At 68.1% G+C, this 56,701-nt stretch carries 54 protein-coding genes (1 of these 54 only partly in view); 29 read left to right on the forward strand and 25 right to left on the reverse strand.

Going from position 1 to position 56,701, the window contains the following annotated elements; all coding sequences use genetic code 11:
- Positions 1-112 precede the first annotated feature (112 nt).
- The gene (locus tag ACFWPX_RS04200) at positions 113-2,017 is read left to right on the forward strand and encodes an alkyl/aryl-sulfatase (protein ID WP_378925909.1); all 1,905 of its coding nucleotides are present in this window, start codon (positions 113-115) and stop codon (positions 2,015-2,017) included.
- Between the two features lie 147 nt (positions 2,018-2,164).
- On the forward strand, positions 2,165-2,875 hold the full coding sequence (locus tag ACFWPX_RS04205; protein ID WP_378925911.1) for a cutinase family protein: 711 nt from the start codon (positions 2,165-2,167) through the stop codon (positions 2,873-2,875).
- Here ACFWPX_RS04205 and ACFWPX_RS04210 read toward each other — a convergent pair.
- A complete protein-coding gene (locus tag ACFWPX_RS04210) occupies positions 2,872-3,660 on the reverse strand; it encodes an alpha/beta fold hydrolase (RefSeq protein ID WP_378925913.1) in 789 nt (262 codons plus the stop codon). The two genes, ACFWPX_RS04205 and ACFWPX_RS04210, sit on opposite strands and share 4 nt — an antisense overlap.
- A 165-nt stretch (positions 3,661-3,825) precedes the next feature.
- On the opposite strand from ACFWPX_RS04210, the gene ACFWPX_RS04215 reads away from it, so the two are divergent.
- The 3 genes from ACFWPX_RS04215 to ACFWPX_RS04225 all read left to right on the forward strand — a co-directional run bounded on the left by ACFWPX_RS04215 (position 3,826) and on the right by ACFWPX_RS04225 (position 10,836).
- Positions 3,826-5,925 carry an acyltransferase family protein gene (locus ACFWPX_RS04215; RefSeq protein ID WP_378926142.1) on the forward strand — a complete coding sequence of 700 codons (2,100 nt, stop codon included), beginning with the start codon at positions 3,826-3,828 and terminating at the stop codon, positions 5,923-5,925.
- A gap of 68 nt (positions 5,926-5,993) precedes the next feature.
- Complete coding sequence (locus ACFWPX_RS04220) at positions 5,994-6,905, forward strand: alpha/beta hydrolase family protein (RefSeq protein ID WP_378925915.1); 912 nt, start codon at positions 5,994-5,996, stop codon at positions 6,903-6,905.
- Between the two features lie 133 nt (positions 6,906-7,038).
- Positions 7,039-10,836: a hypothetical protein gene (locus ACFWPX_RS04225; RefSeq protein WP_378925917.1), complete on the forward strand. Its 3,798-nt coding sequence runs from the start codon at positions 7,039-7,041 to the stop codon at positions 10,834-10,836.
- Between the two features lie 457 nt (positions 10,837-11,293).
- Here the strand turns inward: ACFWPX_RS04225 and ACFWPX_RS04230 are convergent, their stop codons facing one another.
- Positions 11,294-12,259, reverse strand: a complete 966-nt coding sequence (locus ACFWPX_RS04230) for an oxygenase MpaB family protein (RefSeq protein WP_378925919.1) — start codon at positions 12,257-12,259, stop codon at positions 11,294-11,296.
- 140 nt (positions 12,260-12,399) lie between these two features.
- Here ACFWPX_RS04230 and ACFWPX_RS04235 point away from each other — a divergent pair, with 140 nt between their 5' ends.
- Positions 12,400-13,059 (forward strand): TetR family transcriptional regulator, encoded by a 660-nt coding sequence (locus ACFWPX_RS04235; RefSeq protein WP_378925921.1) that lies wholly within the window; start codon positions 12,400-12,402, stop codon positions 13,057-13,059.
- Positions 13,060-13,174: 115 nt separating this feature from the next.
- Positions 13,175-13,708, forward strand: coding sequence for a VOC family protein (locus ACFWPX_RS04240; protein WP_378925923.1), 534 nt, complete (start codon positions 13,175-13,177; stop codon positions 13,706-13,708).
- Between the two features lie 21 nt (positions 13,709-13,729).
- On the opposite strand, the gene ACFWPX_RS04245 is transcribed toward ACFWPX_RS04240, so the two are convergent.
- Both ACFWPX_RS04245 and ACFWPX_RS04250 read right to left on the reverse strand, forming a co-directional pair.
- Complete coding sequence (locus ACFWPX_RS04245) at positions 13,730-14,587, reverse strand: DNA/RNA non-specific endonuclease (protein WP_378925925.1); 858 nt, start codon at positions 14,585-14,587, stop codon at positions 13,730-13,732.
- Positions 14,588-14,737: 150 nt separating this feature from the next.
- On the reverse strand, positions 14,738-15,334 hold the full coding sequence (locus ACFWPX_RS04250) for a hypothetical protein (protein WP_378925926.1): 597 nt from the start codon (positions 15,332-15,334) through the stop codon (positions 14,738-14,740).
- 204 nt (positions 15,335-15,538) lie between these two features.
- Here ACFWPX_RS04250 and ACFWPX_RS04255 point away from each other — a divergent pair, with 204 nt between their 5' ends.
- From ACFWPX_RS04255 to ACFWPX_RS04270, 4 genes are all read left to right on the forward strand, one after another.
- The gene (locus tag ACFWPX_RS04255; protein WP_378925928.1) at positions 15,539-16,714 is read left to right on the forward strand and encodes a Rieske 2Fe-2S domain-containing protein; all 1,176 of its coding nucleotides are present in this window, start codon (positions 15,539-15,541) and stop codon (positions 16,712-16,714) included.
- 34 nt (positions 16,715-16,748) lie between these two features.
- Positions 16,749-17,927 (forward strand): acyl-CoA dehydrogenase family protein, encoded by a 1,179-nt coding sequence (locus ACFWPX_RS04260; RefSeq protein WP_378925930.1) that lies wholly within the window; start codon positions 16,749-16,751, stop codon positions 17,925-17,927.
- Positions 17,928-17,953: 26 nt separating this feature from the next.
- Positions 17,954-18,859 carry a biphenyl-2,3-diol 1,2-dioxygenase gene (bphC, locus tag ACFWPX_RS04265; protein WP_378925931.1) on the forward strand — a complete coding sequence of 302 codons (906 nt, stop codon included), beginning with the start codon at positions 17,954-17,956 and terminating at the stop codon, positions 18,857-18,859.
- A gap of 172 nt (positions 18,860-19,031) precedes the next feature.
- Positions 19,032-19,889, forward strand: coding sequence for an IclR family transcriptional regulator (locus ACFWPX_RS04270; RefSeq protein WP_378914236.1), 858 nt, complete (start codon positions 19,032-19,034; stop codon positions 19,887-19,889).
- A 57-nt stretch (positions 19,890-19,946) separates the two neighbouring features.
- Here the strand turns inward: ACFWPX_RS04270 and ACFWPX_RS04275 are convergent, their stop codons facing one another.
- Entirely contained in the window at positions 19,947-20,579 is a 633-nt protein-coding gene (locus ACFWPX_RS04275) for a Dabb family protein (protein WP_378925933.1), read from the reverse strand.
- Positions 20,572-20,919 carry a hypothetical protein gene (locus ACFWPX_RS04280; RefSeq protein WP_378914238.1) on the reverse strand — a complete coding sequence of 116 codons (348 nt, stop codon included), beginning with the start codon at positions 20,917-20,919 and terminating at the stop codon, positions 20,572-20,574. Before ACFWPX_RS04280 ends, ACFWPX_RS04275 begins: the two co-directional genes overlap by 8 nt.
- Positions 20,920-21,066: 147 nt before the next feature.
- Here ACFWPX_RS04280 and ACFWPX_RS04285 point away from each other — a divergent pair, with 147 nt between their 5' ends.
- Entirely contained in the window at positions 21,067-22,038 is a 972-nt protein-coding gene (locus ACFWPX_RS04285) for an alpha/beta hydrolase (RefSeq protein ID WP_378925935.1), read from the forward strand.
- Positions 22,039-22,064: 26 nt separating this feature from the next.
- On the opposite strand, the gene ACFWPX_RS04290 is transcribed toward ACFWPX_RS04285, so the two are convergent.
- Positions 22,065-22,754, reverse strand: a complete 690-nt coding sequence (locus tag ACFWPX_RS04290) for a PadR family transcriptional regulator (RefSeq protein ID WP_378914240.1) — start codon at positions 22,752-22,754, stop codon at positions 22,065-22,067.
- Positions 22,755-22,883: 129 nt separating this feature from the next.
- On the opposite strand from ACFWPX_RS04290, the gene ACFWPX_RS04295 reads away from it, so the two are divergent.
- Positions 22,884-23,390 (forward strand): flavin reductase family protein, encoded by a 507-nt coding sequence (locus ACFWPX_RS04295; protein ID WP_378925937.1) that lies wholly within the window; start codon positions 22,884-22,886, stop codon positions 23,388-23,390.
- A gap of 45 nt (positions 23,391-23,435) precedes the next feature.
- On the opposite strand, the gene ACFWPX_RS04300 is transcribed toward ACFWPX_RS04295, so the two are convergent.
- The gene (locus tag ACFWPX_RS04300; protein ID WP_378925939.1) at positions 23,436-25,067 is read right to left on the reverse strand and encodes a flavin-containing monooxygenase; all 1,632 of its coding nucleotides are present in this window, start codon (positions 25,065-25,067) and stop codon (positions 23,436-23,438) included.
- Positions 25,068-25,253: 186 nt separating this feature from the next.
- Between ACFWPX_RS04300 and ACFWPX_RS04305 the strand changes: the two genes are divergently transcribed.
- The 6 genes from ACFWPX_RS04305 (at position 25,254) to ACFWPX_RS04330 (ending at position 30,890) form a co-directional block, all read left to right on the forward strand.
- A complete protein-coding gene (locus tag ACFWPX_RS04305) occupies positions 25,254-26,789 on the forward strand; it encodes an FAD-binding protein (RefSeq protein ID WP_378925941.1) in 1,536 nt (511 codons plus the stop codon).
- Positions 26,790-26,895: 106 nt separating this feature from the next.
- Entirely contained in the window at positions 26,896-27,267 is a 372-nt protein-coding gene (locus ACFWPX_RS04310; RefSeq protein WP_378914244.1) for a nuclear transport factor 2 family protein, read from the forward strand.
- Positions 27,268-27,278: 11 nt separating this feature from the next.
- Entirely contained in the window at positions 27,279-28,940 is a 1,662-nt protein-coding gene (locus ACFWPX_RS04315; RefSeq protein ID WP_378925943.1) for an FAD-dependent oxidoreductase, read from the forward strand.
- Between the two features lie 11 nt (positions 28,941-28,951).
- A complete protein-coding gene (locus ACFWPX_RS04320) occupies positions 28,952-29,209 on the forward strand; it encodes a hypothetical protein (protein ID WP_378925945.1) in 258 nt (85 codons plus the stop codon).
- A 23-nt stretch (positions 29,210-29,232) separates the two neighbouring features.
- Complete coding sequence (locus ACFWPX_RS04325) at positions 29,233-30,024, forward strand: SDR family NAD(P)-dependent oxidoreductase (protein ID WP_378925947.1); 792 nt, start codon at positions 29,233-29,235, stop codon at positions 30,022-30,024.
- Positions 30,021-30,890, forward strand: a complete 870-nt coding sequence (locus ACFWPX_RS04330; RefSeq protein WP_378925949.1) for an alpha/beta fold hydrolase — start codon at positions 30,021-30,023, stop codon at positions 30,888-30,890. Before ACFWPX_RS04325 ends, ACFWPX_RS04330 begins: the two co-directional genes overlap by 4 nt.
- Before the next feature lie 30 nt (positions 30,891-30,920).
- Here the strand turns inward: ACFWPX_RS04330 and ACFWPX_RS04335 are convergent, their stop codons facing one another.
- Together ACFWPX_RS04335 and ACFWPX_RS04340 are read right to left on the reverse strand one after the other, a co-directional pair.
- Positions 30,921-31,739, reverse strand: a complete 819-nt coding sequence (locus tag ACFWPX_RS04335; protein ID WP_378925952.1) for an SDR family NAD(P)-dependent oxidoreductase — start codon at positions 31,737-31,739, stop codon at positions 30,921-30,923.
- Between the two features lie 8 nt (positions 31,740-31,747).
- Complete coding sequence (locus ACFWPX_RS04340; protein ID WP_378925954.1) at positions 31,748-32,284, reverse strand: YbhB/YbcL family Raf kinase inhibitor-like protein; 537 nt, start codon at positions 32,282-32,284, stop codon at positions 31,748-31,750.
- Positions 32,285-32,370: 86 nt separating this feature from the next.
- On the opposite strand from ACFWPX_RS04340, the gene ACFWPX_RS04345 reads away from it, so the two are divergent.
- A complete protein-coding gene (locus ACFWPX_RS04345) occupies positions 32,371-33,054 on the forward strand; it encodes a GntR family transcriptional regulator (RefSeq protein ID WP_378925957.1) in 684 nt (227 codons plus the stop codon).
- Between the two features lie 78 nt (positions 33,055-33,132).
- Here ACFWPX_RS04345 and ACFWPX_RS04350 read toward each other — a convergent pair whose 3' ends face one another.
- The gene (locus ACFWPX_RS04350; protein ID WP_378914252.1) at positions 33,133-33,960 is read right to left on the reverse strand and encodes a mycofactocin-coupled SDR family oxidoreductase; all 828 of its coding nucleotides are present in this window, start codon (positions 33,958-33,960) and stop codon (positions 33,133-33,135) included.
- A gap of 1 nt (position 33,961) precedes the next feature.
- A complete protein-coding gene (locus ACFWPX_RS04355) occupies positions 33,962-34,759 on the reverse strand; it encodes a mycofactocin-coupled SDR family oxidoreductase (protein ID WP_378925959.1) in 798 nt (265 codons plus the stop codon).
- Positions 34,760-34,952: 193 nt separating this feature from the next.
- Here ACFWPX_RS04355 and ACFWPX_RS04360 point away from each other — a divergent pair, with 193 nt between their 5' ends.
- The 6 genes from ACFWPX_RS04360 (at position 34,953) to ACFWPX_RS04385 (ending at position 41,126) form a co-directional block, all read left to right on the forward strand.
- Complete coding sequence (locus ACFWPX_RS04360; RefSeq protein ID WP_378925961.1) at positions 34,953-36,008, forward strand: 2Fe-2S iron-sulfur cluster-binding protein; 1,056 nt, start codon at positions 34,953-34,955, stop codon at positions 36,006-36,008.
- Positions 36,009-36,023: 15 nt separating this feature from the next.
- Positions 36,024-37,526, forward strand: a complete 1,503-nt coding sequence (locus ACFWPX_RS04365) for an MDR family MFS transporter (RefSeq protein WP_378925963.1) — start codon at positions 36,024-36,026, stop codon at positions 37,524-37,526.
- Entirely contained in the window at positions 37,520-38,305 is a 786-nt protein-coding gene (locus tag ACFWPX_RS04370; RefSeq protein WP_378925965.1) for a 2-keto-4-pentenoate hydratase, read from the forward strand. Before ACFWPX_RS04365 ends, ACFWPX_RS04370 begins: the two co-directional genes overlap by 7 nt.
- A gap of 51 nt (positions 38,306-38,356) precedes the next feature.
- Complete coding sequence (locus ACFWPX_RS04375) at positions 38,357-39,283, forward strand: acetaldehyde dehydrogenase (acetylating) (RefSeq protein ID WP_378925967.1); 927 nt, start codon at positions 38,357-38,359, stop codon at positions 39,281-39,283.
- A 12-nt stretch (positions 39,284-39,295) separates the two neighbouring features.
- Complete coding sequence (gene dmpG, locus ACFWPX_RS04380; protein ID WP_378925969.1) at positions 39,296-40,330, forward strand: 4-hydroxy-2-oxovalerate aldolase; 1,035 nt, start codon at positions 39,296-39,298, stop codon at positions 40,328-40,330.
- Positions 40,331-40,499: 169 nt separating this feature from the next.
- Positions 40,500-41,126, forward strand: coding sequence for an SRPBCC family protein (locus tag ACFWPX_RS04385; RefSeq protein WP_378925972.1), 627 nt, complete (start codon positions 40,500-40,502; stop codon positions 41,124-41,126).
- A 15-nt stretch (positions 41,127-41,141) separates the two neighbouring features.
- On the opposite strand, the gene ACFWPX_RS04390 is transcribed toward ACFWPX_RS04385, so the two are convergent.
- Entirely contained in the window at positions 41,142-42,413 is a 1,272-nt protein-coding gene (locus ACFWPX_RS04390; RefSeq protein ID WP_378925975.1) for a glycosyltransferase 87 family protein, read from the reverse strand.
- Between the two features lie 119 nt (positions 42,414-42,532).
- Positions 42,533-42,964, reverse strand: a complete 432-nt coding sequence (locus tag ACFWPX_RS04395) for a MarR family winged helix-turn-helix transcriptional regulator (RefSeq protein WP_378925976.1) — start codon at positions 42,962-42,964, stop codon at positions 42,533-42,535.
- A gap of 58 nt (positions 42,965-43,022) precedes the next feature.
- On the opposite strand from ACFWPX_RS04395, the gene ACFWPX_RS04400 reads away from it, so the two are divergent.
- Positions 43,023-44,042, forward strand: a complete 1,020-nt coding sequence (locus tag ACFWPX_RS04400; RefSeq protein WP_378925978.1) for a hypothetical protein — start codon at positions 43,023-43,025, stop codon at positions 44,040-44,042.
- Between the two features lie 230 nt (positions 44,043-44,272).
- A complete protein-coding gene (locus ACFWPX_RS04405; protein ID WP_378925981.1) occupies positions 44,273-45,127 on the forward strand; it encodes a hypothetical protein in 855 nt (284 codons plus the stop codon).
- Positions 45,128-45,142: 15 nt separating this feature from the next.
- Here ACFWPX_RS04405 and thpD read toward each other — a convergent pair whose 3' ends face one another.
- The 5 genes from thpD to ACFWPX_RS04430 all read right to left on the reverse strand — a co-directional run bounded on the left by thpD (position 45,143) and on the right by ACFWPX_RS04430 (position 49,055).
- A complete protein-coding gene (thpD, locus tag ACFWPX_RS04410) occupies positions 45,143-46,069 on the reverse strand; it encodes an ectoine hydroxylase (RefSeq protein WP_378925983.1) in 927 nt (308 codons plus the stop codon).
- Entirely contained in the window at positions 46,053-46,457 is a 405-nt protein-coding gene (locus ACFWPX_RS04415) for an ectoine synthase (protein ID WP_378914264.1), read from the reverse strand. Before ACFWPX_RS04415 ends, thpD begins: the two co-directional genes overlap by 17 nt.
- Positions 46,454-47,722: a diaminobutyrate--2-oxoglutarate transaminase gene (gene ectB / locus ACFWPX_RS04420; RefSeq protein WP_378914327.1), complete on the reverse strand. Its 1,269-nt coding sequence runs from the start codon at positions 47,720-47,722 to the stop codon at positions 46,454-46,456. Before ectB ends, ACFWPX_RS04415 begins: the two co-directional genes overlap by 4 nt.
- Positions 47,722-48,273, reverse strand: a complete 552-nt coding sequence (ectA, locus tag ACFWPX_RS04425; protein ID WP_378914265.1) for a diaminobutyrate acetyltransferase — start codon at positions 48,271-48,273, stop codon at positions 47,722-47,724. The genes ectB and ectA overlap by 1 nt, the downstream gene beginning before the upstream one ends.
- Before the next feature lie 68 nt (positions 48,274-48,341).
- A complete protein-coding gene (locus ACFWPX_RS04430; protein WP_378914266.1) occupies positions 48,342-49,055 on the reverse strand; it encodes a response regulator transcription factor in 714 nt (237 codons plus the stop codon).
- Positions 49,056-49,256: 201 nt separating this feature from the next.
- Here ACFWPX_RS04430 and ACFWPX_RS04435 point away from each other — a divergent pair, with 201 nt between their 5' ends.
- Positions 49,257-50,201 carry a threonine/serine dehydratase gene (locus tag ACFWPX_RS04435; protein ID WP_378925985.1) on the forward strand — a complete coding sequence of 315 codons (945 nt, stop codon included), beginning with the start codon at positions 49,257-49,259 and terminating at the stop codon, positions 50,199-50,201.
- A gap of 15 nt (positions 50,202-50,216) precedes the next feature.
- Here the strand turns inward: ACFWPX_RS04435 and ACFWPX_RS04440 are convergent, their stop codons facing one another.
- The 6 genes in view from ACFWPX_RS04440 to ACFWPX_RS04465 are tightly spaced (at most 59 nt apart) and all read right to left on the reverse strand, a layout consistent with a single transcriptional unit that may run on beyond the window.
- Positions 50,217-50,456 (reverse strand): hypothetical protein, encoded by a 240-nt coding sequence (locus ACFWPX_RS04440; protein WP_378925987.1) that lies wholly within the window; start codon positions 50,454-50,456, stop codon positions 50,217-50,219.
- A gap of 59 nt (positions 50,457-50,515) precedes the next feature.
- On the reverse strand, positions 50,516-51,370 hold the full coding sequence (locus ACFWPX_RS04445) for an SDR family oxidoreductase (protein WP_378914268.1): 855 nt from the start codon (positions 51,368-51,370) through the stop codon (positions 50,516-50,518).
- Between the two features lie 33 nt (positions 51,371-51,403).
- Positions 51,404-52,162, reverse strand: a complete 759-nt coding sequence (locus tag ACFWPX_RS04450; protein ID WP_378925990.1) for an FHA domain-containing protein — start codon at positions 52,160-52,162, stop codon at positions 51,404-51,406.
- 1 nt (position 52,163) lies between these two features.
- Entirely contained in the window at positions 52,164-53,453 is a 1,290-nt protein-coding gene (locus tag ACFWPX_RS04455) for a VWA domain-containing protein (RefSeq protein ID WP_378914270.1), read from the reverse strand.
- Positions 53,450-54,457: a PP2C family protein-serine/threonine phosphatase gene (locus tag ACFWPX_RS04460; RefSeq protein ID WP_378926145.1), complete on the reverse strand. Its 1,008-nt coding sequence runs from the start codon at positions 54,455-54,457 to the stop codon at positions 53,450-53,452. The genes ACFWPX_RS04455 and ACFWPX_RS04460 overlap by 4 nt, the downstream gene beginning before the upstream one ends.
- Positions 54,457-56,701 carry the 3' portion of a tetratricopeptide repeat protein gene (locus ACFWPX_RS04465; RefSeq protein WP_378925993.1) on the reverse strand. Its footprint extends 194 nt past the window's final position, so the window shows 2,245 of its 2,439 coding nt (coding positions 195-2,439); its start codon lies beyond the right edge, outside the window; it ends in the stop codon at positions 54,457-54,459. Before ACFWPX_RS04465 ends, ACFWPX_RS04460 begins: the two co-directional genes overlap by 1 nt.

A 56,701-nucleotide genomic window follows, 5' to 3' on the forward strand; every position in this document is an offset into this window, starting at 1 on the left:
ACCAACCGGCACCGGCGCCGATGTTGTTCACCCGGGAGGGGCGAGGTACGCCGATACGGCGGGGTGTTTCGTCGACACGACGATCCACCGACCACGACAGGAGCGCCCGCCCATGTGCCAGAAGCCGAAGCAGGCCAGCGACGCGACAACCGAGATCAATCACGCCGCCACCCAGCTCTACGACATGGACAACCGCGCCGATTTCACCGACGCGCAGCGCGGACTCATCGCCCCGCTACCCGGACCGGTGTACGCCGACAGCGACAGCGAGAAGGTGGTGTTCGATCCCACCGAGTTCGACTACCTGCGCGGTGACCCGCCCGTCCCCGACACGGTGAACCCGAGTCTGTGGCGCCAGTCGCAACTGATCAGCGTCGGTGGATTGTTCGAGGTCGCCAAAGGCATCTACCAGGCCAGGAACAACGACATCGCGAATCTGACGGTGATCGAGGGCGAGGACGGCATCATCGCCATCGACTGCATGGCCGGTGTCGAGTCCGCGCGGCAAGGCATGGAACTGATCCGCGAGCACGTCACCGACAAACCGGTGGCCGCGGTGATCTATACCCACACCCACATCGACCACTACGGCGGAGTGAAGGGCGTGGTGTCGGCCGAGGACGTGGCCTCCGGCAAGGTGCCGATCATCGCGCCGGGACTGCAGTTCGACAAGTACGCGATCGGCGAGAACGTGGTCGCCGGAAATGCCATGGCTCGCCGCAGTTTCTACGCGTTCGGGTCGATGCTGCCGCCCGGCCCACAGGGTTTCGTCACGTGCGGTATCGGGCTCGCCGCGACACAGGGACCGCAGGTGTCCTATATCTCGCCGACCGACCTCATCACCGAAACCGGTACCCGTCGGGAAATCGCCGGCATCGAATTCGAGTTCCTCTACGCCCCCGACACCGAGGCGCCCGAGGAGATGCACATCTGGATCCCGCAGCTCAAAGCTCTGACCTGTGCGGAGAACGCGAATCACAGCCTGCACAACATCCAGACCCTGCGCGGCGCCCGCACCCGCGACGCCCGCAACTTCGCCCGCTATCTCGACGAAACCCTGGAACGGTGGGGCGACGAGGCCGAGGTGCACTACGGTCCGCACACCTGGCCGGTGTGGGGCAACGACAACATCACCGGATTCCTCGAATCTCAGCGTGACACCTACAAATACATTCACGATCAGGCGCTGCGCCTGGCCAACAAGGGCTACACCCCGCTCGAAGCGGCCGAGGTGATCGAACTGCCGGCCGAACTCGGACGCAACTGGGCCAATCGCGGCTACCACGGCACCCTGCATCACGATGTCCGCGCGGTGTACACCAAGGAACTGGGCATGTGGGACGGCGACCCAGTTTCGCTGCATCCGCATCCGCTGGTCGAGGCCGCGAAACGGTTCGTCGAATTCGCCGGTGCCGACAATATTCTCGCCGAAGGCCGGCGCGCGAGCGATGCCGCCGACTACCGGTGGGCCGCCGATATCCTGCACAAGCTGGTCTTCGCTCAGCTAGATAACCAGCAAGCCAAAGACTTACAAGCCGACGCCTACGAGCAGATGGGCTACCAGGCCGAAGGACCACAGTGGCGCGGCATCTTCCTGTCCGCGGCGCTCGAACTGCGCGAAGGTGCCCAGCCGCCCCCGTACACCACCGCCAGCCAGGACAGCATCCTGGCCATGCCGATCGATATCCTCTTCGACTTCGTCTCGGTCCACATCATCGGAGACAAGGCCGCCGACGTCGACTTGCGCATCGACCTGGACTTCACCGATCACGACGAGCAGTGGACGATGTGGATCCGGCGCGGAGTACTCAATGCCCGTCGTGGCAAGTCCGGAAACGCGGACGTGACCGTGTCCGGGCCCAAGCCGTTCATCATCTCGACGTTGCTGAAACCGGGGTCGGCGAACGCGCTGGTCCAGGACGGGTCGATCGAGCTCGACGGCGATGCCGGTGTCCTCGACACCTACGGCACGCTGCTCGACGAGTTCGATCCGGCTTTCCCGATCGTCACACCCTGACCGACTACCGAGCTCTGCTCTGACACTGTGGCGAATGGCGGGGACGGGCAATAGCACCGTGGTCGCCGGTGCGGCGGCCGACACACTGTTGCCCGTCCTTCGGACATTCGGCGTCGAGCCCATCGGCTAGCGCAATACAGTGGCTGAATGCGTGGACGAAATCGAATCCTGCTGCAGGCGACCGCAACCGCCGCGGCACTGGCGCTGCCCGCCGTCCAGCCTGCGGCCGCCGACCCGATCCCCCACCCCGACGGCTGCGCGGAGGTCCGGGTCGTCACCGTTCGGGGTACCCTCGAACCGCAGTCCGGCAGTCTGCTGCTCACTCCGCTGGGCGAGCGGATCGCCCAGGAATCCGGCGCCCGCACCACGGTGACCGAACTCGAATATCCGGCCTCGATGAGCCCGGACAGCGCCGTCCGCGGTGTCGCGAGTCTGACCGCGCTGCTGAACGCGACCGCCGCCGCTTGCCCTGACCAGCGGCTCGTCCTGCTCGGCTACTCGCAAGGCGCGCGCGTTATCGGCAACACCCTCGCCGCGCCGACCACGTTGACCGAGCAGGCGGCCGCGCGTATCGGCGCGATCGCCCTGTTCGGCAGCCCGGTGTTCAACGGCGCGGAACCCTACAACCGCGGCACCTTCGACCCCGCTCTGTCGGGCACCGGTCCACTGCGCGTCGGCGCGCTATCGGAATTCGCCGACCGCCTGCGCGATTACTGCCATGCCGGTGACCGCGTCTGCCAGGGCGGCGACCCGGCAGACGGGTTCAGAAATGCGCTGACCTACAGCCATATCGCGTACTTCTTCAACGACAGTCGTGACGACGCCGCGGCATTCGTAGGTGAACAGCTCGGCCGCTAGCCGCGAACGCTCGGTGTTTCGGGTAGCGCGCCGGTCGTCGCCAGAATCGTCTCGGCGACCAGTTTCGGATCGTCGATCATCGGGACGTGTCCGACGCCGGGCAGGATCTCGAAACGGGCCTGCGGTAGGCGATTCCGGGCGATGCGGCCGTTGATCGCCGGCGGCAGGATCGCGTCCTCGCCCGACCAGGCCAGGGTGATCGGACACGGCACCTGAGGTATCGGGGCGATCTGCTCGTCGGTGCCGAGCAGGTCTTCGGTGACCGCGCATTCGATGAGGTCCGTGGCCGCTGACAGTGCTCGGTCCGGTGTCAAACGGTCCGCGCGACAAGCGATATCGCGCATCGAGAGCCGCCGGACCCATGCCGATCGCAATGCCAGCGGTTGGACCCGGTGGGTCCGCCGGACGAGGGCACCCATACGGCGCAGTTTCCTGACCGCGTCGGTCTGCCCGTGGCCACCGGCATCCCAGAATCCGGCGGGTGAGAGCGCGCATACGCTCAATGCCCGGCCACGCAGGGCGAGTTCGATGGCCATCCAGCCGCCGAGTGAGTTTCCCGCGAGATGGGCCTTGTCGATACCTCGCTCGTCCAGCATTCGCTCCGCCGCGTCGACAACATCGCGCACGCGGACCGGACGCTGCCGCACCTCGGGCCCGCCCCGATGTCCGAGCGCGGTCGGGGCGATCACCTCGTGGTACTCGGTCAGATGCGGGACGACGTCGTCCCATGCCGCCGCCGACATGGTGACGCCGTGGAACAGGACAACTGATGACCGACCGGACATGAGTGGATGTTACTCACCGTTGCCGGCGCCGACGACGAATGGACCTGATCGATCCGACCGTGATAGGAGAGTTGTCATGTCGTCGTCATCGTCCGTTCTCCGGGATTCCGGCTCGCCAATACCTCAGGGGCGCATGCCAAGGTGGAGTTCGGGGCAGTGACCGGTGTGAACGCCGATTCGACGCAGACACACCTCACCACCGCCACAGAAACCGGACGTGGGTCGCAGTACCGCGTCGATCTGGACGGCTTGCGGGGGCTCGCGATCGCGTTGGTGGTGGTCTTTCACGTGTGGTTCGGTCGTGTTTCCGGCGGTGTGGACGTCTTCCTGGTGCTTTCGGGGTTCTTCTTCACGGGCTTACTGCTGCGCCGGGCGGAGGCCACGGAACCGTTCTGGGCGTGGACGGTGTTGCGCCGCACCGCACGTCGCCTCGTTCCCGCCATGTCAGTTGTCCTGGCTGCTGTCGTCGCCGCGACGCTGCTGCTACTGCCCTACACGCAATGGTCGACTGCGGCAGCGCAGGTGCTGTCGTCGCTGTTCTACTACCAGAACTGGCAACTAGCCCTGACCTGGTCGGACTACCTGGCCGCCGATCCTTCGGTGAGTCCGTTGCAACATCTGTGGTCGATGTCGGTGCAGGGGCAGTTCTATCTGGCCGCACTGCTCGCGGTCGTTGTTACGGCATGGTTGTGCGCTCGGCTCGCACGACCGGATCGGATTCGCCCGGCCATCGGCGGGGTCGTGGTCGCGGTGTCGGTCGCCTCGTTCTTCTACGCCGCCTATGGCACCGCGACGAATCAGGGATGGAACTACTACGACAGCTTCGCTCGCGGGTGGGAGTTGCTGATCGGCGCCGGGCTCGCCGTGGTCGCACCGTCTCTGGTGCCGTGGCGGCAATTGCGTGGCGCGCTCTCGGTGTTCGGTGTGCTCGGTGTGGTGCTGTGTGGGTGGCTCATCATCGACGGCGCCAACCGGTTTCCCGGGCCCGCGGCCCTGCTCCCGGTCTGCGCGACAGCGGCTGTCATCCTGTCGGCGACGCACCTGCGGTTCGACGACTGGCCGCTGCCGAACCGGCTACTGGCTCACCCGGCCATGCGGTGGCTCGGCGATATCGCCTATCCCCTGTACCTGTGGCATTGGCCCATCCTGATCTTCTTCCTCACCGAACGCGGAAACACCCACGCCGGGCTCGTGGGCGGCACCGCGGTGATCGGGCTTTCGGTCGTGCTGGCCTGGCTGACGCACCGGTGGATCGAAGAGCCACTGCGGCAACGCACTCCACGCGTCGGCAGCGACGATCTCGAGCACACACGATCTCGTCACCTGGCCGCGTCCGCGGTCGTGGTGTTGCTGGTGGCGACCGTTTCCGTCACCGCCGGTTGGCAATTCGCTGTTGTCCGCGTCAACCCACCGGTCGCGGTCGGCGAGCTCGACCCGGCGAAGTACCCGGGTGCGGAGGCGTTGGCCTCCGGCGCCGAGACGCCGGAGGAGCCGATGCGACCCTCCGTCTTCGCAGCACCCACCGAAGTCCCGCCGCCCACCGCGGACGGGTGTATCGCGGACTGGGACACCCGCGACATCGTCACCTGCACCTACGGCGACCCGGATGCCGATCGAACACTGGCACTGGTCGGTAGCTCCCATGCCGAGCACTGGCTGCCCGCGCTCCAAGTGCTCGCCGCCGAAAACCCGTTCCGCATCCAGGTGTATCTGAAGATGGGCTGCCCGCTCACCCTCGCCGAGGACGCCACGTACAAGGGCGAGCCCATCCCGGATTGCCGGGACTGGTCGGCCGAGGTGATCGACCGCCTCGATGCCGACCGCCCCGACTGGGTGTTCACCACCGGTACCCGTCCCCGCGACGAGGGTGGCGACGAGACTCCCGCCGACTATCTCGACGTATGGGCAGCGCTATCGGACCGCGGTCTCAACGTGATCGCCATCCGTGACACTCCGTGGCTGCGCCGCGGAACCGTCCGATACAAGGCCACCGACTGCCTGGCGGGCGGCGGGAACCGCATCAGCTGCGGCATGCGCCGCGAAGACGCGCTCGACCCGATCAACCCGGGACTGGCGCCGGCCTCCGCGTTTCCCAGCGTCTTCCCGATCGACGTGACAGACGCGGTCTGCGAACCCACGCTGTGCGCGGTGGCGGAGGGCAACATCCTGATCTATCACGACGAACACCACCTCACCGCGAGCTACTCCCGATCCCTGGCCGGACCACTCGGGCGGGAGCTGCAGCCGATCCTCGGGTGGTGGTAAGCCAGCTGTCCGCACACGGTGGGAGCGGTACGGTGCAGGTCGAGACGCGATCGAGAGGAGGTCCGCCGGTGGTACGTGGCGGAAAGCGTCGCCTCGTCACTCTCGTCGTGGTCGCGTTGTTCACCCTCGGCCTCGGGTATCGCGCCGCAGTGCTGTCCGAACCGGCCGAGACGATCGCCGTGGAGACCGCGGCGATTCCACCCACCCCGATGCGGATCACCTACGGGAATTCACCGGAGACTTTCGGCGACCTCTATCTGCCACCGACTTCGAATACCCGTCTGCCCGTGGTGGTTTTGATCCACGGCGGCGGATGGGCGCAGAACCGGACCCTCGCGCAGTTCGATGCCCATGCCCGGGCACTGGCAGGCGAGGGCGTCGCGGTGTGGAACATCGAATATCGCCGGGTGAACGGCGGTGGTGGCTGGCCGGTCACGCTCACCGATGTCGCCGCTGCCGTCGACGCGCTGGCCGAGATCGTCGCACCACGCCTCGGAAACCTGCTCGATCTACAGCGGGTGCATCTCGCCGGGCACTCGGCAGGCGGTCACCTCGCCGCTTGGGCCGCCGGACACCGATCGGCCGAACCACCGAGGCATCCCGCTGTTCGCATCCGCAGCCTCACCCTCATGGCCGCGGTACTCGATGTGGAACTGGCTGTCACCGAAGGCGGTGACCAGTTCGTGCCCCAACTCCTCGGCGGTACACCCGCGCAGGTGCCCGGCAGATACCGCGACGCCTCCCCCATCCATCACCTCCCGCCGAGCGACACCCGCATCACCGCACTACACGGCGAGAACGACAGAGTCGTGGCACCGCTGCAGAGCCATCGCTACGTCGACGTCGTGACGCGCGCGGGCGGCATCGCCGAGGTACAGATCCTGCGCGGTACCGGGCACGGTGAATTCGCCGACGCCGCGTCCGCCGCCTGGAATACAGCGCGCCGCGCCATCATCGGCTACGTCGGCACCCTCAGCTGACGTTCGACGGTGTCTGCGCTGGTGCGGACCTGATTCCCGTGTGACGGTCACCGCATACCGCATCATCCAGCAAATCCGTAGCATCGATCCAGAGGAACAGACACAGTCGCGTTTCAAATGGGAGTGAGCAGCGGTGAGCACTATCCGGGCCGACCTGGCGCATCGTTTGAACCTGCTCTACTCCACTGCCGGGGCGCCGCCGTTGAAGGCGGTCAGCGCCAGGGCGACCCGGGAGATCCGGGCGCGCAATCCGCGTGGTCGCGAGGTCAGCGTGCAGCGGATTTCGGACTGGCGGCTCGGCAAGAGCGTGCCCGCGAAGTTCGACGGCCTCTCGGCGGTGCTGAGTGTGCTCATTCCCCCGGCGCGACTGCACCGGCCCGAACCCGAACTGCCCGGCCTGTACTCGATGACCGCGTGGCGGAAGCTGTGGTCGCGCGCGCAGCAGGAACCTTCCGGCAACCGGCCGGCGATATCGACGATCTGTCCGTATCCGGGGCTGGCCGCGCTGACCATCAGCGACGCGGAGTACTTCGCGGGCCGCGACAGCCAGGTCGAGGCGATGCAGGCATGGTTCACCAAGAACCTCGGCACCGGTGATCCGCTGGTGCTCGTCGGCGACTCGGGTGTCGGGAAGTCGTCGCTGCTGCAGGCCGGGTTCGCCGCCCGGATCCGCGACGAGTTCGACGTGCTGCTGGTGACGCCGTCCTCGGTACCGGCCGAGGACCTCGAGTCCTGGGCGCACGAGCGAGCCGCCGAGAAACCCTATGTACTGGCCGTCGACCAGTGCGAGGAGCTGTTCCTGCCGCCCTTCGACGACCAGTCGGCCGACCGGTACCTGGATGTTCTCCGCGACATGACTGTCCCCGGACCCGTGCGGCCGGGCCGTTGCGCCGGTGTGATCATGGCACTGCGCGCCGACTTCTACACCCACGCTTCCCGGCACCCGGCGTTGGCGACGCTGCTCGAAACCAACCAGATGGTGCTCGGTCCGCCGACCGCGCAGGCCTTGACCGCGGCCATCGTGGAACCGGCGAAGACACAGGGACTCGGCGTCGGCGACGGGCTCGTGGAGTTGATGCTGGCCGATCTCGGTATCCGCGGCGGGAACACCGTGATCCGGGCGGGGACGTTCCCCCTGCTCGCCCACGCCCTGCGCAGTACGTGGCAGTTCCGCGATGCCGAGGTGATGTCGGTGCGGGCCTACGAACAGGCGGGTGGGGTGCGTGGTGCGATCGCCGCCAGCGCCGAGCAGCAGTGGGAGTCGTTCGGTCCCCGGGAACGCGACACCACGCGAACTATCCTGTTGCACTTGGTCACCCCGGTGGCGGACGGGACGGCGGTGGGTCGACATGTCGATCGCGACACCCTGCTGCGTCGCTGCGCCGATCCGGAATCGGCCGCCCTGGTCCTGAACGCGCTGGCCGAGGCCAGGATCATCACCCAGGACGCCTACGGCACTTCGCTGGCCCACGACGCGGTGATCGGGGCGTGGCCACGGTTGGCCGAATGGGTCGACGAAGACCGCGAGGACGCGATCATCAGGCATCGGCTCCAGACCGATGTGGAGGAATGGGCGGGCGCGGGCAAAGACCCGTCCCTGCTCTACCAGGGCAGTCGACTGTCGATGGCGAACCAGTTGCGCGCCCGCACACCTCAGGCCTTGTCGGCGCTGGGCAACGAATTCCTCGACGCGTCCGCGGCGGTGCGGCGACGGCAAGTGCTGGCCAAACGGGTACTGGCACTCGTGCTGGTGGTCGCGGCGCTGGTGACCTCGGTGCTCGCGGTGGTGTCGATGAGCCAGAGTCAACGCGCCGAACGCGAACGCGCCGATGCGCAGTATGCGGCGCTGGTCGCGGCGTCCCAGCGCGACCGGGCCGTGGATTCGACCGAATCGGCACAGCTCGCGGTGGTCTCGGAGGCGGAACGGCCGGGCGATGCGCAGGCACGCGGCCTGCTGCTCGCCTCCCAGTCGTCGCCGCTGGCAGCGACCGTGCCCGCGCACGAGGGCGCGATCTACGCGTCCGCGCAGTCTGGCACCGGCATCGTGGCCTCGGCTGGTTACGACAACACGGTCCGGCTGTGGCGCCGCAGCGCCGAACACGGGCTCGTGCCTCTCGGTGCGCCTTTGCGTACCGCGTCGTGGGTCGCGTCGGTGGCCTTCGCGCCCGACGATCGCACGGTGTACGCGACCGGCGCGGCCGGCCTGGTGCACCGTTGGGATGTCACCGACGTCGAGCATCCGGTCGCGCTGCCCGATCTGGACCTCGGTCACCGCGGCACGGCCTACGCGGTGGCGATCCGACCGGACGGCCGGTGGCTGGCAACGGCAGGTGACGACCGCACGGTCCGCCTGCACGATCTGGCGACCGGAACCACCCGGGTACTGACCGGACACGGCGGTTCGGTCCGCACTGTGGCCTTCACGCCGGACGGCAACACCCTGATCAGCGGGAGCGACGACCGCACCGCCCGGATTTGGGACACCACCGATCCGGACCGCGCGCACCAACTCGGCGACCCGCTGACCGGGCAAGCGCTCGCCGTTCACGCCGTCGCGGTCAGCCCGGATGGGCTGATGCTGGCCACCGGTAGCGACGACCAGACCTTCCGGCTGTGGTCGTTGCGCGAGCGCGAACACGTCGTCGCGACGAGCGCGCCGATCGAGGCACACACGGCCGCGGTGTGGTCGCTGGCGTTCTCCCCTGACAGCCGCACGCTGGCCACCGCGGCTCGTGACGGCACCGCCCAACTGTGGAGCGTCACCGACGCTCGCAACCCCGTCGGGGTCGGACAGCCGCTGAACGGCAGCCGTGGACCACTGGCGACGGTGACCTTCCTCGACGATTCCGCGGTCCTCACCGGCGGGCAGGCGGGCAACCTGCAGGTGTGGACCCTGTCCTCGGCCGTGGTCACCGGCCACACCAGGCTGGTGCAGGCTCCGAGCTACGACGCCTCCGGCCGGCTGATGGCCACCGGATCCTGGGACGGCCAGGTGCTGCTCTGGGACACCAACGGATCGACCCCACAGCTGCTGTCGACGGTGCTCCCGCTCGCCGACGATGCACGGGTGGAAAACGTCGCCCTCGCTCCGGACGGACGAACTTTGGCGGTGACCTTCCTCGACACCGGTGACGTGGTCCTGTTCGACACCAGTCGACCCACCGCGCCGACCGCGCTGACCACCTTGTCGATCCCCCGGGCCAGATACGCCCACGCACTGACGTTCGCGCCGGACTCCCGACGCCTGGTCACCGCCTACGACGACACCAGCATGCAGGTCTGGGACCTCGCCGACCGTGAACACCCGATGGCAGGCTCCGCGCCGTTGACCGGACCAGCGGGCTGGGTGAACGCCGCCCAGTTCAGCCCGGACGGGTCGACGCTGTACGCGGCATCGGCCGATCGACGGGTACACCGCTGGAACCTCGACGGTGGTGCCGCTACCTCGACGGTGGTCGCCGAGAGCGGCGGACCGGTGAACGCCTTGTCGATCAGCGCCGACGGCACGTTGCTCGCCACCGCCGGGGACGATCAGATCGTGCGTGTCCTGCGGATCGCCGGGGATCGGGTCGACACCGTCGCCGAGCTGAGTGGACACACGAGCACGATCCGCTCGGTGAGCTTCGACCCGACCTCGCATCTGCTGGCCAGCGGTGCCGACGATCAGACGGTCCGGCTCTGGTCGGTGGCCGATCCGACAGCACCGAACCCCATCGGTGATTCCCTCGCCCCGACCGGCATCGTCCGGTGGCGGGTGGCGTTCAATCCTCGCGGCATGCTCGGCGCAGGCGGGGAGGACGGGGTGCTGCGCTGGTGGAGCACCGACGCCGTGGCGGCGGCGCAACGAGTCTGCACGGCAAGTCGCGGCACCGACCTCGACGCGGAACTGCCGCGATGGAACGACGAGTTCACCGACGCCTGCGCGCCCTGATTTTCCACCCACCAGTCCGCCTGAGCACCCGTGTTCCATCCGGAACGGAATGCTTGTTTCCTGCCTCCCACCTGCTAAAACACGGTGATCATCTGGTCACCGGACCGGCTCGAGATGCGACTGTGGTGTTGCGCCGATCCACGGTGCATCTCCACCAGGAACACGAAGCAAAGGATCAACCATCATGCTTTCCGGACTCACTCAGTTCTTCAACAACATCTACGCATTCGGCGGCGACTTCTTCAGCATCGCCATCAACCTGGGCCTCTGAGGAATCCGGTTCACCCGAGCCCGCATGCCGAGCCTCCTCCTCGGCATGCGGGCTCGTCGCATGCCCGGACTCCGCGCGATAGACCCCCGTTGCCCCAGCCGAGCAACACAGCGGTGACGATAGGGGCGTGAACGCTCCCGCGCCCGGACCTGTCTTCGATGTCATCGCCGTGTTGAACGGCCGGGCTCAGATCAGTGCTCGCGGAGTACTGCAGGGACGGTCGGCGGTATCAGGGGCGAACGACGTGAGGCCGACCTTGCGGTACCGGTCGACCAGGCGTTCGTATTTGCGCCGGTTGCGGGCCATCGGGGAATCGGTGAGTGTGGCGGGGAGCTGGGTGTAGGCGAGACGCAGGGCGGCTGTGAGGACCCGGAATTGTCGGTCGTGGCGGGCGGTCCAGGTGATCGGCATGTTGGCGCGCACGTCGGGGTGCATGATGCCGCATCCGAGGATCATCGCGACATATCCGAGGGCGGGTGCGCTCAGCCGCCAGAGTGGGGCGATGACGGCGGGCAGGAAGTCCGGGCGCGGCGAATTCCGGACGGAGCTGGTCGCGGCCTCGAGAGCCGAGGTCGCCCGTAGTTCGGCGATCATGCTGTCGTAGTGAACCGTCAGGTCCGCGTAGTTCGCGATCGGCCGCGAGTTGCCTGGCAGGTGCAGGCCGCGCGTCTTGGTGAGGTAGTGATCCCAGATGGCCTGGTCCGCTGCCGCCGACGGGGTATCGCCGGTCAATGCCAGGTAGGCGCCGCGCTGAACGAAGAAGGTGGAGTAGAGAATCCAGTTCCAGGCCTGTGGGTTGAGCGCCGAATATCGCTCGCCGTCCGGGCCGACGCCCTTGACGTCGCGGTGCAGGAGCATGAGACGCTGCGACTCGGCGTCCCGATCGGCGTCTTCACCGTGGTAGATCAGCTGATCCGCCGCCGCGGTGCGCACCGCCCGCGCCCACGGCTGGTACCGCGAACGGCCGGTGGCCTCGAGCGCGGCCGACACCGGGGGCAGCATCGGCTGGTCGAACAGACCGACACCGAACAGACCGAACAGCACCGATCCGCCGACACGTTCGAATCGTGCGACGGCGCTGAGCGATTCGCCCGAGGACGCCGGGGTGGCGCCGACCGAGCGGGGTTCTGGATGTGGCACAGGACAGGTCATCGGTGAACTCCTTTGTTCCGCCACCAGTTCTGGTGCAGGATGGCACCACAAACTAGTCTGGTGTCAGAGTGCACCAGAACTGGTGGATGGTCAAGAGTGCCGGTGGACTACGCTGACGCCCGAGGTAGGGAAAGGCGGCCATGCACAAGGACTCCGATGGCGCGACGCCGTCGCGCGTCTACGGTGGCGTTGCCGCGGAGGAGCGCCGATCCCGCCGCCGGGGCGCGCTGTTCGATGCCGCGCTCGACCTGCTCGCCGAGGGTGGGGCGCCCGCCGTCACCAAACGGGCAGTCTGTGTGAAGGCCCGGCTCAACGATCGCTACTTCTACGAGCAATTCACCGACCGCGACGCCCTGCTCAGCGCGCTCGTCGAGGAGCACACCGCTCTCGGCATCGCCGCGGTGGTCACCGCCACCCACGACGCCGCGCCGGACATCCACAGTCAGGTGCGCGCGGCCGCGGACGCGTCGCTCGGGTTCCTGCTCGCCGACCCCCGCCGACCTGCCCTGCTGCTCAACGCGCACAGCACCGAGGCACTCCAGGACGCGCGGCTGGCCACCCAGCACGCGATCGCCCGCGCCATGTCGGCAGTGGGCCGCGAGCTCGTCGCCGAACCCGCCGATCCACTCGACGCCGATATGACCGCCTACAGCGTGGTCAGCGGCACCCTGGAGCTGGTCGCCGCCTGGATGCGCGGCGAATTCGACACCACCCGGGAACATCTCACCGACCTCATCGCGAGCCTCCTGCTGAGCATCGACAACCGCGGCGCACTACCCGTCGCGAAGCCCGCGCGATAGCAGTCCCGGCGCCGGGGAAAGAAGGCTCCCGCTCCCCGGTCATCCGGTGGTGCCGACCGATGCCCGCGTGGGACTGTTGTGGGTCGAGAACTTTCGATCGAGGAGGCCACCGGAGATGCGGGGAATCAACCACATCGTGCTGTTCGTCGCGGATCTGCCGCGCAGTATCGCGTTCTACGAGGACGTGCTCGGATTCGAGCGGCTCCCCGAGGGATTCCCCGGCGGCGCGTTTCTGCGCTACCCCGGCTCGGCCAACGACCACGACCTCGGGATCTTCCAGGCCAGGACACCCGCGCCCGGCACCGCGGGCTCGGTCGGGCTCTATCACGTCGCGTGGGAAGTGGACACTTTGTCCGAGCTGGTGGCAGTGCGGGACCGCCTGATGGCGGCGCACGCGCTGACCGGTGCCGGCGATCACGGGTCGACCAAAGCGCTCTACGCCCGCGACCCCGACGGCATCGAGTTCGAGGTGTGCTGGCTGGTCCCCGATGACGACGTCGAGGCCGCGCTCGCCCCGGGCACCTCGCTGACCGCGCCCCTGGACATCGACGCCCAGATCCAGCGCTACGGCGCGGACACTCCCGGCGGCCCGCGCACCGATCCACAGGTGTGGGCGCGCGTCGCGGCACGGCGATCCGCGATGTCCTGACCCCGGAGGGTTGGGATGGAACTACCAGCTGATGTCGGCCGTCGACTCGAGCGGGCGACGGTCAGCCACCGACTCCTGGGTCACGAAGGTGTCGGCGATGTGCAGGGCCGCCGGGAATCGGCAGCGTGCTCGTTGTTCGATCTCGGGCACCGCGACCTGGAACACGCGGAACTCGTCGAGCGCGAGCGCCTCCAGCTCGTCGAGGTGCTGGGTCAGCAGAAACGCCTTGCACCGCAGCCGGTTTCCCTCCACGAAGCAGATCACCTTCCAGTACTCCCGTGGCAGCGCAATGCCACGATGCACCTGGTCGTCGGTTCGGAAGGCCGGTCCGCCGAAGACGCTCACCCTCAGGTCGTCGATGTCGACGTCGGAGAAGACCGCGTCTTCGAGCTGTCCCCACACCCCGGCGCGGCTGCTCTGGTTGAAATCGTCCATCTGCGGGGTGATGTTGGTGTAGAAGAACGAGTCGATATTGGCCTGCTCGGCTTCGGTCTCACTGCCCCACAGCAGATCCGCGCGCCGGGCCAGGTGTCCGCGATCGAGCCGATTGCGTAGGTAGAGTTCGTTTCCCACCTGCGTATGGGCCGGGATGCGCGGGTCTTTGACAAATTCGATGCCGGTGCGGGAAAGCTTCCGCATCGCGGCACCGTCGATATTCCACGCCACCCAGAACGCGAACCGCCGGGGCGTGCTCAACGCCAGCGAGAAGTGGGTGTAGCTGATGACATCGGAACCGTCGAGGCGAACCGCGTCACCGCGGACCGCGGCATCCAGTTCCGGAACCTCGACTCGGGGCCCGAGAAAGTCCGGGTCGTACCCGGTCCGCAGCACGACGCTCTCGATACCGGTTGTCGTCGGAGTATCCACGTGGGCGGTCATCGGATGCCCCTTCCAGAAGGCGGACATGGTGTGTCGGTAGTTCGCCCGTGATGGGCGTACACACGATCGTCGTCGCCACCGGGGACGCCCTCACGAGTAGTCGACTACCCGTTGTTCCACATCCGCCTCTTCGGCGGGAGACCTCACCCGCTATTGCGGGCCGGTGCCGGTCACGGCGAAGGTGGCCCACGCACGCACGACGACGTTGCCCGCGGCATCGGCGCCGGCCAGGGTGACATCGACGCGCGATTCGCCGTCCTGCACATAGGTCTGCGTGACCCGCCCCGAGCAGGACATGACATCACCGGACGGCAGTGGCCGCACCGACCTGGTGCGGAACCGGCGGATCGCCTCGGCGCCGAGCCAGTCGGTGGCGTAGGTCGCCAACAGGGCCGCAGCCTGTGGCGAAACCTGCTCGCCCGCAAAGGTTTCGGCCGCCGCCCACGACTCGGCGACGAGACCGCCGGTGCGGTCGAAGTATCGGGTGAGCGACTCGGCGGCGCCGACCGCGGGCTGGCCGGGGGCGCCCGCGCGGATCGCCGTCAGCTGGTCACCCGCGCGCGGCGGCGGACCGAAGAATCGGTGATCGGTCTCCACCCGCTCCCCCACCCGCGATCCGTCGGCGGGCAGGAAGGTCGGCGGCACCACGGGTCGATCGGCGAGCCGGTAGGCCGGATTGTCGGAACGCGCCGCTTGCGCGAACAGCCGGATGGCATCGGTGTCCAAGACCACCGCGACGTTACCCATGATTCACTCCTGCTCGTTCGAAACCGATGCCGTCACGGTAGGGCGCCCGCCCGGCTGTGATCGGTTCCTCTCCCGGTCATCGGGACACCGGCTGACCGGGACGAAAACATGTCCGCTGACCGGGAACACCACGACCCGCCGACCCCTGCGCGGCGCGACCATCGGCGCAGCTCATCCCCACTCCGTCCGAACATGGAGGTTTCGATGCCGGAGAACTCGCCGAACGGCCGATCGCAGGACACCACCGCCGACTACCGGCAGATCGAGGCCGCCGCGGCGCCGACTCGGTTCGCCCGCGGCTGGCACTGCCTCGGCCTGCTCTCGTCGTTCCGCGACGGCAACCCGCACGAGGTGAAGGCCTTCGGCACCATGCTCGTGGTGTTCCAGTCCGAATCCGACGGCGCGCTGCACGTCCTCGACGGCTACTGCCGCCATATGGGCGGCAATCTCGCACGCGGCACCATCAAGGGCGACTCGATCGCCTGCCCGTTCCACGACTGGCGGTGGGGCGGCAACGGTAAGTGCACGGCCATTCCGTACGCGCGCCGGGTTCCGCCGCTGGCCAAGACTCGCACCTGGCCGACGCTCGAGCGCAACGGCCAGCTCTACGTCTGGCACGACCCGCAGGGCAGCAAGCCCACCGACGAGGTGACCATTCCCGAGATCGAGGGCTACGGCACCCCGGAATGGACCGACCTGACCTGGAATTCGATTCTGATCGAAGGCTCGCACTGTCGCGAGATCGTCGACAACGTCGTCGACATGGCGCACTTCTTCTACGTGCACTACTCCTTCCCGCGCTATTTCAAGAACGTCTTCGACGGCCACGTCGCCACCCAGTACATGCGCTCGACCCCGCGCCACGACGTCACTGTCGGCACCAGCTACGACGACCCGGATTCCGCGCTGCGCTCGGACGCCTCGTACTTCGGGCCGTCCTACATGCTCGATTGGCTGTGGAGCGAATCGAACGGGATGACAATCGAGACGGTGCTCGTCAACTGCCACTACCCGGTCGACGAGAACTCGTTCGTGCTGCAGTACGGCGCGATGGTCAAGAAGCCGGAGGGTATGTCCGACGAGGACGCCAACGCGATGGCGGCGCAGTTCGCGCAGGGCGTGGAGTACGGCTTCGAGCAGGACGTCGAGATCTGGAAGAACAAGGCGCCCATCGACAATCCGCTGCTGTCGGAGGAGGACGGCCCGGTGTACCAGCTGCGCCGTTGGTACAAGCAGTTCTATGTCGACGTCTCCGACGTCACCGAGGACATGACCAAGCGGTTCGAGTTCGAGATCGATACCGAACGCGCGGTGACGAGCTGGGAGGCCGAGGTGGCCGACAACATCGCCCGCGGCGCCGTCGTCGACACCATGTCCTGACCCCGACCACTCCGAACAGAAAGCACCACCGAAGATGACCAAGGTTCTCGACAATATCGCCGCGATCGCCGACAAGCTGCGCGATCAGGCCCCGGAGGCCGAGCGTCTCGGGCAGCTGCCCGATGCCACGGCCCAGCTGCTGAAGACGGCGGGTCCGATCCGCCTGTTGCAGCCGAAGAAGTACAGCGGCTACGAGGCGCACCCGCGCGAGTTCGCCGAGACGGTGATGGCCACCGCCGCGCTCGATCCGGCCAGCGGCTGGATCGCCGGCATCGTCGGCGTGCACCCGTGGCAGCTGGCCTTCGCCGACCCGAAGGTGCAGGACGAGGTGTGGGCCGAGGACCACGACACCTGGATGGCCTCGCCGTACGCGCCGACCGGCATCGCCCGCCCGGTCGACGGTGGCTACATCTTCAACGGCCGCTGGCAGTTCAGTTCCGGGACCGACCACTGTGACTGGATCTTCCTCGGTGCCATGCTCGGTGACGCCGAGGGCAAGATGGCGTTGCCGCCGACGATGCTGCACATGATCCTGCCGCGCCAGGACTACACCATCGTCGAGGACTCCTGGAATGTGGTCGGCCTCAAGGGCACCGGGTCCAAGGACATCATCGTCAAGGACGCCTTCGTGCCCGACTACCGGGTGATGAACGGCGACCACGTCATCGACGGCACCGCGCAGAAGGAGTACGGGGTCACCGAGACGCTGTACAAGATGCCGTGGTCGACGATGTTCCCGCTGGGCATCAGCTCCGCGGTGGTCGGTATCGCCGAGGGCGCGCTGGCCGCGCACCTGGACTACCAGCGCGACCGGGTCGGCGCGCAGGGCACCGCAGTCAAGGACGATCCGTACGTGCTGTTCGCCATCGGCGAGGCCGCCGCCGACATCAACGCCGCACGCCAGGAGCTGCTGGCCAACGCCGACAAGATCTTCGACGCGGTCGACGCGGGCAAGGAGATCAGCTTCGCCGAACGGGCCTCGGTCCGGCGCACCCAGGTCCGCGCGGCCTGGCGCGCGGTCACGGCGGTCGACCAGATCTTCGCCCGTTCCGGCGGCAACGCCATGCGGATCGACAAGCCGCTGCAGCGCTACTGGCGTGACGCGCACGTCGGCCTCGCCCACGCCATCCACGTGCCGAGCACGGTGTATCACGCCTCGGCCGTCAGCTCCCTCGGTCTCGAGCCCGCGGACCACCTCCGCTCGATGATCTGACCCGAATACCAAGAAGGACAACGGAAATGACAGACATCAAAGGCCTCGGCTACGTCAAGATCCAGACCGCCGACATGGACCGCTGGCGCACCTTCGCGTTCGACGTGCTCGGCTTCGCCCAGGGCAGCGGACCGGACGAGAACGCGCTGTACCTGCGGATGGACGAGCGCGCGGCGCGCATCACCATCGTGCCGGGAGACAGCGACGCCATCGTCACCATCGGCTGGGAGGTGCGCGATCACGCGGCCCTGGTCCGGGTGAAGGACGCGGTCACGGCGGCGGGTATCGCCGTGAAGCCGCTCTCGGTCGAGGAGGCCGACGCGCGCCGGGTCGAGGAGGTCATCACCTTCCAGGACCCGACCGGCGCGACGCTCGAGGTGTTCCACGGCGCGGTGCTCGACCACAGCCCGGTGGTGACGCCGTTCGGCGCGAAGTTCGTCACCGGCGCGCAGGGTCTGGGCCATGTCGTGCTGCCGACCATGGACCCCAACGGCGCGTTCGACTTCTACACCGATGTGCTCGGATTCCTGTCGCGTGGTGCGTTCCGGATTCCCGCGCCGCCGGAGTTCGGGCCGATGCGGGTGCGTTTCCTCGGTGTCAACGAGCGCCACCACAGCCTCGCGCTGTGCCCCGCGCCGCACGGTGGCGCGCCGGGCCTGGTGCACATCATGGTGGAGGTCGACAGCCTCGACGCCGTCGGGCAGGCGCTCGATCGCGTCACCAAGGACGGCTTCTCGGTGTCCTCGACGCTGGGCAGGCACACCAACGACAAGATGGTGTCGTTCTACGTGCGCGCGCCCGGCGGCTGGGATATCGAGTTCGGCACCGAGGGTATGCGGGTCGACGAGGCCTACTACACCGCCGAGGAGATCACCGCAGACAGCTACTGGGGCCACGACTGGTCCGGCAGCGAGCCGCTCGCGGCCATGTAGAACCCGGCTTTTGGACGGCCCCCGCTCCGAGCTCTCCGCTCGGGGCGGGGGCCGTTGTCATGAGGTCTGGCGGATTCATGTGACAACGACCACACGGGATGGTATGAATAGGTATATGCCTAATCGAAATATGCGAGTGGGCATCAGCTCGTAAGATCCGAATGGAGAGCTCATGGTCATTCAGGCCGAGGCCACCACCCCGAGCGCGATCCTCGATCGCGCGTCCCTGCTGCTCGACGCCTTCGACGGCCCGGGCAGGCTCACCCTCGCCCAGATCGTCCGGCGGACCGGCCTACCCCGGTCCTCGGCGCATCGCATGCTCGACCGGCTGGTGCAGTTGCGCTGGCTACGTCGGGAGGGGCGCGACTACGAGCTCGGCATCCGGCTGATGGAGCTCGGCTCGCTGGCGGTGCACCAGGACCGGCTGCACCGGGCCGCGATGCCGTTCCTGCACGAGCTGCACCGGGTCACCGGGTTCGTCGTGCATCTGGCCGTGCTGGACGGTCCCGACGTCGTGTACCTCGACAAGGTCGGCGGCGAGCTGTCGGCGGTGGTGCCCACCCGCGTCGGCGGCAGGCGACCCGCTGCCTGCACCGCGGTCGGCAAAGCGATCCTGGCCTACTCCGACGAGCACCGCATCGCCGACGCCATCGCCGGGCAGTCCGGTGCCCGCACCCGCTACTCGATCACCACCAAGGCCCAGCTCGACACCGAACTGGACAAGGTGCGCGCGCACGGGATCGCCGTCGAGCGCGAGGAGTCGCTGCCGGGCTTCGGCTGTATCGCGGCGCCGATCGGCGATCTCGGTGAGGCCGCCGTGGCGGCGGTGTCGGTGTGCGGGCCGGTGGATCGGATGCTGTTCGATCACCGTCTCAGCGCACCGGTGCGCACGACCGCGCTCAATATCTGGCGCCACGTCGACGACGGCCGGGTGCGGGTGCATCCGACGTTGCAGCAGCATCCCCGTCCGCTCGGGGTGGGTCCGGCGGCCCGGCCGTACGCGGACCAGCGTGGCCCGCGCACGGCGTGATCCCGCTTCTCGCGCCGTCGCCGCCGGCCGAACACGGGCGGCGGCGGGCGCGATGGATCAGGCCGGACTGTTCATACAGAAGCTGTGGCAGATACGGTCGCGGACAATCATTTCCGGGCATTCGGGGTCGAACCAGCGGTCGACGTGCGCCCAGTGCACGGGATGCATCAGATATGGGCCGGTGAGACCGTCCAGGTCGGTGAACTCCTGTTCCCAGACATGGGTCCACGGCGAGGATCCGGTGCCACGCGCGACCCGGCTCAACTGCCAGGACCGGATGCTCGGGAGGTAGCGGGGCATGCGCAGCAGGTCGGCCTCGAAGCGCTCGATCGTCGGGCGCGGTGTGCCCGGCGCGACCCGTAGCAGCAGTACCCGATACACCGATCCGGTCGCGCCCGGTTCGGCGATACCCGCTGTGCCGCCCTGATATTCGGCGCCGTCCACATGGGCGACCGGGGTCTCGCTCAGCAGCGCGTCCACCTCGGCAGCGGTGCCCATCCAGTCGGCGGACTCGTCGAAGCGCAAGTGCACCAGGACATCACCACCGTTGCGGACTCCCGGCAGCGTGGGCTGGACCACCACACGGCGCGCCACCGGGGCGGCGATTCCACGCAGCCGAGTCATCAACCGGTCGCGCGCGCAGGGATCGGTGCCGGGCGAAAGATGCACCAGCCGGGTCACCTCAAACATCGCCGAGCCTGTCGACATCGGCGGCGAGCGCACCGGTCGAGCGCGTCCGCTCGACGATCAAGTCCTCCGCCGCCGCCCACCACCGCCGCACCGACTCGTCCGGACGCCCCTGCCAGGTCATCGCCCACCAGCCCTGCGCACCATCGAGCACCCAGCTCGCGATGACCGTGTTCGACTCGTCCGGAAACCACACCGGCGGGCTCACCACGATCCTTTCCAGCACCATGCCCCGGTCCCGCGCGCCCGGCACGTAGTCGCGCAGATAGGCGTCGACGAACTCCCTGGCGCGCCCCGGCTTCGTCACTACCGTGTCGATCACATAGACCTTCGTGGCTTCCATCCGCCGACCGTAGGCAGCCGTCGACAGGCAGCGACCTGGTGTTTCCGCCCAGTGGGAGAACGCGGTTCGATCGCGTCGTGCTGGTCCTACGGTGGGGCCGACGACGTGCTCGACTGCCGATTCCGTCGCCGAATCCCAGGAGGACCAGTGACTGTGCGAACTTTCCCGACCACCGGGCCGGGTGCGGTTCCTGATCCGGAAGTCGCGGCCATGCTCGCCACGCTCGACGCCGGATTCCCCGATGTCGCCACGATGGCAGCAGCTGATGTGCGTGCGGCGATTCGTGCCAGACGCGCTCCGCTGCAACGACTTCCCGAGATGCGGACAGCGCGCGACATCACGATCGACGGGCCCGGCGGCCCGCTGCCGCTGCGGGTGTTCGGGCCCCATCACGACGGCGGGGCGCTGCCGGTGATCGTGTTCGCGCACGGCGGCGGCTTCGTCTTCTGCGATCTCGACAGCCACGACGAGTTCTGCCGCTCGATGGCGGCGGGCGTCGGCGCGGTGGTGATCTCGGTCGACTATCGGCTCGCGCCCGAGCACCCCGCTCCCGCGGCCCATGACGACATGCTCGCGGCGCTGCGGTGGGCCGCGGCGAACGCCGGTGCCCACGGCGGCGATCCGTCGAGGATCGCGCTGGCCGGTGACAGCGCGGGCGGCAATCTCGCGGCCACCGTGGCCATCGCGGCCAGGGACGGCAATGGTCCACGGGTCGCGGCGCAGATCCTGATCTATCCGGTGATCGACGACGATTTCGAGACCGAGTCCTACCGCCGATTCGGCACCGGCCACTACAACACGACCAGCGCCATGCGGTGGTACTGGCAGAACTACGCCCCGGACGGCACCGACGATGTTCGCCTGGTGCCGACCAGGGCGGCCTCGCTCGCCGGTCTACCGCCCGCGGTGGTGATCACCGCCGAACTGGACCCGCCCTGCTCAGCCGGGGACGCCTACGCCCAGCGCCTGGCAGGTGACGGTGTCGCGGTCCGGCATCGCCGCTACAACGGGCTCTTCCACGGATTCCTCAGCATCCCGTCCCTGTCCGCCACGGTTGCCGCGCGGACCCAGATCTGGGCGATGGTGCGCGAGGTGCTCGAGCCTTCGGCCACCGACTGATCCGCGGCACGACCCGGTCGACCGAACTAGTCGGCCGGTTCGTGCGGCACGCTCTCCTTTTCGAGAACCCGCTGCTCGATCTCGCGCCAGCGGCCCGGCGTCGGATGGGGGTAGTCGGCGCGGTCGTCGTGCTCGGCGCCAGCCAGCACGGTGGCCGCGTTGTCGATGTCGTCGATCAGCTGCTGGGCGAGGTCGCGTTCGGCCGCGTAGTGGCGCTGGGCCCACTGCAGCACGATCTGCGAATAGGCCCAGCCCGGTTCGGATTTCGCGGCTTCGGCGTCGATCGCGGCACGCTTCTCGAGCTCGTCGACGTCGGCGATGTGGTCGCGCAGGATCTGCTTGAGCCGATCCGGGGAACCGAGGTGCCCGAACATGACTCGCACCAGCACGTGATGTTTGAGCACCGACGGATCCACCGGGGCCTTGTTCCACCACGTGGTCACCGCGGCGCGGCCGTCCGCGGTGATCTGGTAGAGCCGCCTGGCACGCATGACGTTGTCCGGGTCGAGTCGCGAACTGGCGAAACCGTGCTGTTCGAGCTTCTTGAGCTCGGCGTAGATCTGACTGTAGGACGGGGTCCAGTAGAAGTACCGCAGGCTCCAGTCGGCCCACTTCTTCAGGTCGTAGCCGGAGACCTCCTCCTCGTAGGAGAGCATGGCGAGCACCGCCCAGCTGGTCGGCGGCAGATTGGGCACGTCGGGGTCGCTGGTCGCCATCGCAGCATGTTAGCAACCGGTCTTCCCGGAATTCGCCCCCCGACAACCACTGACCGGGAGGCCGTCTTGAGCCGCTGGCCGATCTTCCCGGATTCTGGGAAGCATCGGATTCCGTTCGGAAGGACCTCTATGAATGCGGACAACGTCGTCGTCGACGCAGGTATACCAGCCCACGCGGACCTGCGCAGAGTGCTCGGTCACTTCGCGACCGGGGTCGCGGTGATCGCCGCCCACGACGGGACGCGACCGCTCGGCTTCACCTGTCAGTCGGTGGTGTCGGTGTCGCTCGACCCGCCGTATGTGTCGTTCTGCCCGGCCAAGAGCTCGACCAGCTGGCCGCTGCTGCGCGAGGCGGGCGCCCTGTGCATCAACATCCTGGCGCTGGAGCAGAGCGCGCTGTGCCGCCAGTTCGCGGTGAGCGGCGCCGACAAGTTCGCCGGCGTCGAGTGGGACAGGGCGGGCAACGGCGCGCCCGCGCTGGCCGGCGCGCTGGCCCAGATCGAGGTGACGGTGGAGCTCGAGCACGATGCGGGCGACCACACCGTGGTGCTCGCCCGCATCGGTGACCTGCGGGCCACCGAGGGCGCCGAGCCGCTGCTGTTCTACAAGGGCGGGTTCGGCGGCTTCGCGGCCTGATCCGACGACGGGGTGGCCCACCGCGGGCCACCCCGTCGTCGTCTCTCACGCCTCGATGACGTCGAAGCCCTTGTACCCGGCGGCCGCGACCTCGGCGATGATCTCGCCGTAGACACCGAACCCGCCGACGAAGGGCATGAACACCCGCGGCCTGCCCTCGATGTTCGCGCCCAGATACCACGAATTCGCCTGTGTCATCAGTGTTCCCGCGGCCCGGTTGACGCATTCGCGCACCCACTCCGACACCGCGTCCGGCCGCGCCTCGAGCGCCACCGCTGCCCTGCCGTCGAGGTAGCCGATGGCCTCGGCAACCCAGTCGACGTGCAGTTCCGAGTGCAGCACCATGTTGGCCAGCACCGACGGGCTGCCGGGACCGGTCAGGTTGAACAGGTTCGGAAAGCCCGTCACCCCCAGTCCCAGATAGGTTTTCGGCCCTTCCCGCCATGCCTGGTTGAGCGTCTCGCCGCCCCGGCCGACGATGTTCATCCGCGACACCGAGCCGGTCATCGCGTCGAATCCGGTGGCGAGCACGAGGGTGTCGAGCGGGTAGTGCGCGTCGGTGGTGTGCACGCCCCCGGCATCGATGCGGGTGATCGGTGTCGCCTTCAGGTCGACGAGGTCGACATTGTCGCGGTTGAAGGTCTGGTAGTAGTTCGTGTCGGTGCAGATCCGCTTGGTGCCGATGGGGTGGTCGTGCGGAACGAGCAGATCGGCGACGCGCGGGTCCTCGATCACGGCCCGCACCTTCTCCTCCCAGAATTCGCGGGCGGTGTCGTTGGCGGCGAGGGTCGTGAGCTGGTCGGGGAAGGTCTTGCTGAACAGCACACCGCCCAGCGCCCAGCGCTTCTCGTAGGCCTCGCGCCGTTCCCGCTCGCTCACGGCCACCGCGGAATCCGGATGCGCCTGGTGCGGGGAACCGCCGCCGCTGGCCATCGACAGCCGCCTGCGCTCGGGATAGTTCGCTTTCTGCGCCGCTCGGTCCTGCGCGGTCAGTGGCGTATTCCCGGCGGGCACACTGTAATTGGCGGTGCGCTGGAACACGTGCAACCGCTCGGCCTGCTCGGCGACGCACGGGATCGTCTGGATGCCGGAGGAGCCGGTGCCGATCACGCCGACCCGGCGGCCGCTGAGGTCGACTCCCTCGTGCGGCCAGTGCGAGGTGTGCAGGATCTGCCCGGCGAAGGTGTCGAGTCCGTCGATGGCCGGGGTGTTCGCGTTCGACAGCGGGCCGGTGGCCAGCACGACGAACCGGGCCGAGACCGCGCGGCCGGTATCGGTGTCGACCTGCCAGCGCAGGGTCTGCTCGTCGAGCACGATATCGGTGACCCGGGTGTTGAATTCGATGTCGCGGCGCAGGTCGTAGCGATCGGCGACGTGCTCGAGGTAGGCCAGGATCTCGGGCTGGGTGGCGTATTTCTCGCTCCAGTCCCACTCCTGTTGCAGGGCGTCGTCGAAGGAGTACGAATAGTCCACGCTCTCGACATCGCAGCGCGCGCCCGGGTACCGGTTCCAGTACCAGACGCCGCCCACGCCGTCGCCGGCTTCGAACACCCGCACGGTGAGGCCGCTGCCGCGGAAGCGGTGCAGCGCGTAGAGGCCGGCGATGCCCGCACCGACGACGACTACGTCGACGTCGGCCGGGCCCTTCGCTGGTGCCGATGGGGTCTCGGGGTTCACAGTGCCTACCTTTCGATGGAGACCGGTTTCTCTGCGGGCGACGCTATGGACGCGCACGCCGTTCGAGCAGGTCCCCTTCCCGCTGACCGGCACGTTCGCGGATCGATGCCCTCCCGGTGATCGGGAGAACCGCCCCACGACCACCGGCGCCGGGCCTACCGTCGAGCGCAATTCGAGGAGGAAACAGTGGTGGACTGGAACGACGAGGTCGATGTGCTGGTCGCGGGGTCGGGAGGCGGCCTGGCGGGCGCCTACACCGCCGCGCGCGAGGGACTCAGCGTCGCGGTGGTCGAGGCGACCGACAAGTTCGGCGGCACGACGGCGTATTCGGGCGGCGGCGGGGTGTGGTTCCCGTGCAACCCGGTGCTGGAGCGGGCGGGCACCGACGACACCATCGACGACGCGCTGACGTACTACCGCGCCGTGGTCGGTGACCGCACCCCGGACGAGTTGCAGCAGACCTATGTCCGGCGAGGTCGCGATCTCATCGAATACCTCGAAGCCGACGACCATTTCGCGTTCATGATGCTGCCGTGGCCGGACTACTTCGGCAAGGCGCCCAAGGCCCGGCTCGACGGTCAGCGCCACATCATGCCGACACCGCTCCCGGCCGCCGAGCTGGGCCCGCTGCGCGACTCGCTGCGCGGAACGCTCGACACCGACCGGCTCGGCGCTCCCCCGCAGGACCTGCTGATCGGCGGTCAGGCGCTGATCGGGCGGATGCTGCGCGCGATCTCGAGCTACCCGCACGCGCAACTGCACCTGGATTCACCGCTGGTGGAACTGGTGGTCGAAGACGGCGTGGTGACCGGCGCGATCGTCGAACGTGACGGCGCGAGGGTCGCGATCCGCGCGCGGCGTGGCGTGATCCTGGCGGCGGGTGGATTCGAGCAGAACGACGAACTGCGCAAGCACTACGGCGTGCCCGGCGAGGCACGAGACACCATGGGGCCCTGGGGAAATCAGGGCAAGGCGCATACTGCGGGCATCGCGGCGGGCGCCGATACGGATCTGATGGATCAAGCGTGGTGGTCGCCCGGACTGACCCATCCAGACGGGCGTTCGGCGTTCGCGCTGTGGTTCACCGGCGGGATCTTCGTCGACCAGGACGGCAACCGTTTCGTCAACGAGTCGGCCCCCTACGACCGGCTCGGTCGCGATGTCATCCGGCAGATGCGCGAGCGCGGGCTGACCCTGCCGTTCTGGATGATCTACGACGACTCCGAAGGCGAGGTGCCGCCGATCAAGGCCACCAACGTCTCCATGGTCGAGACCGAGAAGTACGTCGAGGCCGGGCTGTGGCACACCGCCGACACCCTCGCCGGGCTCGCCGCGAAGATCGGCGTGCCCGCGGCGAACCTGGAGGCCACCGTCGAGCGGTTCAACACAATGGTCGCCACCGGCGTCGATCCCGATTTCGGGCGCGGCGACGAGGCCTACGACCGTGCCTTCTCCAACGGCGAACCGCCGCTGGTGACCATCGACAAGGGCCCGTACCACGCGGCGGCGTTCGGCATCTCCGATCTGGGCACCAAGGGCGGTCTGCGCACCGACAGCGCGGCGCGCGTGCTCGGCCGCGACGGCGAACCGATCCCCGGCCTCTACGCCGCGGGCAACACCATGGCCGCCGTGAGCGGCGAGGTCTACCCCGGCGGCGGCAATCCGATCGGCGCGTCCATGCTGTTCAGCCACCTCGCCGTCCGTCACATCCTCGGCGAATGACCCACCCCCGTTCTCTCCCGCTGGTCGGGAAAGAACGGGGCACCCGGGCCGCCGAATGTGGTTCGGTTCACATACTCATCCCTTTCGACATTTCAGGAGCGACACGATGGCTTCAGCGGACGACATTCGCGCGACGGTGCGCAAATATGTGGAGGCCGTCGGCAGCGGTACGGCCGCCGACGTCGTCGCCCTCTACCGCGAGGACGCGACGGTGGAGGACCCGGTCGGCAGCGAACCGCACGTCGGCCACGCCGCGATCACGAAGTTCTACGAGAACATCGAGCCGCTGGAGCGTTCGACCGAACTGTTCTCCCTCCGGGTCGCCGGCGACAGCGCGGCGTTCAGCTTTCGGGTGGTCACCAAGTTCGGTGAGCAGACCTTCACCCTCGATCCGATCGATGTCATGACCTTCGACGAGGACGCCCGCATCGTGAGCATGCGCGCGTTCTGGTCCCAGGACGACATGGTCGTCGGCTGAGCGAGGCGGAAATGACTGCGACCGAACAACACTGGGATCACGAGGTCGGCTTCCTCGTCGTCGGCAGCGGCGCGGGCGGACTGACCGGCGCGCTCGCCGCCGCCGACCGCGGGCTCGACACCCTCGTCATCGAGAAGGCTTCGGTGTACGGGGGCAGCACCGCGCTCTCGGGCGGCGGCATCTGGGTGCCCAACAACCCGACGCTGCTGCGCGAGGGCCTCGGCGATTCCCGCGCCGACGTGCGTGCCTATCTCGACGCCGTCGTCGGTGACCGGGTGCCGACGAAGAACCTCGACGCGTTCATCGACGAGGGCCCGCGCATGCTGGCCTTCCTCGAGACCAGCCCGCACCTGCGTTTCCAATGGTGCACCGGCTATTCCGACTATCACCCCGAAGCGCCGGGCGGGCGGCCCGCCGGCCGGTCCATCGAGCCGCTGCCGGTGGATCTCAAACAGCTCGGCGCGGACGAGGACCTGCTGCGTCCCGCCGCGCTGGCGACACCGCCCGGACTGTTCATCACCTCCAAGGACTTCGTCCAGCTCAATATGGTGACCCGCACCTGGAGGGCACGCTGGACCGCGCTGCTCACCGGTCTGCGGGCGGTCAAGGCGATCGTGTTGCGCAGGCACATGGACACGCTCGGCCGGGCGCTGATCGCCCGGTTGTGGCTGGCCGTGCGCGATGCCGGGGTACCGATGTGGCTCGACACCCCGCTGCGCTCGCTGATCACCGACGACACCGGCGCGGTACTCGGCGTCCTCGCCGAACGTGACGGCCGCGAGATCCGGATCAGGGCGCGCGACGGTGTGCTGCTGGCCACCGGCGGGTTCGAGTTCAATCAGGCCATGCGCAAGGACTACCTGCCCGAGGGCGGGCGCGACAACTTCAGCGCGGCATCGGCGGACAACACCGGCGACGGCATCATCGCGGGCGAAAATGTCGGCGCGGCAGTCGATCTCATGGACGACGCCTGGTGGATGCCGTCGTTTCAGCGCCCGGACGGCATCAATCAGGTGCTGGTGTCGGAGCGGTCGATCCCGCGCTCGATCATCGTCGACAGCACGGGCAGGCGCTTCACCAACGAAGCCTCCCCGTATGTGACGTTCGTGCATGCCCAGCTGTCGGGCAGCCACGATCCGGCCTGGCTGATCTTCGACGCGAAAGCCAAGAGCCGCTACCCCATCGGCGGCATCGTGCCCGGCCAGAAGTTCCCGTCCTCGTGGCTGTCGACCGGACTGATGCAGACCGCGCCCGACATCGAGGGACTCGCCGCCGCGATCGGCGTCCCGGTCGACAGTTTGCGCGACACCGTGGGGCGCTTCAACGGATTCGCACGCGAGGGACACGACGCGGACTTCGGCCGCGGCGTCAGCGCCTACGACAACTACTACGGCGACCCGACCCTGGCGACGCCCGCGCTCGATGTGCTGGACAAGGGCCCGTACTACGCACTGCGGGTACGGATCGGCGACCTCGGCACCAAGGGCGGACTGGTCTACAACGCCGACGCCCAGGTGCTGCGCGCCGACGGCTCGCCTATCCCCGGGCTCTACGCCACGGGCAACACCGCCGCCGCGGTGATGGGCAACGACTACGCCGGTGCGGGCGCGACGATCGGTCCGGCCATGGTGTTCGGGTACATCGGCGCGCGCCACGCCGCGGGCGAGCGGTAAGGCGGGCGGCCGTGCAACCCGTCGAATGCGCTACCTGTGGCAACAAGGTGCTGGCAGAGAAGTTCAGTCCGAGCCACACCAGCATCCAGTGGCTCGACGACGCCGAGTCCGCGTGCCCCGAGTTCGCTCGGCGCGCGGCCCTCGGTGAGCACAGCAGCTGGATCCCCACCTGCCCTGCCCTGCGCGATTCCGTCGAGAATGCCGTCCGCGCAGGCATATTGGCGACCGATCAGCTCCGCCACGAACCGGTTCCCGGCCGACTCGGCTGACACCAAAGACCAGGAGAGAACCCATGAACAGACTCGATAACCACCGGACGCTGGTCACCGGCGCCGCATCGGGCATCGGCCAGGCCACCGCGCTGCGACTGCTCGACGAGGGCGCCCGCGTAGTCGCCGCCGACGTATCGGCCGAGGGCCTCGCCGCGACCAGCGCGCAGGCCGCCGAGCGCGGCACCGCCGACCGGCTCACGACCCTCACCATCGATATCGGCGACGAACAGTCGGTGATCGAGGGCGTCCGATCCTCGATCGAGACCCTCGGCGGCCTGGACTCGCTGGTGAACGCGGCGGGCATCCTGCGCGCCTCGCACACCGATCAGACCCCCCTTGACCTGTGGGACCTGATCATCCGGGTGAACCTCACCGGCACCTTCCTCGTCGTCCGCGAGGCGCTGCCTGCGCTGCTGGCCAACCCGCGCGCGACCGTGGTGAACTTCAGCTCCACCTCGGCCGCGTTCGCGCACCCGTACATGGCGGCCTACGCGGCGAGCAAGGGCGGCATCCAGTCCTTCACCCACGCCATCGCCCTCGAATACGGCGGCAAGGGCCTGCGCGCGGTTTGCGTCGCGCCCGGCAGTATCAAGTCCGGCATCACCGAAGCCACCGGTGGATACGTGCCCTCCGACGCCAACTGGGCATTGTTCGGGAAGCTGTCCCCCGTGCTGCCGACCGACCTCGAATCCGGCGGCGCGGGCATGGGCGACCCGGCCGCGGTGGCCGGCGTGATCGCGATGCTCGTCTCCGAGGACGGCGCGTTCATCACCGGCACCGAGATCCGCATCGACGGCGGTACCCACGCATGACCGACCTGAGCTACGAGGGCACGCTGCGCGAGATCACCACCGACGCGGGTGTTCTGCGTTACCACGAGGCGGGCGAGGGACCGCCGCTGCTGCTCCTGCACGGATCGGGGCCCGGCGTCACCGGGTGGCGCAACTTCCGCGGCAACCTCGCCGTCTTCGCGGAACGATTCCGATGTCTAGTTCTGGAATTCCCCGGTTTCGGGGTGAGCGACGACTTCGGCGGACATCCGATGATCACCGCGCTGGATTCGGTGGTCCGTTTCGTCGACGCGCTCGGCCTCGACAGCGTCGACATCATCGGCAACTCGATGGGTGGCGGGGTGGCACTCAACTACGCCATCGCCCATCCCGAGCGGGTCGGCAAGCTGGTGACGATCGGCGGCATCGGCCGCAACCTGTTCAGCCCAGGCCCCGGTGAGGGCATCAAGCTGCTCCAGGAGTTCACCGAGGAACCCACCCGGGATCGGTTGATCCAGTGGCTGCACTCGATGGTCTACGACCCGGCGATGGTGACCGAGGAATTGATCGAGGAGCGCTGGACCCAGGCCACCGATCCCGCGACCCTCGACAGCGCCCGCCGGATGTACAGCAAGGCCGCGTTCGCGATGATGATCAAGGCGATGGAGGCCTCCGACGCACCGCCGCCGTGGGCGATGCTGCACAAGGTGGCTGCCCCGACGCTGATCACCTGGGGCCGCGACGACCGGGTGAGCCCCCTGGATATGGCGCTGATCCCGATGCGCACGATCCCGCGCGCCGAACTGCACGTGTTCCCGAACTGCGGGCACTGGGCCATGATCGAACGCAAGGACGAATTCGAGTCGGCCGTACTGGCTTTTCTCACCCGCAAGGACGTCACGCGCTGACACGGAGGTAGCGGAGCAGATCCGGCCGCCTCAGCCCACCGCCGCGGTGATCGCGTCGTCGCTGATTCCGAGCAGGCGACGACGCGCCTGCGGATCCATGGCCTGTGGGTGCGGACGGCTCTGCCCGGTGCCGTTGAAGTACCGGCCTGTCGTCTGGGACAGGACCGGATCGCAGATCAGCCGCAGGGTCGCGTCCGCACCTTCGGCGACAGTGCTGATCGGCGTAACACCGGATTCCATCACCATGGTCGTCGCCATGAGGGTGGCCGGGTGCAGGGCGTTCACCGTGACGCCGGTTCCGTCGAGTTCCTCGGCGTACTCGATGGTTGCCATGATCATCGCCAGCTTGGCTCGGCAGTAAGCGGTGTACACGTCGTAGTCGTGCTCGGGGGTGGGATCGTCGAGGTCGATTTCCTGCTGCCCGGCGGAGGCTACGTTCACCACCCGCGCCGGAGCCGAGGTCCGCAGCAGCGGAAGCAGCCGCCGCGTCAGCCGATACGGGGCCAGATGGTTGACCGCCCACAGTAATTCGTTGCCGTCAGCGGTGAGTTCGCGTTTCCTGTCCGGTCGGCCGCCGGTGCCTGCATTGTTCACCAGTACATCCAATCGCGAAGTGCGGGCGATGATCTCGTCGGCCAGCCGGTCCACCTCGGTGAGTCGCGAGAGGTCGGCCAGGATGATCTGCGGAACGTGTCCGCTCGCGGCTGCTACCTCGGCGGCGACTGCTTCTGCCCGATCGGGGTTGCGTCCGTGCAGGATCAGCCGGTCTCCCGCTGCGCCGAGGCGCACCGCGAGTTCGCGGCCGAGCCCGTCCGTCGCGCCCGTGATCAGCACAGTTCGGTCGACCATGTGATCGATCACTGCTGTGCCTCCGCTGTGGCGACGAGGGTTGCCCGGCCCAGGATGTGTCCGGCGATAGTGAAGCCGAGCAGAGCCGGCGTGGTGTCGGAGGCGATCCCGATGTCATCCACATCCAGTGCGTGCACGGTCACGAAGTAGCGGTGTCTACCGTGCCCTGCCGGCGGTGCCGCACCGATGTATCGAGGTAGGCGCGCGTCGTTCGGCAATTGGAAGGCGCCGACCGGCAAACCGCTGCCCTCGTCGTCGCCGGCACCCTCGGGCAGGCTCGTGGTCGTGGCCGGGATGTCGGCCACAGCCCAGTGCCAGAAACCTGAGCCGGTCGGGGCGTCGGGGTCGTACACGGTCAGGGCGTAGCTCTTGGTGCCTGCTGGGGCACCACTCCAACTCAGTTGCGGAGAGACGTCTTTGCCGCCAGGAGCACCCAAGGACCACTGTGCAGGTGGCCAGGCGGCGCCGTCACGCACCGTGGTGCTCGTGACCGTGAATGCGACTACCTCGGGGAGGCGGGCGAAGGGATTGTTTGCGCTCTTCATGTCGTGCCTTTCAAGCCGTGCCGGATACGCAAGATCGACGATATCACAAATAATCGATTATCTGCCGAACCGTCTATGATCGGATCATGACTCGTGCAGTCCACACTCCGCCCCCGCCGGCGAAACAGATGCTCTCCGAGCAGGTCTACGCACACTTGCGGAACGCGATCATGCGTGGCGAGTACGCACCCGGTGACGCGCTCAAGCCGCAGGATCTCGCCAGTCGACACGGCGTGAGCCTGGCTGTGGTGCGTGAGGCGCTGGTGCGGCTGGTCGGTGACGGCCTGGCCGAACGGCTGACCAATCGCGGTTTCGCGGTGCCTGCCTTTTCCGATCACCGCTTGCAGCAGATCGGCGAGGCCCGCCGGGCGATCGAGCCGGTCCTGCTACGCATGTCGATCGAACGTGGTGACGTCAGCTGGGAGGGCGAAGTCCGAGCTGCCCACCACCGCTTGGCGCGCACACCGGCATTCACCCCGGAAGACGGCGAGTACTACAGCGAGGCATGGGCGCAGGCCCATCGGGTGTTCCATCGCACGCTCTTGGAAGGGTGCGGCAACCCGGTGTTGCTGGAAACCTTCGACCGGCTGTGGGTCGCGAGCGAGCTGGCCCGCCGTTGGTCGACACACCGTAACCCTGAGCGCGACGGCCTCGACGAGCATCGCCGATTGGAGGAGGCGGCGCTGGCCCGTGACCCCGACACCGCCGCCGCCTTGCTGACTCACCACCTCACCCTGACGACGGCCGCACTGGCAGAGCAGGAAGGCTGAGACGCGAAAGCGCGGGCTGCCATGTCGGAGCCCGCGCATTCGTAATTTCCGCGGCGCACTGTTTCCGCGGCTCAGTGGCTAGCGCTGGGTGCTGCCCGCGTCGATGGGCAGCGTCACCGCCGTGATGTAGCGGCCTTCGTCCGAGGCCAGGAACAGTGCGGCGTTGGCGATGTCGACCGGTTCGACCCACGGGATGGGCAGCATGTTCATCGTCACGGCCGCCTCGGCGAATTCCTCGCGGGTGGGATGCTCACGGTCGGGCCGGAACACCTTGCGCACCATGTCGTTCTGGATCATCGGGGTGTCGACATTGGTCGGATGCACCGAGTTCACCCGGACATGGTGCGGGGCGAGCTCTTTCGCGAGCGACCGCATCAGCCCCACCACGCCGTGTTTGGCGGCGGTGTAGTGCGCGACGCCGACCAGCCCGCGCAGTCCGGCGATCGAGCTGGTCAGGATCATCGCACCGCCGCCGCGAGCGATCAGGTGCGGGGTGGCGGCCTTGCACGTCTGCCACACGCCCGTCAGGTTGATGTCGATCATCGTCTGCCACTGCTGTTCGGTGAGCTCCAGTGCGCCACCGCTGGAACTGATTCCCGCTGTGGCGCAGACGATATCGAGGCCGCCCAGCTCATCGACGCCTGCGTCGACGGCGGCCCGCAGCGCCGCACCGTCGCGGACGTCGACGGTGGCGGCGACGATCCGCGCGCCGGTCGCCTCGACCGCGCGCACGGTCTCGGCGAGGTCGTCGTGGGTCGCTCCCGGCGACACCACGGTCTCGACCGGCTCGCAGATGTCGACCGCGATGATGTCGGCGCCTTCCTCGGCCAGCCGGATGGCCTGTGCGCGGCCGATGCCGCGCGCGGCGCCGGTGATCAGCGCGATCTTGCCCGAAACCCGTCCCATGTCACACCTTCTGAGTAAGTCCGGCATCCACCACGAGCTGGATTCCCGTCACGTAACGGGACTCGTCGGATGCGAGGAAGAGCACGGCATTGCTGATGTCGACCGGATCCACCCACGGCACGGGGAGAATCGTGCGGCGGGCCAGCGCCTCCGCCGCGTCCTGCCGAGTCGGATTCGGCAGGTCGGGGCGCAGTTTGGCGTACACCGCGTCGTTGAGGATCATCGGTGTGGCGACCGAGCCGGGGTGCACCGTGTTCACCCGGATCCCGCGCGGGCCGAGCTCGTTGGCCAGGGTGCGGGCCAACCCGACCACGGCGTGCTTGCTCGCCGAGTAGTGCGCGGCGGCCGCCGCACCGACGATGCCGCTGGTGGAGCTCACGATCACGACCGAGCCGCCGTCGCTCAGCGCCGGAACGGCGGCGCGCACGGTGTGCCACGTGCCGGTGAGGTTGATGTCGATGGTGCGCTGCCAGGCCTGGTCCGACAGTTCCCAGGACAGGCCGAGGTCGCTGTAGATCCCGGCGTTGGCCACGATCACATCGAGGCGGCCCAGTGCGGCGACGCCATCTGCGACCGCGGCGTCCAGGGACGCTTGGTCGCGCACGTCGGCGACGCCGGTGACGCACAGGCGCCCCGTTGTCTCCACTTCCTTTGCCGTCTCGGCCAATTCGGCCGCGGCTGCTTCGATGTCGAGTGCGATGATGTCGGCGCCTTCCTCGGCCAGCCGACGGCAATGGGCGCGGCCCATTCCCCCGGCCGCGCCGGTCACCAGCGCGACGGTGTTCTGCATGCGGTTCATCGGGTGCCCCCGGAGAATCTGGTGTCCACGAGCCCGACGCTAGGGTTCGCGCCCGGCGCATCCGCCCTGGTCTTCCCGGTCAGCGGGCAGTGCGCGGCGATCTCCCGGCCACCGGGAGCCATGGGGTCCGCGACGCCGGCGAGCCTGCGACGGTTGCTCCGCAACGCCGGTTCTGTGATCGAGGAGGACACCAGTGACGAGGGCGACTGTCGACGTTCCGCGTGGCTCGCGGGTGGTGACGCTGCGGGTGTCCGCGGTGATCGAGGAGACCGCGGACGCGCGCTCGCTGGTGTTCGATGTGCCCGATGCGGTCGCCGACCGTTTCGCCTACCGGCCGGGCCAGTTCCTCACCGTGCGTATCCCGAGCGAGCGGACCGCGCCGGTGGCGCGCTGCTACTCGCTGGCGAGCTCGCCGTTCACGGGTGATCCGCCGCAGGTCACGGTGAAGCGCACGGCCGGTGGTTACGGCTCGAATTGGTTGTGCGACAACGTCTCCGTCGGCGATATGCTCGACGTGCTGCCGCCGCAAGGAAGCTTCACCCCGACCTCCCTCGACACCGATCTGCTGTTGTGGGCCGCCGGTAGCGGCATCACGCCGGTGATGTCGATTCTGCGGTCCGCCCTCGCGCACGGCACGGGCCGGGTGGTCCTGTTCTACGCCAATCGCGAGCAGGAATCGGTCATCTTCGCCGATGCCCTGCGCGACCTGCTCGCACGGTATCCGGGTCGAATTACCGTGGCGCACTGGCTCGAATCGCTCCAAGGCCTACCCACCACCGCACAGCTGGCCGAGTTCGCCGCGCCGTATTCGGCCTTCGAGTCGTTCGTGTGTGGGCCCGGCCCGTTCATGTCGGCGGTGACCGAGGCGCTGTCCGGGGCCGGGTGGCCGCGCGAGCGCGTCACCACCGAGGTGTTCGTGTCGCTGTCCGGAGATCCCTTCGCCGAGCCCGAGCCACTCGACCCCGCCGACACCGAGGACGCCGCGCACGTGGAGGTGGAGCTCGACGGCGCGGTGCACGCGCTGAGCTGGCCGCGCTCGCGCACCCTCGTCGACGTGATGCTCGCCGACGGACTCGATGTCCCCTATTCCTGCCGCGAAGGCGAATGCGGTTCGTGTGCGTGCACCGTCGTCGACGGCGAGGTCACCATGACCAACGCGGCGATCCTCGATCAGGACGACATCGACGCCGGGTACGCCCTGGCCTGCCAGGCCCGCCCGCGCACCGACCAGGTCCGTATCCGCTTCTGAGGCGAAAGGTGTGCTGTGGCAACCGATACCGCGCGATCCGAGGTCGGATTCGGCTCGGACCGTGGGCCGGTGCTCGCCTCGCTGATGCTCGCCACCGGACTCGTCGCGCTCGATTCGACGATCCTGGCGACCGCGGTGCTGTCGATCACCGACAGTCTCGGCGATTTCACGCTGTTCCCGTGGCTGTTCACGATCTATCTGCTCGCCCAGGCGATCACCGTGCCGATCTACGGCGCGCTCGCCGACATGTTCGGTCGCAAGCCGGTGATGCTGTTCGGCATCGCGGTGTTCGCGGTCGGCTCGCTGCTGTGTGGGCTGGCGAGCAGCATGCTCGCGTTGATCGTGTTCCGCGCCGTCCAGGGCATCGGTGCCGGTGCGATTCAGCCGACGACCATGGTTATCGCGGGTGATCTGTACACGCTGGCCGAACGTGCCACTGTCCAGGGGTATCTGGCCGGGGTGTGGGCGATGGCGTCGGTGACGGGCCCGCTGCTCGGTGGCATCTGCGCCGACTACCTGGGCTGGCGGTGGATCTTCCTGGTCAACCTGCCGCTGGCGGCGCTGGCCGCGTGGATGCTGGTCCGCAATTTCCACGAGTCCGTGCCCCGGCGTCACCGCAGGGTCGACTACGCGGGTGCGGTTCTGCTGACGCTCGGTACGGGGGCGCTGGTGCTCGGGCTGCTCGAGGGCGGTCACGCCTGGGCGTGGGGGTCGCCGGTCGGCTTCACGGTGTTCGGGTGCGCGGCACTGTCGCTCGCGTTGTTCGTTGTCGTCGAATCACGTGCTACGCACCCGATTCTGCCGCTGTGGGTGTTCACCCGGCGGGTGGTGATCGCGAGCTGTGTCGCCGCGATGCTGGGCGGGGCGCTGCTGTTCGGGTTCACGACGTATGTGCCGATGTTCAATCAGGGCGTACTCGGTACGAGCGCTCTGGTCGCGGGGCTCGTCACCGGCGCCCTCACTCTCGGCTGGCCGTTGGCGGCCGCTCAGGCCGGGAAGGTGTATCTGCGCTTCGGGTTTCGCACCTGTGCCGTGCTCGGCAGTACCGTCGCGGCGATCGGCGCGGCGACGACGCTGTCGCTCGATGAGACGTCGGCGCTGTGGCAGGTCGCGGCCTCGTGTTTCGTGGTCGGCGCGGGCATGGGGCTGGTGGCCACACCCACGCTCATCGCGGCGCAGACGAGCGCGCGGTGGACCGAACGCGGCGTCGTCACCTCGGCGAATCTGTTCGCGCGTTCGCTCGGCAGCGCGGTGGGGGTCGCCGCGTTCGGTGCGGTTGTCAACGCGCGCCTCGGTGACGTGGATGTGCCTTCGCCGCAATCACTTTCGGCCGCAGTACACCTCGTGTTCGCTACCATCGTGGTGATGACCGTCGTGCTGGTGGCCGCGTGCGCGACGATCCCCGGGCGGCCCTCACAATTTCCTGTCCATCCAGCGGGAGGGCCCGTCGCTGTGCACGGTCTCGACGACGAGCATGGGGTGGAATCACCAGAAGAGAAGAGGGAGCCAGGATGCTGACAACCAGCGTGCGCGCCGAACTCGCCGCCGAACTGGCGCGGGCGGAGCTGGATCGGGTGGCCGTGTCCCCCATTGTCGACCGGTATCCGGACATCGATGTAGTGGACGCGTACGAGGTCCAGCTGCTCAATATCCGGCGCAGGCTGGATGACGGCGGGAAGGTCGTCGGGCACAAGGTAGGGCTGTCGTCACTGGCGATGCAGCAGATGATGGGCGTCGACGAGCCCGACTACGGTCACCTGCTCGCCGACATGGAGGTCTTCGAAGACGTCCCCGTTCAGACCTCGAAGTTCCTGCTGCCCCGGGTGGAGGTCGAGGTCGGGTTCATCCTCGGCGCCGATCTGCCCGGTGAGGACTGCACCGAAGCCGACGTGCTCGCCGCGACCGTCGCCTACGCGCCGTCGATCGAGTTGATCGACTCCCGGATCACCGACTGGAAGATCGGCTTGGCCGACACCATCTCCGACAACGCCTCCTCGGCGGGGTTCGTCCTCGGCAAGGAACGCGTCGCTCCCGGCGACATCGACATCACCGCGATCGACGCCGTGCTCACCCGCAACGGTGACGTCATCGCCGAAGGCCGCAGCGACGCGGTACTCGGCGATCCGGTGATCGCGGTGGCCTGGCTGGCCCGCAAGGTCGCGACCTTCGGGGTGCGGCTCAAAGCCGGTGACATCGTGTTGCCCGGTTCCTGCACCCGCGCCATCGACGCTCGACCCGGCGACGATTTCCTCGCCGACTTCACCGGACTCGGCTCCGTCCGTCTGTCGTTCGCCTGAGCCGACCCCACCCTGTCGGCCTGCCCGGCCGCATTCCTCGAGGAGGCAACCGTGTCCAACGGTACCGTCACCGCCGCGATCGTCGGATCCGGCAACATCAGCACCGACCTGCTCTACAAACTCCTGCGCTCGGAAGCCATCGAACCCCGCTGGATGATCGGCATCGACCCCGACAGCGAAGGCCTCAAACGCGCCCGCGGGCTCGGCCTGGAAACCTCCGCCGAAGGCGTCGACTGGCTCCTCGCCCAGGACACCAAACCCGACATGGTCTTCGAAGCCACCTCGGCCTACGTCCACCGCGCCGCCGCACCCCGATACGCCGAACTCGGCATCCGCGCCATCGACCTCACCCCCGCCGCCGTGGGTCCGGCCGTGGTTCCACCGGTCAACCTGGCCTCACTGCTGGAAGCGCCGAACGTCAACATGATCACCTGCGGTGGGCAGGCCACGATCCCGATCGTCGCCGCCGTCTCCCGCGTCGTTCCGGTGCCCTACGCCGAAATCGTTGCCTCGGTTTCGTCGAATTCCGCAGGCCCGGGCACTCGGGCGAATATCGACGAGTTCACCAAGACCACCAGCCGTGGTGTGGAAACCATCGGTGGTGCTCAGCGTGGCAAGGCGATCATCATCCTGAACCCCGCCGAGCCGCCGATGATCATGCGCGACACCATCTTCTGCGCCATTCCCGACGACGCCGACCACGACGCGATCACCGCATCGATCCACCAGATGGTGGCCGATATCCAGCAGTATGTGCCCGGCTACCGCCTGCTCAACGAACCCCAGTTCGACGAGCCCTCTGTCGTTTCCGGTGGGCTGGCGAAGGTATCGGTGTTCGTCGAGGTCGAAGGCGCAGGCGACTTCTTGCCGCCCTACGCGGGCAACCTCGACATCATGACCGCCGCCGCGACCCGCGTCGGTGAGGTCGTGGCCGAACAGATCCTGGCCCTGCGGCCGCCGCAGACGAGCCGGGCGTAAGGAGACTCGACCATGCCATTCTCTGCCGAACTCGACATCCGGATCACCGACACTTCCCTGCGTGACGGCTCCCACCACAAACGCCACCAATTCACCGCCACAGAGGTCCGCGATATCGTCGCCGCCCTCGACGGTGCCGGTGTCCCCGTTATCGAAGTCACCCACGGTGACGGACTCGGTGGTTCCTCGTTCAACTACGGGTTCTCCAAAACCCCCGAACAGGAACTCATCACGATCGCCGCCCAGACAGCCAAGAACGCCAAGATCGCGTTCCTCATGCTGCCCGGCGTCGGCGTCAAAGAAGACATCAAGATCTCCCAGGACAACGGCGCCTCCATCTGCCGGATCGCGACCCACTGCACCGAAGCCGACGTCTCCATCCAGCACTTCGGCTTCGCCCGCGACCTCGGCCTGGAAACCGTGGGGTTCTTGATGATGTCGCACACCCAACCCCCCGAAGTACTGGCCAAGCAGGCCCGGATCATGGCCGACGCAGGCTGCCAGTGCGTCTACATCGTCGACTCCGCCGGCGCCCTTGTCCTGGAACAGGTCTCCGACCGCGTTGCCGCTGTCGTCGCCGAACTCGGCACCGACGCCCAAGTCGGATTCCACGGCCACGAGAACCTCGGCCTGGCCGTCGCGAACTCCGTCTACGCCGTCCGAGCGGGCGCCACCCAGATCGACGGCTCCACCCGCCGTTTCGGTGCGGGCGCGGGTAACACCCCGGTCGAGGCGTTCGTCGGGGTCGCCGACAAACTCGGCATCACCACCGGTGTCGACTTCTTCGCGATCGCCGACGCGGCCGAGGATGTCGTCCGCCCGGCCATGCCGCAGGAGTGCTTGCTGGATCGCCAGTCCCTGATGATGGGCTACGCGGGCGTGTACTCCAGCTTCCTCAAGCACGCCGAACGTCAAGCCGAACGCTACGGCGTCTCCGCCGCCCAGATGCTCGTCCGCGCGGGTAAACGCAAACTCGTCGGCGGTCAGGAAGACCAGCTCATCGATATCGCCCTGGAACTCCAGCGCGAAGCCTCTGTCACCGCCTGACACAGCACATTCACAATCATCGCCCCGCGTGAACCTCACGTGGGGCGATGGTGACTTTCCACGAAGAACGCGGCGCCGAAATGGTCTTCCTCGCGAGATCCGCTGTCCGGATGGACATTTCGCGCCGATCGGCTAGCGTCTCTGGCACGCCGTCCGGGACGAGGTCGACGTGCGATCACCGCACGCCGTGTCGGCGATGAAGTGGGGGATCATGGCCCAGCGGAGCAATCGCAGGCGACGGACCGATCAGCTGATCACGCCTGACCCCACACCGTCCGCCGGCGTGGACTACGTGCTCGTCAGCGGTGCGGTCTCCCTGCCTGTTTCGCCGGAAAGGCTGTGGGATGTCGTGTCCCAGCCGCAGCAGATCGCGTCCTGGATGTCGGAACTCCACGCCTGGACCGGCCCGGCAGCAGATCGAGTCGATGCCGGTGACGAACTCGCCGCGCAGGTCCAGCTGTTCCACATGCTCCACGACGTGCGTCTGGTCGTCACCGAATACCACCCGGCCCGAAGCTGGACGATGACGTGCAGTGCGGTGGCCGGCATCGCTGTCACCTTCACGGTGGAACTCGAGTACCTGCGTGAGGTATCCCGCGCCACGCTGCGAACCGGTCTGCACGGCACGGCGTTACGAGATGCCGATGCCGTCGTGCTTCGTCACGCGATCCAGTCGGAACTGGACTCGAACCTTCGGCAGCTGGCCGAGATCGCCAACCCCGAGGGAATCACGACCCTGCTCCCAGCGGCCGTCGGTCACCACTCGGCCCGGGATGACGCCGCCGGATTCGAGTGACGATCAGTCGTCACCCTAGGCGACGCGCGCGGGCTCCTCGACCACCGTCGGCGCCGCCACGGTCCGCGCCTGCCTGCGTCCGGTGACGAGGAACAGCACAACGAGCCCGACAGCCAGCCAGACATAGGTGTCGCCGATGATGTGCTGATCCCACGTCCACGAGGTCTCGCGGTGCTCACCGTCGGGCAGGAAACTGTGCGGTGCGATCACGAAGACGGCGGCGACGCCGACGGCCGTGGCATACCAGCCTCGGGCGCTGCTGACGGGCAGGGTGCGGGCATGGCAGACCATCGCCAGCAACGCGGGCGCGATCCAGACCCAGTGGTGCGACCACGAGATCGGCGAGAGCAACAGCGTGAAGACCGCGTTGAGGGACAGCGCGATCGCGGGGGCGTCGGCGGCCTTGCGCATCGCGGCGACGACGAGGACCAGCAGCAGAGCACCCAGCACGAGCCACAGGGCGTCGAAGGGCAGGCCGGTGATGTGGAGGCGGGCCATGACGGCCTGAATCGACTGATTGGTATGGAACGCCGAGCCGCTCAGACCCGAGACATTGCCGAGGCCACCGAACCAGTAGCGGGTGGATTCGGTGGGCAGGAACGCGAAGGACGCGATGGTGGCGATCGCCCCGGTGCCCGCGGCGGTCGCGGCGGCCTTGTAGTCCTTGCGGACCAGGAAGTAGAGAACGAAGGCGGCGGGCGTGAGTTTGATGGCGGCGGCCAGGCCGATCAGCATGCCGCGGGGATAGCGGGTTTTCGGGAGCAGGCAGTCGGTAGCGACCAGCACCATCAGCAGGAGATTGACCTGACCGAAGTCGATGGTCGAGCGGACCGGCTCCAGCAGCATCGCCAGCGGGAGCGCGCAGGCGGTCACCAGCAGGGCGGCCTGCTTGCGATCCGGGTGGTAGCGGCGGGCGACCAGATACAGCGTCCAGGCGACGGCGGCGATCGACACCACGACGTAGAGGATCTTCGCCGTGCCCCACGGCAGCAGCGCGAACGGCGCGAGCGCGATGGCCGCGAACGGCGGGTAGATGAAGGGCAGGCCGATGCCGATCGTGGTCTTGGGCAGCTGGCCGTACATGTCGGCACCGTCGCGCATCGCCTCGATGCCGAGGCGGTAGACCTGGAGATCGATGAACCCGTCGGAATAGCGCTCGAAGGGCCACAGCGGCGTCCTGACACAGACGACCGAAACAATGGTGAGCAACACCGGCACCAGCCACCATGCTCGATTGATCGGGCGTGGGGAATTCTCTTGCACGGGGTGGGTGGTGTCACTACTCATCCGCGGCGACTATACCGACTCGCGCGCGTTGCCGGGGCACCGCCCGTCGGCGGGAGTGACGTGGGCAATAGCCAGGTGGATGCCCACCGGGAGACCGCCCGCGCCGAATGCCGGGCTGGTCAGTCGCCGCGGTTGTAGCGGGTCAGGTAACCGGCCATCGCCGCGACATCTTCGTCGGTCCAGTCGGCGAAACGCGTCTGGAAGGCCTCGCGGCGGCGACGTTCGGCCTCGCCGGCGACCGTTCGGCCCGCGGGGGTGGCGTGCAGGACGTGATTGCGCCGGTTGCCGGGGTCGACGGCACGTTCGAGGTAGCCGAGCTGCTCGAGCGCGGCGACCTGCCTGCTGACGGTCGATTTGTCGAGCAGGAACTGTTCGGCCAGGTCGGTGGCCAGGCAACCGTCGCGCTCGAGGATCAGGTCGAGAATGCTGTAGGCGACCAGGCTCAGCTCGGGGTGCAGTTCGGCGGCCCGGCCGCGGGCACGCCGGGCGAAGGCGGTGAGTTCCCGCTGGATGGTGTCGACAGCCTGGGTTCTTGTGTCCCGCGCATTCATGGTTGTATCCTACAACCATATTTAGTTGCATTTACCAACTGTTTGGAGATTCCCCTCGATGACTCGCACACAGTTCCGGCACCTCGCCGGACATCTGCTGACGCCGCTGCTGATGTGCCTCGGGATGGCCTTCGCCTACCTGGGCGCGTTCCATCAGCCCGAGCCGAACAATCTGGCGCTCGCTGTCGTCGGCGACTCCCCGCAGTCGATGGTGCTGGCGCAGACGATGAAGGACAAGGGCGGCGCCGGCCTCGACATGGTCACCGTGCCCGACCGCGAAGCGGCCGTCAGCGCGCTCCAGCACCGCGAGCTCACCGGCGCCTACGTGCCCGACGCCGTGAAACCCGAACTCCTCGTCGCCACAGCGAGCTCCGATACCGGCGCGATGGCCGCGGAGGTGGCCTTCCGGTCGGTGTCCGATCATCAGGGCGTGCCGCTGGTGGTCACCGACGTGACGACCAAGGCCGGTGGTGATCCGACAGGTCAGGGCATCTTCTTCCTGCTGGTCGCGCTGAGCGTCGGCGCCTACGGCAGTGTCGCCGTGATCGGCGCCGCGGGCGCGATGTTGCGGATGCGGGTGCGCGCCGCGGTCGGTGTCGGGACGGCGCTGGTCGTGAGCCTCATCGGAGTTCTCGTGGCGGGTCCGGTATTCGGCGTGATCGACAGCGACTCGGCGAGCGTGTTCGGCATTGCCTGGCTCTACGCCTCGGGCATCATCCTGATCGGCATCGGCCTGCACACGTTCCTGAAGCGCTGGACCACGCTGGCGCTGATCACCCTGTTCGTGATGCTGAACTTCACCACCTCCGGCGGCGTCTACGGGCCCGAACTCCAGAACGGCTTCTTCGGTGCGCTGCACTCGTTCTGGAACGGCGCCGACTTCGTCGAAGGCCTGCGCGACCTGCTCTACTTCGACGGTGGCGCCGGGTTCGGTTCCCGCCTGTTCGGCCTGTTCGCCTGGCTGGCGGTCGGTGTGGTGCTCGTCGTGGTGGCCGGTCGGCACGAGGCACGCCACGCGCCGAAGCCGATCGCGCCTGCCGCGGTCGAGGAGGAGATCGGCGAGTCGGTCGCCGTCTGACACCCACGCCCGATCAGTCGGGTTACGCCCCGGCGAATCCCATTGCCCGACATCCGGACACACAGTTCCGGACCCGGTCACCAGGGGTCGCCGGGGCACTGTTGCAATCGGCGGCGATGTAGCCGAGAATCAGCCACGGCTGCGCGTAGAGGCGAGTACGGTGTAGCGCGCAACCGCGGACCGTCTGGCGCCGCGAGGGGGTTCGACAGCGGAAAGTGTGGGTGCCACCGATGAATGATCCCGGCGCGCAACGCCCTGGCGAACCGGTGCCGCTCGATCAGCGCTACCAGGGCGCCGATCCGATCGAATGGTGTGGCGCGGCGGTGTATCCGATGTACACCGAGTCGCTGCCCGCCGGGACGACGGCGGTACGTCTGCGCGCGCTGTCGGTGATGGCGCCCGAGGATGTGACGGGCCTCGGCCTGGGGCTCTCCGTCCATGACGGGCACGTGAATCTGAACGGGAAATCGCTGGCGGGCGTCGACATCTGGTCCGACGCACTCGCCGAAGGCATCGACATCTCGGTGACAGCGGACGCGCCCGACGCGCTGTTCACGCTCACACCCGTCTGGGTGGCCGAGTCGGGCACCCACCAGTCCTGGACGGGCAACTACGGCATGGTCGTCGACCTGCTCCCCGACGGGGCGTCCACGCTGTGGTGCAGCACCGGGCCCGGTACCCCCGATTTCAACGAACTCGTCGTCGAACTCAGCACGGGCCCCGCAGAACCGGCTCCCCCGGTGGTTTCCACCGAACCCGAAGCCCCCGCCGCGAAATCCGATCCCTCGCCGGACGTCTCCAGCGCACCCGCCGACCCACCGACTCCCCCGCGACCCGCCGGCCAAGGTGTCGGCGGCGCCCTCCACGATCTCGGAACCGCCATGCACGAACGCGGCGAACACGATTCGGCCCGCGCCCTGTGGACCCAGGCCGCAGAGGCAGGCCACAGCGGGGCCGCCTTCGACCTGGGCACCCTGCTCCTGCAACAAGGCGAGCGCGCCGCCGCCGAACAATGGTGGAAGGCCGCCGCCCACGACGATCCGCGGGCGGCGGCCTCCCTGTCCGCATTGTCCGAACAGCCCTAGATTGTCCGAACTGCCCTAGGGCACCTGATCCGCCAGTACGGCAACCGGTTCCGATGCGACTTCACGCAGTGGGGTGAAGTCGCGGGCGGCGATGTGTTGCGGGCGGCGCTGAGGTGCCGCGAAGGGCTCCGTCAGCGTGTTCTCCACGCTGTTGAACACCAGGAAGATGTTCGAGCGCGGGAACGGGGTGATGTTGTTCGACGAGCCGTGCATCATGTTGGAGTCGAACAGCAGCGCCGAGCCGGCCCGCCCGGTGAACTGGGTGATGCCGTAGCGGGCCGCGAGGAACGTGATGTCGTCGGCGGTCGGAATCCCGATTCGCTGCTCGCGCAACGACTCGCGATAGTGACCGCTCGGCGTTTCGCCCAGGCACGGCACGAAGGTGCGGTGTGAGCCGGGCATCAACATCAGGCTGCCGTTGAACGGGTAGTTGTCGGTCAACGCGATCGACAGACTCACCGCGCGCGGGGTCGGCATGCCGTCCTCGGCGTGCCAGGTCTCGAAATCGGAATGCCAGCCGAAACCGCTCCCACCGAAACCGGGCATGTAGTTCACCCGGGACTGATGCAGGTACACCGGCGAACCGAGGATCTGCTCGGCGAGCCCGGCGATCCGCGACTCGGCGATCAGCTCCGCGATCGGCTTGCTGAGCTGATGCACCTGGAACACCGACCGCACCTGCCCCGCCACGGGTTCCACGATCACCCGTTCGTCCCCGTAGAGCAGCGGGTCGGCCGCGAGGTGGCCGACCTCGGCGCCGAACGCGGCCACCTCGTCGGGGCTGAGCAGGTCGGGAATCGTCGCGAAGCCGTTCGCGTCGAAGCCGGCCAGCTCCGGTGAGGTGACCGGGCCCCACGCCGTCGGATCGGTGCGTTCGATATGCGGGGCAGGCTCGGACAACCGGGTCGGGTAGCGGTCGAGCTGGTCAGACACTGGCGGCATCCTCCTCGATAATCAGCGGATACACCCCGTTCTCATCGTGTACCTCGCGGCCGGTAACCGGCGGATTGAAAACACAGAGCATCCGCAGCTGGGTGCGGGCGGTCACCTGATGACGTTCGTGGCCGTCGAGCAGGTACATCGAGCCCGGGCCCAGCTCGTAGGTGGTCTCGTTGTCGAGATCGAGCAAACTGCCCTCGCCCTCGACCAACCACACCGCCTCCACGTGATTCTGGTAGTGGAACTTGTGGACGGTGCCCGCCTCGATTGTCGTCTCGTGGAAGGAGAAACCGACCTTGTCGCCGCCGAGCACGATGCGCTTGCTGCGCCAGCCCGGCCCTGCCACATCGCGTTCGGTGTCGGTGATCTCTGCAGTGGTGCGCACGATCATGCGGCACCACCACAGACGGTGTCGATCGAGGAGACCAGCACCGACAGGCCCTGATCGAGTTCGTCGCTGCCCAGCGTCAACGGCGGCAGCAGTTTCACGACCTCGTCCATCGAACCCGAGGTCTCCACCAGCAGACCCTGCTCGAAGGCGGTGCGGCACACCTTGCCCGCCTGCGACGGGTCGTCGAAGACGATGCCGTGCACCATGCCGCGGCCACGGGTGGACACCCCGGCATGTCGCTGCGCGACCGCGCTCAGCGTGCGGCCCACGTAGGCGCCGTTCTCGGCGGTGCGCTGGGCGAGCTTGTCGTCGGACCAGTACTCGCGCAGGGCGGCGGTCGCGGTGACGAAGGCGGGGTTGTTGCCGCGGAAGGTGCCGTTGTGCTCACCGGGCGCCCACTGGTCGTGCTCGGGCTTGAGCAGCACCAGCGCCATCGGCAGGCCGTAGCCGCCGATCGACTTGGACAGCGTCACGATGTCGGGGGTGATACCGGCGATCTCGAAGGAGAAGAACGGGCCGGTACGCCCGCAGCCCATCTGCACATCGTCGACGATGAGCAGGATGTCGCGCGCGGCACACAGTCCGGCCAGGTGACGCAGCCATTCTGCGCGGGCCAGGTTGACCCCGCCCTCACCCTGCACGGTCTCCACGATCACCGCGGCGGGGCGATCGAAACCCGAGGAGCTGTCGTCGAGGACGCGCTGCATCCAGCCGAAGTCCTCGATGGTGTTGTCGAAGTAGCCGTCGTAGGGCATCGGGGTGGAGTGCTCGAGCGGCACACCGGCACCGGCCCGCTTAGCGGCGTTACCGGTGACCGACAGCGCGCCGAGGGTCATGCCGTGGAAGGCGTTGGTGAAGCTCAGGATGGTCTTGCGCCCGGTGACCTTGCGGGCCAGCTTGAGCGCGGCCTCGACGGCGTTCGCGCCCGTCGGGCCGGGGAACTGCACCTTGTAGTCGAGCCCACGCGGCGAGAGCAGATTGTCGCGGATGGTTTCGAGCAGTTCGCGTTTGGCCACGGTCGACATATCGAGACCGTGGGTGATGCCATTGCTGCCGATGTATTCCAGCAGCGCCTTTTTCAGAATCGGGTTGTTGTGCCCATAGTTCAACGCGCCTGCACCCGCGAAGAAGTCGAGGTATTCGCGGCCTTGCTCGTCGCGCAACCAGGCGCCTTCGGCGGTGCTGAAGATGGCCGGCCAGTCACGGCAGTATCCGCGCACATTCGATTCCATAGCCTCGAAAATGCTGGTGTCGGTGGTCGTGATCATCGTCGTTCCTCCTGGCGCTGAGCCGGTGAAATCACATACAGCAGCTCTGCCTCGTGTGAATCGGGGAAATCGTTTTCTTCGAACAGGTCCTCGGTGCGCAAATCGGCACCGCGTTCCCGGGCCACCGCGGAGAACAGCGCATGTGAGGCGGTGTTTCCGGGTGAGATCGTGGTTTCCAAGGTGGTGATGCCCGCTTGTGCTACCGAATCGAGCAATGCGTGCAGGATGGCGCCGGCCAGGCCGCGGCCACGGCATTGCGCGTCGACGGCGATCTGCCAGACGAACAGCGTGTCCGGAGCTTCCGGACGCACATATCCGATGACGAACCCGACGGGCTGACCGTCACTTTCGGCGACGAGCGAGGTCGCACTGAAATCGCGACACCACAGCAGGTACGCGTAGCTGGAATTGACGTCGAGTACCTGCGAATCGCGAGCGATCCGCCACAGCTGAGCACCGTCGCCCAGCCGCGGATGACGCAATCTCGTTTCCGAACCAGGGCCCGCCGCACTGGCGGCCGGCTCGATGGACATGGTGGACGTTGTCATATATCTAACGTGCCCAGCCGACTTTGCGGTCTTTGTGTCGAGCTCTTTGCGGTTGTATGACGAATCGTTTACTGCGACTGCACGTCGAGGCGATACCCGAGACCACGCACGGTAACCACGATGCGCGGGTCGGACGGGTCGCGTTCGATCTTGGTACGCAGACGCCGCACGTGGACGTCGACAATGCGCTCGTCACCGAAAAAGCCCTGATCCCAGACTCTTTCGAGCAGCACGGATCGACTCAGCACCCGCCCAGGGGTTTCCGCCAATTCACACAGCAACCGGAATTCGGTGACCGTGAGGTGGATCTCCTCGGCACCGCGGCGCACCGCGCCCGCGTCGGCCGCGAGCACCAGCGGAGCGTGCGGATCGGCGTCGAGCACGGCCTCGGGGGTCGTGTCGCGGTCGGCGGTGATGCGGGCGCGACGGCGGAGCGCGCGCATCCGGGCAGTGATCTCCTTGATTTCGAACGGCTTGCTCACGAAGTCGTCGGCCCCCGCCTCCAGGGCCGCGACCACGTCGTGGGTGTCGTAACGGGTGCTGATCACGATGATCGGCACGTCGTGGTCACGACGGATCTCCCTGATGCAGTCGAAGCCGTCGGCCTCGCCGCGCATCAGGTCGACGATCATCAGATCGGGTGGCCCGTCGTTTCGCAGCCGATCGAGGGCGTCGGAGGGTACGCCTGCCTCGGCTACGGCATACCCTTCGTCTTCCATCGCGCGACGCAGGTCGCCGCGCATCTGGACATCGTCGTCCACGATCATCAGGTTCGCGCTCACTGTGCACATCCTTTGCTGACACGCCGGGCGTGTGCCGGTGCACTGGGGGGTTTCGCGTCCCCAGACCGACACGACTACCCGCCTTCGAGCTTGTTACCGATCTGTTATGTACCCAGACTCCCCCCGGCGTAAACCCGTCGTAATAATTCGCCCGGTCAACAGGCGGTTCAGCGACGCCGATCCGATGGCATAGTCGAGGGCGTGACCCCGACTTTCGCTGACATCGAAGCCGCCGCCGCGCGCATCGACGGGCTGGTTCGCCCGATCACCGTCGCACCCTCGGAACCCGGCCCGGATCCACTCTGGTTCGCGCTGGAGTTCTTGCAGTTCACCGGCACTTTCAAGGCGCGTGGCGCGCAGAATTTCGTGCGCGCGCACGCCGCTGCCGGGACGTTGCCCGCGGCGGGTGTGACGATCGCCTCGGGCGGCAACGCGGGGTTGGCGTGCGCGTGGGCGGCCCGCGAGGCGGGGGTGCCCGCGACGGTGTTTCTGCCCGAGACCGCTCCTCCGGTCAAAATCGGTCGACTTCGTGACTACGGCGCGCAGGTGCGACTGATCGGTCCGGAGTACAAACAGGCGCTGGCCGCGTGCCGGGAGTTCGCCGAGACCAGTGGTGCGCTGGCCGCCCATGCCTACGACCATCCGCTCATCGCGGCGGGCGCGGGCACGCTGATGCGCGAGATCCAGGCGCGGATACCCGATCTGGATACGGTGCTCGTCGCCGTCGGTGGCGGCGGGTTGTTCACGGGAACAGCTGTGGCCGCACAGCATTTCGGGATTCGCACGGTGGCCGTCGAACCCGAGGGCAGCCGATCGCTCAATGCCGCGCTCGAAGCCGGACACCCGGTGGACGTCACCGTCGACTCGATCGCCGCCGACTCCCTCGGCGCGCCGAACGTGTCGGCGATGGCCCTGGCCGCGGCCCAGCACCCGAGTGTGCGATCGCTGCTGGTGCCCGACGAGGCGATCCGCGCCGCCAGGCAGCAGTTGTGGGCCTCCCATCGCATCGCCGTCGAGAACGGCGCGGCCACCGCGCTGGCGGCACTGCTCGACACCGGTTCGGGCCCGGCCTATCGGCCCGAGCCCGGCGAACGAGTGTGCGTGATCCTGTGCGGGGCCAATACCGACCCGAGCGACCTCGTCTAGCCGGTTATGGCTACTTCAGAGCGGTCGCGATGCCAGCAGCGAAAAAGTGCGCGGGATCTTCGATTTCTGCTCTTCGGGGATCCGGGGCATCGAGTTGAAGTACTCATCGCGATGCTCGGTAAACCTCTCGATGCGCAGCCCCGCGTTGATCAGCGCCATGATGATCTTCGACGGGGTGCCCCTCGAAGATGTGGACCCCCCGCCGGGCGCGAGGAGCCGGGCGACGGTGCGGGCCCAGGCCGCGATGTCGAACAACCAGATGAGCGCCTCGGCCCTTACAGACGAGGTCCTTGCCTAGGCCCGAGCGATCTCGTTCAGCGGACCAGGGCGTTCTTGTCGGCGTAGTTGGTCATCGCGTTGTTCAGGCCGCGCATGGCCAGGGTGTAGCCGTACGGGAAGTAGCGCTGGCCCCAGTGGGCGAACTGGATGTCGCGGGAGGTGTACACCCAGTAGCGATTGCGCTCGACACCCTTGATCACCGCCGTGGCGGCCTGGTCGGGGGTGACGGCGTGGCGCATGAACAGGCGGATCGCCTTCTGCAGTGCGGCATTGTCACGGTCGACGCCCGCGATGTCGATGCTGTCGGCCATCGGAGTGGCCATCGCGCCGGGGCAGACCAGGCTGACGCCGATCTTGTGGCGGCGCAGGTCGAATCGCAGCACCTCGGAGACGCCGCGCAGGCCGAACTTGGTGGCGCTGTAGGGGGCGTGCCACGGTAGGCCGAAGATGCCCGCCGCCGAGGACACGTTCACCAGGTGACCGCCGCGACCCGCGCTGATCATCGGGCGCACGAACTCCTCGATGACGTGGATCGGGCCCATCAGGTTGATGTCGACGGTGCGGCGCCACTGCTGGGGGGTGAGCTTGTCGACGGTGCCCCAGGTGGCGATGCCCGCCACGTTCATGACGATGTCGACGTGGCCGACGGCCTCGAAGGTGTGGGCGGCGAGGCCGACGACCGCGGAATGGTCGCTGACGTCGGCGGCGTGCGCGAGATGCACCGTCGCGCCGGTCGCGCGCAGTTCCTCGGCGGTGGTGGCGAGCGCGTCGGCGGTGATGTCGGTCAGGACGAGAGACGCCCCTTTGGCGGCGGCCGCGAACGCCGTGGCGCGGCCGAGGCCACTGGCGGCACCGGTGATCAGGCAGGTCTTCCCGTCGAACTTCGTCATGGTCCCGACCCTACGTTTGGTGAACAGCTGCGTCTACGGTTCCGCGGTGATCGCGATGGTGGTCCAGCCGCCGACGTGGATCCGGCTGCCTTCGCCCACGGCGACCGCCTGCTGCGGAGTGATCGGTGTTTCGGCGCCGTCCAGGCTGGTCCCGTTGGTGGAACCGAGGTCGGTGATGGTGAGCGCGCCGCCCCGATCGACCTGGATCATCGCATGCGCACGGGAGACACCGATATCCGCGGGGGCGATGCCGAGGTCGATCTCGGGCACGATTCCTTGCGAGGCCGATCGTTTTCCGATCAGGAACTGATTGCCACGCAAGATGATTCGGCGTTCCGGATAGAAGTCCGGGAATTCGACACGTTCGGCATCGGGCCCCTTGCGGGCTTGGACGCGCGCGTAGAACTCGCGGTCGGCGAAGATCCGGGCGACCCACAACCTGGACCGGCCACTGTCCGGGGCCGCGCCGGTCGCGATCAGCGTCGCGTCGAACCCACCCTGATGGTCGGGTTGCGCACTCGCCCATGACGGGTCGGCCGACTCGGGCCGCATACTCGCCCGCGTCGGGTCAGCCGATGCCGGTCGGTCACCGGCTCGCGGGGTGACGGACGGTGGCGGCAGGGCCGAGTCGTGGCCGCATCCCTCGCAGAAGCGGCCGCTGGTCGGCGCGTGGCAGTGGGGGCACAGGCGCAGGTCCGCCGGATCGGGCGCGGGCGCACCGCCGAGTGCCGATCCGCACACATCGCAGTAGTCGGTCGACAGCGACTGGTGTCCATCCGCGCACATCGGCATGTCAGCCGCCCTCCGGCCGCACCCGCGCGGTCTTGGTGGAGCGGATGTCGAGGGCGAGTTCGTCGGCCGCGGCGACCTGTCCGCGCAGCTTCACGGTGCCGTCGTGCTCGACCTCGACCACACCGCGTAGCAGTTTGGCGGTGGATTCGTGCCCGGAGGCGGCGGCCAGTTCCACCGCGCGCCGCAGTTTCGCGGTCGCGGTCGTGACGTCGCCGTTGCGGCGGGCCGCCAAACCCTCCTGGACGGCCTGGGCCAGTTCGACCTGGCCGGTGTAATGGGCGACGCGGGTGCTGATGCGGGTCGACAGGGTCGAATCGGTGGTCCAGACAGCGCGCACGAGGCCCTGGCCGAGGATCTCGGCACCGGCCAGCACGCTCAACCGCGCGGCCAGCTTCTCCCGGCCCGGTGCGGCGGGTTCCAGTTCGATCTGCACGTGGTACTCGCGTTCCTCGGCCGCCCACGACGACAGCGGGTACTCCCCCACCTGCGCGCCTGCGTCGGTCCGGCGCCCGGTCAGATCCTCGAGCACCGGCGAGACCTGCTTGACCATCCGCACCCGCGCACCGGCGGGGGTCCAGACCTTCAGGGTCAGTTCCGGGATCACGCGGGCGGCCGACGAGCGCATCATCGCGGCGAAGTCCGCGGCCAGGTCCTTCGGATCGGCGACGATATTCGCGTCACCGGAAAGTTTCGAGGCGATCTTGCGCAGTTCCTCGGCGACCCAGTCATCGCCCACACCGCGGCAGTCGCAGACGAAAAGCCCTTCGGCACGGTCGAGTTCGGTCGCGAGCTCCTGCGGGGTCTCGTGTTCGTTCTTGCCGTCGGTGAGCAGAATCGCGTGGGCTTGCGCGCCGGGGTGCGCGGCGGCGACCTGGCGGGCCAGCGCCAGCCACGATCCCATCGCGGTGCCGCCGTCGGGACGCAGCCGATCCAGTGCCCGGCGGGCCGAGCCCCGGTGCGCGCGGTCGGCGGGCGCGGACATGCTGTTATCGGTCGGGTAGATCATCCGGGCCGCTTCGGTGCCCTCGATGATGGCGAAAGCGGTGCCGTCGGGGATCTCGTCCAGGGCCGTGCGGGTGGCGTTGCGCGCGTTCTCGAACTTGCGCTTGTTCCCCATCGAGCCGGAACAGTCGATGATCAGGATCTCGAGCCGCGGCGGTGGTGCCGCGACGGCGGCGAGTTCGGGGCCGGTGGTCACCGTCAGCACCGCGTCCACCACGCTCGCGCCTTCGGCGAGAAATTCGTTCTGGTCGACGGCGATCGAGATACCGGCTGTCTCAGGGGAACTCATGACACTCCTGGTTCGTGCGATCCGGCGACGGGCACCGGAGCCAGTGCGACCGTGATGTTGTCGCTGCCCCCGCTGTTCAGGGCGAAGTCGGCGAGCGCGCGAGCGGCGGCCTGCGGCGAGGTCTCGACGGTGAAACCGGCGAGCGCGACCGCCTCCGGCAGGTAGTTCCACAGGCCGTCGCTGCACAGCAGCAGCGTGCCCGGTTCGGTGGCGAGCATGCGTTGCAGGCAGTTCGCCGACCACGGTGCTTCGCCACCGTCGGCGCCGAGCCAGCGCAGCAGGGTGTGGGCGCGCGGGTCGTTCATGGCGGCGGTCTCGTCGAGGGCGCCCGCGTCGACGAGGGCCTGGGCCCACGAATCGTCGACGCTGAGCCGGCGCGAGGCGGTGGGATCGCCCGCGGCGAGCCAGAAGGCCCTGCTGTCACCGACATTGGCGACGGTGATGTCGGTGCCGAGGTTCGTCTCGCGCACGATCGCGGAGACGTAGGTGCACGACGGCGCGTATTCGGGGGTGCGTGACATGCCGCGCACCGCCGCGGTCGCGGCCGCCAGACCGGCCATCGCGGCGTCGGAGTCGGCGCGCCCCTCGGCCAGGGCGGCCAGGGCGGCGTCGACGCCGGTGCGGGCGGCATTGCCGGAGGCCGCTTGCGGATCCTGGGAGGTGGACACGCCGTCGCTGACCACGATCACCCGGATGCCGTCGCCCTCGCGCACCGCGGCCGCGACCGCGTCTTCGTTGCGGGAGTGACTGATTCCGCGGTCGGTGAGGACATACACCGCGCCGAGGTCTTCCTCGAAGCGGTCCGGGATGGGCTTCGGGCTGCCGCATTTGACGCAGTAGCCGCCCTCGTAGCGGCGTTCACCGCAGGTCGAGCATTGCGGCACCGAGACCGGATCATGGATGGGCAGTGCGACTTTGCGCACGCCGAGTTCGCGGCCGCAGCCTTCGCAGAAGCGGTGTCCCGACTGTGCCGAGCCCGCGCAGTCGGCACAACCCGGGGCCATCACAGGGTGGTCCTCGGGCGCACCGAGTTCGCCTGGTCCACCAGGACGAATCGGGTCCACATGTCGTCGGCCTCGCGCGCCAGTGTCCGCAAGCATCGTTCCAATCCCGTCCGCACGCCCTGTTCGGTGAATTCCACGTCCAACAGCTTGCCTGGTGTGCTCGGCCGCTGTCCCGACCGGATCCAGTTCAGTGCCGCCTCGAGGACGAACATGCGCACCTGCGCGGTGCGCTTGCGCGAGTCCAGGCGCAGTTGATCGACACGCTCGCCGGTCCGGCGCAGCAGCGCTTCGTCGAGGTCGGCCGGATCACGGTGCGTCAGTAGGGTTTCGACGGCGGAGACCCTGGCCTCGGTGAACATCGAGGAGGTGCGGTCGACTTGGTCGAGGACCGCGACCGCGCCCGTGCGGTCGCCGCTGGTGCGGCGCAGCCGGGCGGCGCCGAAGGCGGCGGACAGGAAGGTGTGGTCGGTGCGCCAGACCACTTCGTAGAGCGCCAGTGCGCGGCTGAGCTCGAAGGACCCGGTGTCCGGGTTCTCGGCGCGGGCGGCATCGGCGGCGAGTTCCAGTGTGGCCGCCATGGCGAGTTTCGGGGCGGGTTCACCGGGCAACGCGTCGTAGACGGACTCGAAATCCGCTGCGGCAGCGGAATAGTCACTGGTCAGCAGGGCGGCCTGGGCTCGATACCAGACGCGGCGCCAGTCGAATTCGAGCTCGGCGTCCAAGGCGGCCAGACGGGTCAGTGCCGCGGCCGCGTCGCCCGCTTCGAGCTCGGCGCGGACCAGTCGCAGCGGGATCTCGACCGACTCGCCGGATCCGGTGACCACCGCGCGCAGTCCGGCGGTGAGGGCCTGCTCGAGTTCGGCCGGGGTCGCGGCGGCGGTGGTCGCGAGCAGGGCGGCGCCGCTGTCGCCGGGGTCGACCAGGGGGGCGGGCAGGCCGGTGATGAGGGCGGCGGGTTCGGGTGTGACGCTGTCGATGCCGAAAACAGCGCGGGCGGGCCCGAACTGGCTCGACATGCCGGGGCGTGGGATGCCGTCGCCGGTCGCCAGCACTTCGCGCAGGACACCGGTGAGCTGGTCGGCCATTTCGCTCATCGAGGCGAAACGAGCCAGTGGGTCGGGGTCGGTGGACCGCTGCAGGAATCGGTGCAGCGAATCGTGTTCGGCCAGTAGTGGTTCGGTGTCGGGGCCGGGGATCGGGCCGAGTTTGCCGTCGACGGAGGGCACTCGCATCATCAACACGGCCAGTGTGCGGCCCGCGGTGTAGATCTCGGTGGCGACCGTCGGCCCGGTCTCGGCGATCTCGGGCGCCTGGTAGCCGAGGGTGCCGTAGATGGGGCTGGTGCGGTCGTCCATCGCGATGACGGCACCGAGGTCGATCAGCTCGAGACGTTCCTCGGTCTGCATCACATTGTCGGGCTTGAAATCGCAGTAGGCCCAGCCACGAGCGTGCAGATAGCCGAGGGCGGGCAACATCTCCAGCACGTAGGCGATCGCCTGCGCGGGCGGCAGATAGCGCTGGGTTTCGGCGCGGTGGGCGCGCAGGATCTGCTTGAGCGAGGTGCCGCCGACGTAGGCCATGACGATGTAGCCGACGGGCTCGCCGTCGGCGTCGGCGTGTTCGGTGAAGTTGTGGATCTTGACGATGTTGGGGTGGTCGACCTCGGCCAGGAAGCGGCGCTCGGCCAGCGCGGCGGCCAGCGCGTCGGCGTCGCCGGTGTCGATGAGGCCCTTGAGGACCACCCAGCGCTTGTTGACGGCGCGATCGGTGGCCAGATAGATCCAGCCGAGACCGCCGTGCGCGAGAGCGCCCGCCACCTCGTACTGGCCGCCGACGAGATCGCCTGCGCGCAACCGGGGTACAAACGAGTAGCGGGTGCCACAGTGTGGGCAGAACCCGGAGGTGCGACCGGGAACACCGGCCTGGCCACGGCCGACGGGCTTGTCGCACTTGCCGCAGAAGCGGTCGGATTCGGGCACCTGGGGGTCGACGAGCACGGCCGTGGCCGGGTCGACCCGCGGGACCGGCGGAACTTCGACGAGTCCGGCGCCGAGCCTGCCGCGCGCGGCCGAACGTGCCGAGCCCGAACGGGTCCGGACCGAACGACTCGAGGTGCGGCCGCTCGCGCTGACCGTCGAAGCGGACGGGCTGTGCATCGGGCCCGTCACAGTGGCCGGAGCGGTCCCGCAGGTGTCGCAGTAGCCGTCGACGATCGTGCCGCCGCACTCGGGCTCAGCACAGGCG

Origin of the sequence: Nocardia sp. NPDC058518 (assembly GCF_042719655.1) — a bacterium.
Taxonomy (GTDB): domain Bacteria; phylum Actinomycetota; class Actinomycetes; order Mycobacteriales; family Mycobacteriaceae; genus Nocardia.

Bases quoted from the DNA above. Each gene is read 5' to 3' on its own strand.
- ACFWPX_RS04200 (WP_378925909.1), top strand. From the start codon at position 113: ATGTGCCAGAAGCCGAAGCAGGCCAGCGACGCGACAACCGAGATCAAT.
- ACFWPX_RS04205 (WP_378925911.1), top strand. From the start codon at position 2,165: ATGCGTGGACGAAATCGAATCCTGCTGCAGGCGACCGCAACCGCCGCG.
- ACFWPX_RS04210 (WP_378925913.1), bottom strand. From the start codon at position 3,660: ATGTCCGGTCGGTCATCAGTTGTCCTGTTCCACGGCGTCACCATGTCG.
- ACFWPX_RS04230 (WP_378925919.1), bottom strand. From the start codon at position 12,259: ATGACCTGTCCTGTGCCACATCCAGAACCCCGCTCGGTCGGCGCCACC.
- ACFWPX_RS04235 (WP_378925921.1), top strand. From the start codon at position 12,400: ATGCACAAGGACTCCGATGGCGCGACGCCGTCGCGCGTCTACGGTGGC.
- ACFWPX_RS04240 (WP_378925923.1), top strand. From the start codon at position 13,175: ATGCGGGGAATCAACCACATCGTGCTGTTCGTCGCGGATCTGCCGCGC.
- ACFWPX_RS04245 (WP_378925925.1), bottom strand. From the start codon at position 14,587: ATGACCGCCCACGTGGATACTCCGACGACAACCGGTATCGAGAGCGTC.
- ACFWPX_RS04250 (WP_378925926.1), bottom strand. From the start codon at position 15,334: ATGGGTAACGTCGCGGTGGTCTTGGACACCGATGCCATCCGGCTGTTC.
- ACFWPX_RS04255 (WP_378925928.1), top strand. From the start codon at position 15,539: ATGCCGGAGAACTCGCCGAACGGCCGATCGCAGGACACCACCGCCGAC.
- ACFWPX_RS04260 (WP_378925930.1), top strand. From the start codon at position 16,749: ATGACCAAGGTTCTCGACAATATCGCCGCGATCGCCGACAAGCTGCGC.
- bphC (WP_378925931.1), top strand. From the start codon at position 17,954: ATGACAGACATCAAAGGCCTCGGCTACGTCAAGATCCAGACCGCCGAC.
- ACFWPX_RS04270 (WP_378914236.1), top strand. From the start codon at position 19,032: ATGGTCATTCAGGCCGAGGCCACCACCCCGAGCGCGATCCTCGATCGC.
- ACFWPX_RS04275 (WP_378925933.1), bottom strand. From the start codon at position 20,579: ATGTTTGAGGTGACCCGGCTGGTGCATCTTTCGCCCGGCACCGATCCC.
- ACFWPX_RS04280 (WP_378914238.1), bottom strand. From the start codon at position 20,919: ATGGAAGCCACGAAGGTCTATGTGATCGACACGGTAGTGACGAAGCCG.
- ACFWPX_RS04290 (WP_378914240.1), bottom strand. From the start codon at position 22,754: ATGGCGACCAGCGACCCCGACGTGCCCAATCTGCCGCCGACCAGCTGG.
- ACFWPX_RS04295 (WP_378925937.1), top strand. From the start codon at position 22,884: ATGAATGCGGACAACGTCGTCGTCGACGCAGGTATACCAGCCCACGCG.
- ACFWPX_RS04310 (WP_378914244.1), top strand. From the start codon at position 26,896: ATGGCTTCAGCGGACGACATTCGCGCGACGGTGCGCAAATATGTGGAG.
- ACFWPX_RS04315 (WP_378925943.1), top strand. From the start codon at position 27,279: ATGACTGCGACCGAACAACACTGGGATCACGAGGTCGGCTTCCTCGTC.
- ACFWPX_RS04325 (WP_378925947.1), top strand. From the start codon at position 29,233: ATGAACAGACTCGATAACCACCGGACGCTGGTCACCGGCGCCGCATCG.
- ACFWPX_RS04330 (WP_378925949.1), top strand. From the start codon at position 30,021: ATGACCGACCTGAGCTACGAGGGCACGCTGCGCGAGATCACCACCGAC.
- ACFWPX_RS04335 (WP_378925952.1), bottom strand. From the start codon at position 31,739: ATGGTCGACCGAACTGTGCTGATCACGGGCGCGACGGACGGGCTCGGC.
- ACFWPX_RS04340 (WP_378925954.1), bottom strand. From the start codon at position 32,284: ATGAAGAGCGCAAACAATCCCTTCGCCCGCCTCCCCGAGGTAGTCGCA.
- ACFWPX_RS04345 (WP_378925957.1), top strand. From the start codon at position 32,371: ATGACTCGTGCAGTCCACACTCCGCCCCCGCCGGCGAAACAGATGCTC.
- ACFWPX_RS04350 (WP_378914252.1), bottom strand. From the start codon at position 33,960: ATGGGACGGGTTTCGGGCAAGATCGCGCTGATCACCGGCGCCGCGCGC.
- ACFWPX_RS04355 (WP_378925959.1), bottom strand. From the start codon at position 34,759: ATGAACCGCATGCAGAACACCGTCGCGCTGGTGACCGGCGCGGCCGGG.
- ACFWPX_RS04370 (WP_378925965.1), top strand. From the start codon at position 37,520: ATGCTGACAACCAGCGTGCGCGCCGAACTCGCCGCCGAACTGGCGCGG.
- dmpG (WP_378925969.1), top strand. From the start codon at position 39,296: ATGCCATTCTCTGCCGAACTCGACATCCGGATCACCGACACTTCCCTG.
- ACFWPX_RS04390 (WP_378925975.1), bottom strand. From the start codon at position 42,413: ATGAGTAGTGACACCACCCACCCCGTGCAAGAGAATTCCCCACGCCCG.
- ACFWPX_RS04395 (WP_378925976.1), bottom strand. From the start codon at position 42,964: ATGAATGCGCGGGACACAAGAACCCAGGCTGTCGACACCATCCAGCGG.
- ACFWPX_RS04400 (WP_378925978.1), top strand. From the start codon at position 43,023: ATGACTCGCACACAGTTCCGGCACCTCGCCGGACATCTGCTGACGCCG.
- ACFWPX_RS04405 (WP_378925981.1), top strand. From the start codon at position 44,273: ATGAATGATCCCGGCGCGCAACGCCCTGGCGAACCGGTGCCGCTCGAT.
- thpD (WP_378925983.1), bottom strand. From the start codon at position 46,069: ATGCCGCCAGTGTCTGACCAGCTCGACCGCTACCCGACCCGGTTGTCC.
- ACFWPX_RS04415 (WP_378914264.1), bottom strand. From the start codon at position 46,457: ATGATCGTGCGCACCACTGCAGAGATCACCGACACCGAACGCGATGTG.
- ectA (WP_378914265.1), bottom strand. From the start codon at position 48,273: ATGACAACGTCCACCATGTCCATCGAGCCGGCCGCCAGTGCGGCGGGC.
- ACFWPX_RS04445 (WP_378914268.1), bottom strand. From the start codon at position 51,370: ATGACGAAGTTCGACGGGAAGACCTGCCTGATCACCGGTGCCGCCAGT.
- ACFWPX_RS04450 (WP_378925990.1), bottom strand. From the start codon at position 52,162: ATGCCGATGTGCGCGGATGGACACCAGTCGCTGTCGACCGACTACTGC.
- ACFWPX_RS04455 (WP_378914270.1), bottom strand. From the start codon at position 53,453: ATGAGTTCCCCTGAGACAGCCGGTATCTCGATCGCCGTCGACCAGAAC.
- ACFWPX_RS04460 (WP_378926145.1), bottom strand. From the start codon at position 54,457: ATGGCCCCGGGTTGTGCCGACTGCGCGGGCTCGGCACAGTCGGGACAC.